The organism is Massilia sp. YIM B02769 (assembly GCF_030411995.1).
Taxonomy (GTDB): Bacteria; Pseudomonadota; Gammaproteobacteria; order Burkholderiales; family Burkholderiaceae_D; genus Telluria.
Window position 1 is genome coordinate 467790 of record NZ_JASNRC010000001.1, and the last position, 55063, is coordinate 522852.

The window sequence follows — 55063 nt, forward strand, 5'->3', positions numbered from 1 at the left end:
GATGGCCGCTTCATACGATTTCTTCGCGTCGTCCTGCTGGTTCTGGGCCAGCAGGGCATCGCCGCGCAGGGCCAGCAGCGGCGCCGACTTGGCCACCAGCTCCGGCTTCAGTTCGTCCAGGGTTTCCTTGAACTTGCCCTGGAACTGCAGGGCACGCGCCAGTTCCGGCAGCACGCGCTCGGGCGCAGCGCCCAGGCTGGCGGCCTTGCGCAATTCCTTTTCGGCCGACACCGCATCGCCGGTCTCGACATACAGGGTGCCCAGCTGCAGGCGCGCTTCGACGTCTTCCGGGCTCTTCGCCACGGCATTCTTCAGCTGGATCAGGGCGGCCTTGGTGTCGCCCTTCTGCTGGTATTGCTTGGCTTCGGCCAGCAGGGTCGCGGTGGACTCGTCGCGGCTGCAACCGCCCAGGGCGCCCAGCAGGAGGGCGCTCGTCAGGGCGGCGGTGGTCAGGGTGATCTTGGAGACTTTACGGGACATGGGTTCCTCAAGGGTTGTGCGGGTGCCGTCCGAAAGGCGGGCGACGAGTTTCCTCACTAACAATAATACCTCAAGGAATGGACTGTATCCCGCACAACTCCCGGACTATTTCATTGCTGTTGCATGCACGCGATTTCCCTCGAGAACGCTTTTCTCGGGAGAAAATTGGCATGTGGAAAAAGTATGTCCGCAGGGCTATTAAAAGCTAGTCGGATTCGCCTTTGCGCAGGCGGCTGAGCAGGGCCTCGACATTCTCGCCCACTGGCAAACCATGGCGGCGCAGCAGCTGCACGTGCAGGACCATGTTTTCGAGTACCAGCTTGGCCGATACCGCCAGCAGGGTCATCAGGCGATCCTCGGTGCTGAAGTTTTCCATCGCGGCAGCCATCTCGCACAGGTGGCTGGCCACCAGTGCGCGCAGGTCTTCCTCGGCAAACGGCAGGTCGGCAAAGTCGATCGGGTCTTCCTGCTCGACTTCGCGCATCAGTTCGGCAAGTTGCTCGGGTTTGATCGGCATGCCAGCCTCCATCGATTAGCGGTAGAGCCATTCTAGAACATCCACTAGAATGAACTGATGATGCCAAACGGAAACAAATTGGAAGTGGGAGTCATCGGCGCCGGAACCGCGGGGCTGGCCACGGCCATTGCCCTGGCGCGTGCCGGGCATGCGGTGACGGTGTTCGAGAAGCACCGCGCGCTGGCGCCGCTGGGCGCGGGCATCCTGATCCAGCCGCAAGGCATTGCCGCCCTCGATGCGCTGGGCGTCGGCGCCGCCTTCCATGCGGCCAGCGTGCCGGTGACGCGGCTGATCGGCACCTGCCACCGCAACTGGCGCATCGTCGACATCGACTACGGCCAAGGCGAGGCGCGTGGCGTCAGCCGCACGGCGCTGGCGCAGTTGCTGCTCGATGCGGCGCTGGGCCTTGGCGTGCAGCTGCGCTATGCCAGTCCGGTCGAGCGGGTGGTGGTGCATGGCGCGCAGGCGGCAGTCGTCACGCCCGATGCGGACCGGCGCTTCGACCTGGTGGTGATCGCCGATGGCGCCGCATCGACGCTGCCGGCCCAGGTCGGGCTGGCGGTGGCCTCGACGGTCTAAAAATGGGGCGCGCTGTGGGCCATGTTCGATGTGGCCGATTGGGCCGGGCAGGCCCTGCTCGAGCAGCGCTACGGCGGTACGCGCCAAATGTACGGGCTGATGCCGACTGCGCGCATTGACAACAAGCTGCGCCTGTCGATGTTCTGGAGCCTGCCTTGCAGCGACTATGCCGCCTGGCAGGCGCGTTCCATCGAGGGATGGAAGGACGAGTTGCTGGCCTTGTGGCCGGAGTCGACGCCCGTGGTCGAGCAAATCGTCGGTCACGATCAGTTTGCGTTGGCCACCTACCGCCATGCCCGCGCCAAACGCCTGGCCAGCGGGCCGGTGTGCGTGGTCGGCGATGCCGCGCATGCCATGAGTCCGCAGCTGGGCCTGGGTAGTACGCTGGCGGTGCAGGATGCGCTGGCGCTGGCCAACGCGGTCGGCGCGCAGGGTGCGATTGAAGGCGGCGCGCTGTATTCGGACGAGCGCCTGTGCGCGGTGCGCAATTACCAGCTGTTCAGCAAGGCCCTGACGCCCTGCTTCCAGGCGAACGGCGGCGGCCTGTGGCGCGACCTGCTGTTCGGGCTGGGCCTGAAGCTGCCGGGCATCCCGCAGCTGATGGTGCGCAGCATCGCCGCGCCACCGCAGGCGAAAAAAATCCCCGCGCCGGCCGTGAACGCCTTGCGCGGGGATTGAGCGGCGGGCCGCCGGGCTTACATGTTGCGGCGGTACTGCCCGCCCACTTCGAACAGCGCGGTGGTGATCTGGCCCAGCGAGCAGACGCGCACGGCGTCCATCAGCTTCTCGAACACGTTCTGGTTGTCGATCGCGGCCTGCTGCAGGGCGGCCAAGGCAGCCGGCGCCGCGCCGGCGTTACGGGCGTGGAAGGCGTCCAGGCGCGTGAGCTGCGACTGCTTCTCGTCGTCGGTGGAACGGGCCAGTTCGATCGTCGCCGGGGCTTCCGCGCCCTTCGGATTGCGGAAGGTGTTCACACCGATGATCGGCAGCGAGCCGTCGTGCTTCTTGTGCTCGTACAGCATCGACTCTTCCTGGATCTTGCCGCGCTGGTAGCCGGTTTCCATCGCACCCAGCACGCCGCCGCGCTCGGCGATGCGCTCGAATTCCTGCAGCACGGCTTCTTCGACGAGATCCGTCAGTTCGTCCATGATGAAGGAACCCTGGTTCGGGTTCTCGTTCTTCGCCAGGCCCCATTCGCGGTTGATGATCAGCTGGATGGCGAGGGCACGCCGCACGGATTCGTCGGTCGGCGTGGTGATCGCCTCGTCGTAGGCGTTGGTGTGCAGCGAGTTGCAGTTGTCGTAGATCGCGATCAGCGCCTGCAAGGTCGTGCGGATGTCGTTGAAGTCGATCTCCTGCGCGTGCAGCGAACGGCCCGAGGTCTGGATGTGGTACTTCAGCTTTTGCGAGCGGTCGTTGGCGCCGTACTTGTCGCGCATCGATACGGCCCAGATGCGGCGCGCCACGCGGCCGAGCACCGTGTATTCCGGGTCCATGCCGTTCGAGAAGAAGAAGGACAGGTTCGGCGCGAAGTCGTCGATGTGCATGCCGCGCGCCAGGTAGGCTTCGACAAAGGTGAAGCCGTTCGACAGCGTGAACGCCAGCTGCGAGATCGGGTTCGCGCCGGCTTCGGCGATGTGGTAGCCCGAGATCGACACCGAGTAGAAGTTGCGCACCTGGTGGTGGACAAAATATTCCTGGATGTCGCCCATCACCTTCAGCGAGAACTCGGTGCTGAAGATGCAGGTGTTCTGGCCCTGGTCTTCCTTCAGGATGTCGGCCTGCACCGTGCCGCGCACGTTGGCCAGCACCCATTCCTTGATCTTCGCGGCTTCGTCGGCGGTCGGCTGGCGGCCGTTATTTTGAACGAACTTGTCGATCTGCTGGTCGATGGCGGTGTTCATGAACATCGCCAGGATGGTCGGGGCCGGGCCGTTGATGGTCATCGACACCGAGGTCGACGGGCTGCACAAATCGAAGCCGTCGTACAGCACCTTCATGTCGTCCAGGGTCGCGATCGAGACGCCCGAGTTGCCGACCTTGCCGTAGATGTCGGGGCGCAGTGCCGGGTCGGCGCCGTACAGGGTGACCGAGTCGAAGGCGGTCGACAGGCGCTTCGCATCCATGCCGGTCGAGACCAGCTTGAAGCGCTTGTTGGTGCGGAAGGCGTCGCCTTCGCCGGCGAACATGCGGGTCGGGTCTTCGCCTTCGCGCTTGAAGGCGAACACACCGGCCGTGAAGGGGAAGGAGCCCGGCACGTTTTCCAGCATCAGGAAGCGCAGCACTTCGCCGTGGTCTTCGAAACGCGGCAGCGCGACCTTGCGGATGGTGGTGCCGGACAGGGTTTTCTGCACCAGTTTGGTGCGGATTTCCTTGTCGCGGATTTTAACGACGTAGTCGTCGCCGGCGTAGGCGGCCTGCATGTCGGGCCACATGTCGAGCAGCTTTTTCGCGTTGCCGTCCATGGCGTTCTCACGCTCGGTGATCAGGTCGTCCAGGACAAGGTTCGGCTGTGATTCGGCACGATTCGCCGCGGCCAGCATGCGCTTCGTTTCGCGCAGCTGCTGGCGCTCGCGGGCGAGTTTGACCTGCTTGGCCGTGTTCTTGTGGTAGCCGCGCACGGTGTCCGCGATCTCGGCCAGGTAGCGCGCGCGGGCGGGCGGCACGATCACGTTCTTGCCGCTCGAATGCTTCTGCTCTGGCGCCGCCAGTTTCGAGGCTTCGATCTTCAGGCCGAGTTCCGCCAGCTTCGGCAGCAGGCCGTGGTACAGGGCGGTGACGCCGTCGTCGTTGAAGCGCGAGGCCTGGGTGCCGAACACCGGCATCTGGTCCGGGCTTTGCATCCACAGTTCGCGGTTGCGCTGGTACTGCTTGGCGACGTCGCGCAGCGCATCCTGGGCGCCCTTGCGGTCGAACTTGTTGATGGCGATGAAGTCGGCGAAATCGAGCATGTCGATCTTTTCCAGCTGCGAGGCGGCGCCGAATTCCGGGGTCATCACGTACATCGAGGCGTCGACGTGCGGCACGATGGCGGCGTCGCCCTGGCCGATGCCCGAGGTTTCGACGATCACCAGGTCGAAGCCGGCGACTTTACATGCCGCGATCACGTCCGGCAGGGCGTGGGAGATTTCCGAACCCGCTTCGCGCGTGGCCAGCGAGCGCATGAACACGCGCGCCTGGCCATTCCATGGGTTGATGGCATTCATGCGGATGCGGTCGCCAAGCAGGGCGCCGCCCGACTTGCGGCGCGACGGGTCGATCGAGATCACCGCGATGTTCAGGCGGTCGTTCTGGTCGAGGCGGATGCGGCGGATCAGTTCATCGGTCAGCGAGGATTTGCCGGCGCCGCCGGTGCCGGTGATGCCCAGCGCAGGTACACGCAGGTTGTCGGCGGCTTCGACGATCCCCTTGCGCAGTTCCGGGTCGGCCTTGCCGTTTTCCAGGGCCGTGATCAGCTGGGCCAGCGGGCGGTGGCGTGCGGCGATGTCGCCCTGCTGGAGGGCGTCGATGCTGGTCGGCGCGTAGGGCGAGAGGTCGATGTCGCAGGCTTCGATCATCGAGCGGATCATGCCGACCAGGCCCATGCGCTGGCCGTCTTCCGGACTGAAGATGCGGGTCACGCCATAGGCATGCAGTTCGGCGATCTCGGACGGGACGATCACGCCGCCGCCGCCGCCGAACACCTTGATGTGGGCGCCGCCGCGCTGTTTGAGCAGATCGATCATGTACTTGAAGTACTCGACGTGGCCGCCCTGGTAGCTGGAGATGGCGATGCCTTGCACGTCTTCGGCCAGGGCCGCGGTGACGACGTCGTCGACCGAGCGGTTGTGGCCGAGGTGGATGACCTCGACGCCGTTCGACTGCAGGATGCGGCGCATGATGTTGATCGAGGCGTCGTGGCCGTCGAATAGGGAGGCGGCGGTGACGAAGCGCACCTTGTTGGCCAGTTTTGGCTGTTCAGGCAGGTCGAGCTTGGCGGCGGGGGTGATGTCGTTCATGGTGTTCCTTCTGGAATCGGAAGCGGACAGGGTCGATTTGTACGGTATATGACGTTAACGTTAACGTCAAGTTCGGGGTGTGGGGTTCGCGTGCGTGGTTGATGCGTTCGGCGATGGGGAGATGCCGCGAATGATCGACGGTGCCATACCGCGTGGACTCGGGAGTCCACCCTACGGAGAATCGCTTTTGTAGGGTGGACACCTGTGTCCACGCGGTTAGGACATCAATATTTACGCGGCGCGTTTTTTGATGTTGCCGCTGAGCAGCTCCGCCTTGCGCAGACGGAAATTCTCGACCGCTTTTTCCTTCACGTGGCCAAAGCCGCGGATCTGTTCCGGCAGGCTGGCCAGCTCGACCGCGTCGGCATGGGAAGCAGCAGTCAGGGAAGGCAGCAGCGCCTCGATCATCTGGCGATATTCATTGACCAGCGCGCGCTCCATCTTGCGCTCGGCCGTGTAACCGAACACGTCGAACGCCCCGCCGCGCAGGCCTTTCAGTTTGGCCAGCAGCCTGAACGCGCCCAGCATCCAGCCACCGAATTCCTGCTTCACCAGCTCGCCCTTGGCGTTCTTCTTCGCGAACATCGGCGGCGCCAGGTTGAACTTCAGCTTCACGTCGCCCTCGAACTGCGACTTCACGCTTTCCAGGAAGCGGCCATCGGTGTACAGGCGCGCCACCTCATACTCGTCCTTGTAGGCCATCAGTTTGAAGTAGTACCTGGCCACGGCCATCGACAGCCGGTTGCCCATGCTGACCGCCGTTTCGGCGGCGCGCACGCGCTCGACCAGGTCCAGGTAGATGCCGGCATAGGCCGCATCCTGGTAGTCGGTAAGGAAGTCGACACGCTTCTTGATGACGTTGTCCAGGCTCTGCGGCATCTGCACCAGCACCGCCTGGGTCGGCGTGGCGGTGCGCTCGACACGCTTGAAGTCGACCGCCGCGCGCCGGCCCCACAGGAAGCTCTTCTTGTTCGAAGCCACCGCCACGCCATTCAGCTCGATGGCGCGCATGAGCGAGGCTTCGGTGAGCGGAATGCGGCCCTTCTGCCAGGCGTAACCCATCAGGAACAGGTTGGTGGCGATCGAGTCGCCCATCAGCGCGGTGGCGAGTTTGGTGGCATCGACGAAGTCGGCGCCGGAGGCTCCACCCACGGCTTCCACGATCAGGCCGCGCACGTCCTCGGCCGGGAACTGCCAGTCGGCGTTCTGGGCGAACGTACCGGTCGGCTGCTCGTGCAGATTGACGATGGCCAGCGTGCGGCCCGGACGCATCTTCGAGATCGCATCGGCGGCGCCGGTGGTGAGCATGTCGCAACCCAGCACCAGGTCGGCTTCGCCGGTGGCGATGCGCTGGGCGCGCAGGCGCTCCGGGGTGGCGGCGATCTTCACGTGCGAGGTGACCGAACCGTTCTTCTGGCTCATGCCGGTCATGTCCAGCACCGAGGCGCCTTTCGCTTCCAGGTGGGCGGCCATGCCCATCAGGGCGCCGACGGTGATCACGCCGGTGCCGCCGATGCCGTTGATCAGGATGTTGTACGGGTGCTCGACCGATGGGAGCACAGGCTCGGGCAGCAGACCCCAGCCATCGTCATCGCCTTTGCCCGCGCCGGCCTTGCTCTTCTTCAGCGTGCCGCCTTCGACGGTGACGAAGCTCGGGCAGAAGCCCTTGGCGCAGGAATAGTCCTTGTTGCAGGACGACTGGTCGATCTGGCGCTTGCGGCCGAAGTCGGTTTCCTTCGGCAGGATCGAGACGCAGTTCGACTGGATGCCGCAGTCGCCGCAGCCTTCGCAGACGGCTTCGTTGATGACCATGCGCTTGGGCAGGTCGGGGAACTCGCCTTTCTTTCTGCGGCGGCGCTTCTCGGCGGCGCAGGTCTGGTCGTAGATGATGACCGACACGCCCGGCAAGTCGCGCAGTTCGCGCTGGATGTCGTCCATTTCCTTGCGGTCGTGCAGGGTGACGATGCCGGGCAGGCTTGATCTGTCGGCATAGCGCGACAGGTCTTCGGTGACCAGGGCGATGCGCTTCACGCCTTCGGCCGCCATCTGCTGGGCGATCATCGGCACCGAGGTCTGGCCGTCGACCGGCTGGCCGCCGGTCATGGCCACCGCGTCGTTGTACAGGATTTTATAGGTGATGTTCACCTTGGCCGAGACGGCGGCACGCACGGCGAGATAGCCCGAGTGGAAATAGGTGCCGTCGCCCAGGTTCTGGAACACGTGCGGCACTTTCGAGAACGCTGCCTGGCCGATCCAGGGCGCGCCTTCGCCGCCCATGTGGGTGGTCAGCTTGTTCATCTCGGGGTAGATCGAGGTGGCCATCACGTGGCAGCCGATGCCGGCCAGCGCGAAGGAACCGTCGGGCACCTTGGTCGAGGTGTTGTGCGGGCAGCCAGAGCAATAAAACGCTGGGCGGAACGGCGTGCTGATCGCCTTTTGCAGCACCGCGTCTTTCGCATCGAGGAAGGCCAGGCGCGCGCGGATCAGGTCGCGCGTGGTGTCGTCGGCGACCAGGCGCGCGATGCGGCCGGCGATCACGCGCGCCACCTGCGCCACCGAGAAGTCGGCTTTCGGCGGCAGCAGCCAGTCGCCGCGCGGCGCGACCCACTCGCCCTTGTCGTCGAACTTGCCGATGATGTGGGGACGCACGTCGTCGCGCCAGTTGTACAGCTGTTCCTTCAGCTGGTACTCGACGACCTGGCGCTTCTCTTCGACCACCAGGATTTCTTCCAGGCCCTGCGCGAATTCGCGCACGCCTTCCGGCTCCAGCGGCCAGATCATCGCCACCTTGAACAGGCGCAGGCCGACTTTCGCGGCCATGACTTCGTCGATGCCGAGTTCTTCCAGCGCTTCCAGCACGTCCAGATAGGATTTGCCGGACGCGATGATGCCGAGTTTGGCGTTCGGGCTGTCGATGGTGGTGTGGTTCAGCTTGTTTTCGCGGGCGTAGGCCAGGGCTGCGTAGATCTTATAGTCCTGCATCAGCGCTTCCTGGTTGCGCGCCTGCTGGCCCAGCGGGACTGACGACAACTTGGTATTCAGGCCGCCTTCGGGCATCACGAAGTCCTGCGGCAATTTGACCTGCACGCGGTGGGGGTTGGCGTCGACCGAGGCGCTCGATTCGACCGTGTCGGCCAGGGCCTTGAAGGCGACCGCGCAGCCCGAGAAGCGCGACATCGCCCAGCCGTGCACGCCCAGGTCCAGGTATTCCTGCACGTTGCAGGGGTAGAGCACCGGGATCATGCAGGCCGAGAAGATGTGATCCGACTGGTGCGGCAGGGTCGAGGAATAGGCGCCGTGGTCGTCGCCGGCCACCAGCAGCACGCCGCCGTGTTTCGATGTGCCGGCATGGTTCATGTGCTTGAAGACGTCGCCGCAGCGGTCCACGCCCGGGCCCTTGCCGTACCACATGGCGAACACGCCGTCGTACTTGCTCGGGCCGATCAGGTCGACGGTTTGCGTGCCCCAGACGGCGGTCGCGGCCAGGTCTTCGTTCACGCCCGGCACGAACTGCACGTGGCTGGCTTCCAGGTGCGGCTTCGCCTTCCACAGGGTTTCGTCGAGGCCGCCGAGCGGCGAGCCGCGGTAGCCGGAGACGAAGCCGGCCGTGTCCAGGCCGGCGGCGGCGTCGCGCTCGCGCTGCATCATCGGCAGGCGTACCAGGGCCTGGATACCGGACAGGAAGATGTTGCCGGTCCTGGCGGTGTATTTGTCGTCCAGGGTGACGGTAGTGAGGCGCGAGGAATGGTCGTGCGCAGGCGCGCGCGGCGCGGCGGTGTCGGGCATGTGTGTCTCCAGCTTGTGATGGTGTTGTACCTGCTGTTCAACAGCGCCGGGTAGGCGTGCGTTGCGGCAGGTGCTTGTCGCGGTAGGCGACTTATCGGTTGGCGTGGAGTGTAGGGCCTGCGCTGGCGAAGGAGGAAATACGGAATCGGGATGGGGGTATAAGAAAAACTGATGGCCCTACTGCCGCAAGCGGGCGCCGGGCCATTGCCCATTCGTGCACAGCGTGTCGGTCACCTCGCGCACCAGGCGGCCGATGGCCGCCGCCGCATTCGTCAGCGGGATATTGCGCGAGGCGCAAAGCGTGACGCCGCGCCGGATCGGCGGGCTGTGCACCGGCACGGCCACCAGGGCGCCGCTTTCGATCTCGGTGCGCAGCGGCGCCAGCGGCAGCAGGGTCGCGCCCATGTCTGCCAGCAGGGCCGACTTCAGGATGGCGATCGAGTTGATCTCGATGATGCCGGCCAGCGCCAGCCCGGCTTGCGCGGCGCTGTGCTCGATCAGCGGACGCACGCCGTGCTGGCGGGCCGGCAGGATCAGGGGCGTCGCCAGCGCGGCTGCGAGCGTGATCGTGGAAGCCTGCGGCACCCAGCTAGAACCCGCGCGGCAGATATACACCAGGTCTTCCTCGACCAGCGGCGTCGTCTCGACACCGCCGAGCTGGCCGTCGTCGAACAGCACGGCCAGGTTCAGGCGTCCGGATTTCAGCTGCTCGATCAGGTTGCCGGTGATTTCCTCGGTCAGCTGCAGGGTGATCTCGGGGTAGGTGGCGCGCGCGGCGGTAAGCAGGGGCAGGGCCAGGGCGCCGGAAATGCTGTGCGGCAGGCCGAGGCTGACGCTGCCTGAGGGGCGGGTGGCCGACTGGGTGACGGCGGCGCGCGCATCGGCCACCTGTTTCAGGATGGCCTGGGCATGTTCATAGAAGATCTTGCCGGCGTCGGTGCTGAGCACGCCGTGGGCCGAGCGGTGCAGGAGCTGGGCGCCGAGTTCTTCTTCCAGCTGGCGAAGCTGCTGGGTCAGCGCCGGCTGCGCCACGTGCAACACCAGCGCGGCGCGCGAAAGCGATCCATGGTCGACGATGGCAACGAAATAACGGAGTTGTCTCAATTCCATTAATACTGTTTTCCGCCTGAGTTTGTGCCTGACTGCAACACTTGTTGCCTCTGTTTATCGACAAGAAGTTTATGCATGGAAAGTAGATTGATATACTTCACTATCCGCCGGGTGGCGGAGATTAACACAGGCCGGACCATTGCAATGCTCAAGAAAATCGATTCCTCCCAGCTGCGCCTCGGCATGTCCATCCACGACCTGGACTGCGGGTGGATGGAGCATCCCTTCGTACGTGCCCGCTTCGTGCTCACCAGCGAGGACGAGATCCGCAAGATCGTGAATGCCGGCATCCGCGGCGTGGTGATCGATTGCTCGAAAGGCCTGGATGTGGCGGACGCCCCGACCCTGGCCGAAGTCCAGGCCCAGACCGAGAAGGAAGTGGTCGAGATCGCGGCCCGCCCGGTGAAGCCGGTGCGCGCCAGCCTGGCCGACGAGATGCAGCGCGCCATGAACATCCGGCGCCAGGCAGTGGGCCTGGTGCGCACCGTGATGCAGGACGCGCGCCTGGGCAAGGCGGTGGAACTCGACAACGTGAGCCCGGTGGTGCAGAACATCACCGAATCGATCCTGCGCAATTCCGGCGCGCTGCTCGGCCTCCTGCGCATCAAGACCAAGGACGACTACACCTTCCTGCATTCGGTGAGCGTGTGCACGCTGCTGGTGGCCTTCTGCCGTTCGCGCGGCATGGACGAGGAGACGATCTACCAGGCCGGCATCGGCGGCCTGCTGCACGACACCGGCAAGGCGCTGGTGCCGGACGCCATCCTGAACAAGCCGGGCCGCCTCACCGACGAGGAATTCGCGATCATCAAGAAGCACCCGCGCGACGGCTACGACATCCTGCGCCAGAACCCCGAGATCGGCGCGATCCCGCTCGACATCACGCTGCACCACCACGAGCGGCGCGACGGCAGCGGCTATCCTGATTTGCAAAAGGAAGGCGAGATCAGCGAGCTGGCGCAGATGGCGGCGATCGTCGACGTCTACGATGCGATCACCTCGGACCGCAGCTACCACAAGGGCATGCCGGCGGCCGATGCGCTGCGCAAGATCTACGAGTGGAGCAAGTTCCACTTCAATCCGGCGCTGACCCAGGAATTCATGCGCTGCGTCGGCATCTACCCGGTCGGCACCATGGTGATGCTGGAATCGGGGCGCCTGGGCGTGGTGGTCGAGCCGCACGAGAGCAATTTGCTGACGCCGAAGGTGAACGTGTTCTTCAACACCAAGAGCCAGACCTATGTCCGGCCCGAGCTGCTGGACTTGTCGCGCCCGTTCGGCTTCGGCGGCGGCGACAAAATCCTGCGCCACGAGTCGCCCGACAAGTGGCAGGTGGACCCGAACCGCTTCCTGCTGGTCGCTTAAAAGAATTCGGCGGTATCGTTCGAGGCCACGGTCTGCAGCAGGCCCTGCTCGACCAGTTCGTTGTAGTGGCAGGCCTGGTTGCGGCCGTGGGTCTTGGCGAAGTACAGGGCCTGGTCGGCGTGGCCGAGCGTCACCACCGGCGAATCGAAGGGGCTGATGCTCACAAAACCCACGCTCACCGTGACCCGGCCGACCTGGGGGAAGTCGTAGGTTTCCACGTTGGTGCGGAAGCGGTCGATGATGCGCCGCGCATTTTCCAGCGTGGTGGCGCGCAGCAGCACCACGAACTCTTCGCCGCCGAAGCGGAACACCCGGTCCTGGGCGCGGAACGAGGCTTGCAGCTGGTTCGCGATCAGGATCAGCACCTCGTCGCCGTACAGGTGGCCGAAGGTGTCGTTCACCGCCTTGAAATGGTCGACGTCGACCACCGCCAGCCACTGCTTTTCTTCCTCGTGATGCTGGCGCCGCTCGGGCTGGCCGGCCTGCGGCGGCGCCGAGTCGCAGGGGTATTGCAGCATGCGCGCCAGCTGGTCCTCGAAGGTCTTGCGGTTCAGCAGGCCGGTGAGCGAATCGCGTTCGCTGTAGTCGAGCAGGTTCTGGAAGTTCCGGTAGACGCCGAGGATGCCGGCCACCGTGTGGATGGTCTGGGCCGGGAAGGGCGCGTCGCGCACGATCTCGAGGCAGGTATCGGCCTTGTCGCCGAACCAGATCGGCAGCCACAGGGTACGAGTGCCATCCTGCGCAACCGCTTCGGCGCTGGTGTCGTGCGCGGCCAGGCAGGCGGCCAGTTCGGGAAAGGCGCTCAATGGCGCGCCGGGCGTGGCGCTGTCGAGGGCTTCGTGGACCTTGGCGCCGCCGCCGGCGTCGATGCTGGCGCGGGCCCGGACCTGGAGCTGGCCGGCGACGTTATACAGCGACAAGACCCGCGTCTGGGCGGCGGCGGCCAGTTCCTGCACTGCCGCGATGACCGAGATATCGAGCATCGCGTGGTCGCGGTGGCCGGTCATGTCCACCATGTGCTTCAGAAGGGAATCCATGTCATTCTCAGAAATGTAATCTGCCCACTCGCCGCTGCACGGCGCCCAGCTGCTGCTCTGGGGAAGGTGAAATTTCCAAAGAGCAAGCGAAACAGCATAATCTCTTTTTGCATTTACAGCAATAATTTCGCCTCTTTTTTTGGCGAAACCGTGGCAACGCATTCTCGCATTTGCGACGGATCAAAAATTGCCGCAAGTAAATAATTCCCATGGGAAAACTTGCGTGCAGTCAAGTTGCCGCGCGGCACTAAAACATATGATGAACTCACTGAAACGGAAACGACAAAGCAGCGTCAGCCGAGTCAGGAAACACCTCCGTTTCAGGTTTGTTCTTATAAACCACCATATGGAGTTTGTCATGAAAACGATCTTTACCGCTATCCAAGCCTTCGTTGCCGACGAAGACGGTGTGACTGCCATCGAGTATGGCCTGATCGCTGCCCTGGTCGGTGTCGCGATGGCTGGTGCGGCGACCCTACTGGGTGATCAGATCTCCGCAACCTTCGACAATGTGAGGGAAACCCTGGAAGGCGCCCTGAGCTCGGGCGCCGGCGCTGGCACCGGCACGGGTACCTGATCACATCGTTTCGCCCTCCGGACTTCGGTCCGGAGGGCTTTTTTTTTTTGAGGAGCGCAATCATGCCTGTCCAGACCTGGCTTGACCTGATGCTGCTTGTCCTGGTCGTCAGCGCCGCGATCACCGACCTGGCCTTCCGCAAGATCCCGAATCTGCTGCTGCTCGCCGCCTGGTGCGGCGTGTTCGGCCTGCATCTCGCCGGGGCCACCCCCGCCGGCTCGGCCGCCACCGCGCTCGGCGGCGCCGCCACCGGCTTCGCCCTGTTCATCCCCTTGTATGCGCTGCGCGGCATGGCCGCCGGCGACGTCAAGCTGATGGCCACCGTCGGCCTGTTCTTCGGCGCCGGCCAGACCGTCCATGCCTGCATCCTGGCCTGGTGCCTCGGCGGTGTCATGGCGCTGGCGATGATCCTCGTTACCGGCCGCTGGCAGCTGGCCTGGGCCGGCCTGCGCAAGCTGTTCGTGGCGCTGCTGCCGCTACCGCTGCTGGCCTGGCTGGGCGTCGGCCCGGCGCCGCAGGCACCCGCCGGACAGAGCGCCGGTTCGATACCGTACGGCCTGGCGATCGCGCTGGGCGCGCTCTGGCTGCTGGCGCGGCGCCACTACGGCTGAATGCCACGGCTGATAGCGCAGCTTGCTGCACCTCAAGGGCGGCATGGACCGCCTCGCTAGAATCAGTGACGTCAGGAAATATTTTCGCTTGGTTTGGATTGCAGTACGAGGAGAATGCGATGATCGAAACGCTGTCGTGGAGTCCCGGAACCGCCGCCGAGCGCACGCCGCCGGCCGCGCCGCCGGGCGAGCTGGAGGTGGCGGCCATCCTGCCGCGCCAGGCCAAGTCGGTCAGCGACACCGGGCTCGATGCGCGCCTCGTGGTGGCGCTGGCGCTCAAGACCCTGCACGCAACCGGCCGTGCGCCGCTGCCGCTGCTCGCCGGCCGCCTGCGCCTGTCGGTCAGCGTGCTGCGCGAAGTACTGGCCAGCCTGATGGCCGAGCAGCAGGTCGAGGTGGCCTGGTGCGGCGAATCGGACATCGACGTCCAGTACCAGCTGACCGTGATCGGCCAGCGCGCCGCGCTCGACGCCCTGGCCGAGTGCCGCTACGTCGGCCCGGCGCCGGTGACGCTGGCGGCCTGGCGCGCGATGGTCGAGCGCCAGTCGCTGCGCCAGCCCGGCGCCAGCCGCCCGCGCGCCGCCGATCTCGCCGCGCTGCTGGCCGACGACGGCCTCGACGGCGGCCAGCGCGAGCTGCTCGGCGCAGCCCTGCATGCGCAGCGCGCCCTGCTGCTGCACGGCCCCAGCGGCAGCGGCAAGACCACGCTGGCGCGCAAGCTGGCGCGCCTGCTGGCGGGGGCGGTGGCGGTGCCGTATGCGGTGCTGGTCGGCGGGCGCATCATGCGCCTGTACGATCCGGCCTGCCATCCGGCGCCGCTGCCGCTGGCGCGCCAGCAGGAAGAGCGGCGCAGCTGCGATGCGCGCTGGGTGATTTGCGGGCGCCCGCTGGTGCACGTCGGCGCCGACCTCGACGCGGCCACCTTCGAACTGCGCCATGATGCCGAACACGGCGTGTGCCATGCGCCGCCCCAGCTGCAGGCGAACAACGGCATCCTGGTGATCGACGACCTCGGGCGCCAGCGCCTGCCGGTGTCCGAACTGCTGAACCGCTGGCTNGCCGCCCCAGCTGCAGGCGAACAACGGCATCCTGGTGATCGACGACCTCGGGCGCCAGCGCCTGCCGGTGTCCGAACTGCTGAACCGCTGGCTCGGCCCGCTCGACGGCGCGCCCCTGCGCCTGGCGCTGGACGGCCAGGCCGAGACCCTGCCTTTCGACGCGCTGCTGGTGTTCGTGACCAACCTGGCGCCGAGCAGCGTGTTCGATCCGGCCATGCTGCGCCGGATCGGCTACCGCGTCGGACTCGGGCCGCTGTCCGACGCCGCCTACCGCGCGCTGCTGCGGCGCCAGTGCCGCCTGCAGGGCCTCGATTGCCCGGAAAGCAGCATCGAGCACCTGGTGGTGCGCCTGCACCGCCCGAGCGCCACGCCGCTGCTGGCCTGCTACCCGCAAGAGCTGCTGCGCCGCGTGTTCGACTTTGCCAGCCTGGCCGGCGTCGAGCCGCGCCTGAACATCGCCGCCCTCGAGCAGGCCTGGCACAGCTTGTGCACCGGCGGCGCCCCGGCCCCGAACCCTGTCGCAGGAATCGCATCATGAAAAACAAGCGCGCCCTTGCCGTGATGGCGGTTGCCATCCTGTTCGGCCTGACGGCCGTGATCCTGGCCTCGCACTGGCTGCTGATGCAGCCGGGCGCCAGTTCCGGCCACATCGTGGTGGCCGCCACCGACATCAATCTCGGCCAGCGCCTCACGCCCGAGATGCTGAAACTGGCCGAATGGCCGTCCGACAGCGTGCCGAAAGGCGCGTACACCGATCCGCAGAAGCTGGCCGGCCGCGTGCTCAAGAGCAGTGCGCTGGCGGGCGAGCCGGTCAGCGAAGCGAAGCTGGCGCCGGCCGGCACCCTGGGCGGCCTGTCGGCCCTGATCGCCGAGGGCAAGCGCGCGATCACGGTGCGCGTCAACGACGTGATCGGCGTGGCCGGCTTCACCCTGCCGGGCAACTACGTCGACATCATCGTCAGCACCCGCAAGGATGCGCTGCCGGGCGAGAACCGCGAGCAGGACATCTCGAAGATCGTGCTCGAACGGATCCTGGTGCTGGCAGTGGCCCAGGAAGTCAACCGCGACGAAACCAAGCCGCGCGTGGTGAACGCCGTCACGCTGGAAGTGACGCCGGAACAGGCCGAGACGCTCGACCTGGCGCGCAGCGTCGGCACCCTGTCGCTGGCGCTGCGCAACCAGGTCGATCCGCAATCGGCCCAGACCGGCGGCGCCACCAAGCTGACCTTGCTGCCGGGCATGGCGCCGCCGAAACCGGCACCGCCGAAGCCGGCCGCCACGCCGCGCCCGAAGCCGGTCGTGCACCGTGTCGCCACGCCGCCCGTGCGCCGCAACTGCGTGTCCGTCATCAACGGCCTGCAGTCGTCGCAAGAGTGCTTCTGAACCCTAACGCGTGCCAGGTGAAACCATGAACACGAGTCCCACGAAAACCCGCCACGCCCGCCTGCTGCTCGGCGGCCTGGCGCTGGCGCTGGCCGGCGCGGCGCAGGCGGCGCGTCCCGCCCTCCAGGTTGCACAGGCCGAGGCTGCGCCGGCCGGCACCCGCGCCGACCCCGGTCCGCGCTGCAGCGGCGAGGCCGCGCGTCCGGCCCAGGTTGCGCTCCAGATGGGCAAGTCGACCCTGATGCGGCTGCCGGAACCGGTGCAGAACCGCAGCGTCGGCAATCCGTCGGTGGTGCAGGCGATGCTGGTCGCGTCCGACACCATGTACATCGCCGGCATCGACGTCGGCACCACCAACATGATCGTGCAGGGCCGGAGCGGCCTGTGCAGCGTGCTCGACATCACGGTGGCGATGGACCCGAGCGCCTTGCAGGCCACGCTGGCCGCCGTCATGCCCGAGGAGAAGGACATCAAGGTGCTGGCCGCGGCCGACTCCCTGATCCTGAGCGGCACGGTGGCCGACGCGGCCGCCGTGGCGCGCGCCGCCGACCTGGCCCTGGCCTATGTGCGCAAACCGTTGCGCCCGATGACTGCGGTGCCGAAGGAACGGGCACCGGAACACCAGGGCACCGCCGTCAGCGGCGGCATGAATGCCGCCAACCTGCGTGTGGTGAACCTGTTGAGCGTGAGCGCGCCGCAGCAGGTGCAGCTCGAAGTCAAGGTGGCCGAGGTCTCGAAGAACCTGCTCGAACGCCTCGAGGCCGGCGCCAGCTGGCGCACCACGTCCGGCAGCTGGGCGGCCGCCCTGGCGTCGAATTTCCTGAGCGGGAATACCGGTGGCGGCCTGCGTGCCGGTAAAAGCAACGGCAATGGCTTCGGCCTCGATGCCGAAACCAAGGACAGCCTGGTGCGCGTGCTGGCCGAGCCGAACGTGATGGCGATCAGCGGCCAGGAAGGCAGCTTCCTCGCCGGCGGCAAGTTCTACATCCCGGTGGCCCAGGACAACAACAAGGTCACGCTCGAAGAAAAGGAATTCGGCGTCGGCCTGCGCTTCACGCCGACGGTGCTCAGCGGCGGGCGCATCAACCTGCGCGTGGCGCCCGAGGTATCGGAACTGTCGCGCGAAGGCGTCGGCATCAGTGCCGCCGGCCTGACCGGCGGCGCCATCCTGCCGGTCGTGACGACCCGGCGCGCCAGCACCACCGTCCAGCTGTACGACGGCCAGAGCTTCGCCATCGGTGGCCTGATCAAGAACAACATGACCACCAACCTGAAAGGCTTGCCGGTGCTCGGCGAAGTCCCGGTGCTGGGCGCGCTGTTTCGCAGCACCGACTTCCAGCAGGAGCGCACCGAACTGGTGTTCGTGATCACCGCGCGCCTGGTCAAGCCGCTGACCGAGACCGGTTATGCGCTGCCGACCGACCGCGTGGGCGCGCCCTCGCGCGCCGCGCTGATGCTGGGCGGGCGGCTCGAAGGGGCGCCTGAGCCAAGCGCGCCGGTCGCCCGGCCGGCCCAGAGCGTCGACGGTTTCGAACTCAAATAGGAGGCAGCCATGGCTACCTGCAAGACCATCGCGTGCGTGGCGGCGTTGCTGCTGTTCCAGGGCTGCTCGTCCGCACCCCGCTTCGACCGCAACTTCGGCGCGTCGGTACGCGCCAACCTGGCGGCGCAGACCATCGCGCCGCAAAACGGCGCCAACGCCAATCCGGCGACCGGCATCGACGGCCAGGCGGCGCGCGGCGCCCAGGCCCGTTACCAGCGCTCTTTCGCCCAGTCCGAGCCGGATCCGGCCCCGGTCATCAAGATCATGGGCAGCGTGCAGTGAGCATGGAGATGCGTGCCTGTGCGCCGGGAGCGTGCACGCCCGCGGGCGCGACGCTGCGGCGCCGCGCCCGGCGCCGGCTGGCGCGCTCGCCTCCTCCTCTTCATCCGCAACCCGAGTTTCAACGAGGATCGTCATGAAAGCCCTATTGATCAGCCGCGACAGCCTGCTGTACGCCGATATCGCCTCGCAGGGCGCGGTGCGCGTGCCGCCGCTGAACGTCGCCAACAGCCGCGTATCGATGCGCGAAGCGCTCGACCGCCCCCTGGCCGAAGCGCCGGGCCTGGTGATCGTCGACGCCGGCGCCGGGGCGCCCGACGATGCCGACCTGCTCGAACGCCTGGCGCGCCAGTATCCGGAGGCGCAATTCATGCTGCTCACCGGCGAACACCATACCCAGCTCCTGATCCGCGCCATGCGCGCCGGCGTGCGTGAAGTGCTTCAGCTGCCGCTGGCGCACCGCGCCTTCCACGAGTCGATGGACCGGATCGCCGCCGCCGCCGGCGTCGGCCAGCTGCGCGAGGGCAAGGTGCTGGCTTTTATCGCCTGCAAGGGCGGCAGCGGCGCCACGTTCATCTCGACCAACTTCGGCTATGCGTTGGCGACGCTGGCCGAGAAGAAGGTGCTGCTGATCGACCTGCATGGCCAGTTCGGCGACGCCGCGCTGTACGTGTCGGACCAGAAGCCGACCATGACCCTGTCCGATGTCTGCGAACAGATCGCGCGCATCGACGGTCCCTTCCTGGATTCCTGCCTGGTGCACGTGACGCGCGGCTTCGGCGTGCTGGCGGCGGCCGACGACCCCTCGCAGGCCAAGGAAGCCAAGCCCGAACACATCGACGCCATCCTGCGCGTGGCGCGCCAGCACTACGACTACATCGTGCTCGACGTCGGGCGCCAGATCGACGCCGTGTCGCTGCGCGCGCTCGACAGCACCGACACCATCTATCCGGTGCTGCAGCTGGCGCTGCCCGACATCCGCGACGCCCGCCGCCTGCTCGACATCTTCCGCTCGCTCGGCTACCCGATCGACGGCATCCGCCTGATCGTCAACCGCTACGAAAAGGGCGGACGCCTGCGCCTGCCCGACCTGCATGCGGCGCTCGGCTGCGAAGTCGTGCACACCGTGCCCAACGATTACATCGCCGTCACCGACTCGGTGAACCAGGGCGTGCCGGTGCTGGAACTGTCGCGCGCCAGCGCGGCGGCGCGCAGCCTGGCCGACCTGGTCGAACTGGTCACCGCGCGCCGCGCGCCGGAAAGCCGCGGCCTGCTCGGCCGCCTGTTCGGGCGCGGCGAAAACGATTACTGAAAGGAGTCCCCATGTCGCTGCGCGAACGCCTGTCCGTGTCCGATGACGAACGCCGTCCCGGAACCCATCCCGCCGACGCGCCGAACGGCGCCTACCAGGAACTGAAGAAATCGATGCACCAGATGATCCTCGACCGGATCGACCTGGAGCGCCTGAAACGCCTGACCACCGAGCAGTTCAAGCACGAGCTGGCCCTGCTGATCCAGCGCATCATCGAAGAAGAACGCATCGTCCTCAACCAGCACGAGCGCCATAACCTGGTGCTCGACATCCAGCACGAGATGCTCGGCTTCGGCCCGCTCGAACCGCTGCTGAACGATCCGACCGTGTCCGACATCCTGGTGAATACCGCCAGCCGCGTGTACGTCGAACGGCGCGGCAAGCTGGAGCTGACCGATATCTCCTTCCACGACAACGCGCACCTGATGAAGATCATCGAGAAGATCGTCTCGCGCGTGGGCCGCCGCGTCGACGAGTCGAGCCCGATGGTCGACGCGCGCCTGCCGGACGGCTCGCGCGTGAACGCGATCATCCCGCCGCTGGCGGTGGATGGCCCGCTGCTGTCGATCCGCCGCTTCGGCGCCACGCCGCTGACGGTACAGAACCTGCTCGACTACAAAAGCGTGACGCCGCCGATGATCGAGGTGCTGCAGGGCCTGGGCGTCGCCAAGATCAACATCCTGATCTCGGGCGGCACCGGCAGCGGCAAGACCACCTTGCTCAACCTGCTGTCCGGCTTCATCCCGGCCACCGAGCGCATCGTCACCATCGAGGACGCCGCCGAGCTGCAGCTGCGCCAGCCGCACGTGGTGCGCCTGGAAACGCGGCCGCCGAACATCGAAGGCAAGGGCGAAGTCACGCAGCGCGCGCTGGTCAAGAACTCGCTGCGCATGCGCCCCGACCGCATCATCCTGGGCGAAGTGCGCGGCCCCGAGGCGCTCGACATGCTGCAGGCGATGAACACCGGCCACGAAGGCTCGCTCGCCACGATCCACTCGAACACGCCGCGCGACGCCCTCGCGCGGCTCGAGAACATGGTCGGCATGGCCGGCGTCAACCTGACCCCGCGCGCGATCCGCCAGCAGATCTGCTCGGCCGTGACCGTGGTGGTGCAGGCCTCGCGCCTGATCGACGGCTGCCGCAAGCTGGTCAGCATCCAGGAAATCACCGGCATGGAAGGCGACATCATCTCGATGCAGGAGATCTTCCGTTTCGAGCAGACCGGGGTCGACCGCGACGGCAAGGTGCAGGGCTACTTCAGCGCCACCGGCGTGCGGCCGCGTTTCGCCGACCGCCTCAAGATGTACGGCGCCGCCATCCCCGACGACACCTTCGACCCCGACCGCATCTTCCAATGAACCGGGCAGGCCGCGCCTGCAATGGAGCCGCACCATGGATGTCATCTTCTACAGTTTCACCGTCTTCCTGTTCGCTGCCGTGATCCTGCTGATCGAAGGCGTCTGGCTGTGGTGGTCGAGCACCCACGGCAAGGCCGCGCAGCGTGTGGCGCGCCGCCTGCAGGTGATGTCGGGCGGGGGCGGGCGTTCGGGCGAGCGGATTTCGATCCTGAAGCAGCGCCGCTTCAGCAGCAACGACACCATCGACCGCCTGCTGCACGCAATACCGGTGCTGAAGCGGCTCGACGCGCTGCTGGTGCAGGCCGGCAGCAAGCTGGTGGTCGACCGCTTCCTCGGCTGCTCGCTGGCGGCGCTGCTGGCGGCCCTGCTGTTGATGGCGCGCTGGCCGGTGCCGCTGCCGCTGCGCCTGGTGCTGGCGCTGCTGGCCTGCGGCGTACCCTGGATGCTGCTGCGGCGCGCCCGCACGCGGCGCCTGCGCCGCATCGAGCACCAGCTGCCCGATGCCGCCGACTTCATCGCGCGTGCGCTGCGCGCCGGCCACTCGTTCACGAACGTGCTGCAAATCGTCGGCAACGAGCTGCCGGAGCCGCTCAGCGGCGAATTCCGCATCGCGCGCGAGGAAATCAACTATGGCGTGCCGATGGGCGAAGCGCTGCACAACATGGCCGCGCGCATTCCGCTGACCGACCTGCGCTACCTGATTATCGCGGTGCTGATCCAGCGCGAATCCGGCGGCAACCTGGCCGAGATCCTCGGCAACATCAGCACCATCATCCGCGGCCGCCTGAAGCTGGCGGCCCAGGTGCGCGTGCTGTCGGCGGAAGGGCGCATGTCGGCCTGGATCCTCGGCCTGCTGCCGTTCGGCGTGGCCCTGGTGCTGACCATCGTGAATCCGAAATACGTGTCCATGCTGTGGACCGATCCGAGCGGCATACGCCTGCTCTGGTACGCGGCCGGGATGATCCTGTTCGGCGTGGTCTGGCTGCGCCGCATCATCCGCATCCGCATCTGAGGAGCCGCCATGCAAGCCGCCCAACTGACTTTCCTCCTGATCGTCTTTGCGATCGTCTGCGCGCTGGCCGGGCTGGCCATGGCGCTGTTCGCCCCGGTTGCCCTGCGCACCCGGCTGCGCCGCTTCATCGGCAAGTCGGAACCCACCCAGCTCGAATCGAACGGCTGGGTCGAGAAAGTGGCCAAGGTGACCCAGCCGCTGACCAAGCTGTCGATTCCCGAGGAAGGCTGGGAAAAGTCGGCGCTGCGCACCCGCTTCATGAATGCGGGCTGGCGCAACCCGGTGGCGCCGACCCTGTTCTTCGCGTCGAAGACCGTGCTGGCGCTGCTCGGACCGGCCATCGTCGGCATCCTGGTCGCGTTTTCGGTGATCACGCTGGCCGGCGGCAAGCTGCTGTTCCTGCTGCTGCTCACGGCCACGGTCGGCTACTACCTGCCGAACATGATCCTGGAGCGCATCGCCGGGCGCCGCAAGCGCGAGATCTTCGAGACCCTGCCCGACGCCCTCGACCTGCTGACCGTCTGCGTCGAAGCGGGCCTGAGCCTGGAACGGGCGTTCGTGAAGGTGGCCGGCGAAATCCACATCAAGAGCGTGACGCTGGCCCATGAACTCCAGATCGTGCTGATGGAAATGCGCGCCGGCTTCAGCAAGGAAAAGGCGCTGCGCAATTTCGCGCTGCGCAGCGGCGTCGACGACGTCGACACGCTGGTGGCGATGCTGATCCAGTCCGAGCGCTTCGGCACCAGCGTCGGCGATTCGCTGCGCGTGTATTCCGACAACCTGCGCAACAAGCGCCGCCTGCTGGCCGAGGAATGCGCCGCGAAGATCGGCCTGAAGCTGCTGTTCCCGCTCATCTTCTGCATTTTCCCGACGCTGCTGATGGTGCTGATGGGCCCGGCCGTCATCCAGCTCACCCGCACCCTTTCGCATGTCGCCGGCACGCGCTGATCCTTCCAGGAGCCTGACCATGAAACCTCGCAGCATCATCAAGAACCTGTCGGTCGTCTGCGCCGGCGCGCTGCTGCTCGCCTGCGCCGACCTCGCCCGCCAGCCGGAAACCCAGGCCGGCCCGGATGCCGAATATGCCTACGGCCAGGGCCGCGCCCATCACCTTGCCGGACGCTATCCGGAAGCGGTGCAGGCCTACCGCGCCGTCCTGGCTGCCGACCCGCGGCACGTACGCGCCCGCAACGCCCTGGCCGCCGCCTACGCCCGCCAGGGCGACTTCGCGCAGGCGATCCCGATCTGGCGCGCCTTGACCGCGGAGCTGAAGCCCGATTCCGGCCCCGGCGGCGCCTACCTGTTTGCCAATCTCGGCTATGCCTACCTGCTCGGCGGCGACCACGCCCAAGCCGTCACGGCACTGGAAAAAGCCTGCCTGCTCGATCCGTTGAACGGACGCGCCTGGCACAACCTCGGCGAAACCCTGCGCCGCATGGGGCAGCACGAGCGCGCCGAGCTGATGTTCCGCCAGGCCAGCGCCTTGCAACAGCACGATTTCCGCAGCGATTACACGGCCGCCGGCGGCAGCGCCGTGGCGGCGATCCAGGCCGCGGTCGAGGCGCCACGTCCCGACCCGGAGTGGGCCGCGACCCAGGTGCTGGCCGCCGCCGACGGCACCCTCACGCTGCGCCGTATTCCCTCGCTGCGCGCCCTGGCCCAGGAACTGCCGGCCGGGCTACCGCCCCAGCCGCTGCCGTCGCGGCCGCGCAAACGCCCGGAAGCGGTCCTGCTGGAAATTCGCAACGGCAACGGGGTGACCGGCATGGCGCGCGCACTGTCGCGCCAGGTCGGCGGCGACCTGCTGGTCACGCGCCTGAGCAACGAACCCGGCTTCAAGGTACAACGCACGCGCATCGAACACGGCGCCGCCTACCGCGACGTCGCCGCGCTCCTGGCCGGACGCATGACGGGACAGTTCGGTGGCGTGGCGCTGGTACAGGTCGACAGCACCCGGCCCGTCGACGTGCGCCTGGTCATCGGGCAAGACATGGCGCGCGGCAAGCTGGTGCTGCGTCCGGCGGCCCCGGCCGATGCGCGTCCCCTTGCCATTGCCGCGCTGGCCAAGGCGCCCTGACGCCGTCCGTCTCCGGCACCTTTGCTACGTATCAAACGCAGTTTGCACGCCAACCCGAAAATGGGGCGATATCGTCTCATTTACAGGAGCGTTGCCATGAAAATTGCACAGCGTTTCACTACCATCCTCGTCACTGCCGCCGTACTTGGCCTGGCCGCCTGCGCACCCACCGCGCACCGCCAGGGCACCGGCGAATACATCGACGACGCCGTCATCACCAGCAAGGTCAAGGCCGCGTTTGCCGCCGATCCCACCGTGAAGGCCACCGAAGTCAAGGTCGATACCTTCAAGGGCACGGTCCAGCTCAGCGGTTTCGTCGAATCGCGCGAAAGCGCACAGAAGGCGGTGCAGCTGGCGCGCGAGGTCAAGGGCGTGCGCGAGGTGCGCAATAACACCGTCCTCAAGTAGTACACGATACGGGCGGATTCAACGCCATTCCCAGGGCAAAGTCATCGCCGCTCCGGGAGCGCATGAATCCGCTCAGCGCCAGCTGACCTTGCCCATGCCGTCGGCGCTGGCCCGGCGCTGGGCCGGCTTGCCGTACACCGTGGCCGAGCCCATGCCGCTCAGGTTCAGATTGGCGGACGCGCTGGCATACACCGTGGCGCCGCCAAGCCCGCTGAGATCGAGGTCGACGGATTCGGCGCGCAGCTTGCCGGCGTCGAGGTTGCCAACGCCATCCAGCGTCGCACGCAGGGTCCTGGTCTGGCCCGACACGGCCAGCTGGCCGGCGCCGCCCAGTGCCAGGTCCATGCGCTCGGCCTTGCCGGCATCGATGGTCATGCTGCCGACACCGCCCAGGCGCGCATCGACCTTGCGGTAATTGCCCTGCATGGTCATGGCGCCGGCGCCTTCCAGGTTCAGCACGATGCTGTCGCCGCCGAAGCCGCTGACCGTGCTGGCGCCCACGCCTTCCGAGTTCAGCTCAGCCAGGTTGGGCACGGTCAGCTCGGCGCGCAGCTTCGGACGGCGGCCGATGATGTTGTTGCGGCGTTCGGTGTCGATTTCCAGCGTGTCGCCATGCTGGCGCGTGGTCACGCGCGCCACGTCGGCGCGTTCGCCGGCAATCACGAGCGAAGGCCTGGCGCCCTGGCGCACCACCAGGTCGACCACGCCGTCGAGCTTGATGCGGCTGACGCGGGCATCGACTGCGCGTGCTTCGCGGATTTCTTCGGCGAGGGCGCCGCCGGCGGCCAGCATCAGGGCCGTGGCCACCAGGGTCGTGCCGAGCAGCTTGTTCATGATCGTCTCCGTGCGTGTTGGGATGATGGCACTGTAATGCCGTCCTCCACGCGCGGCGCGGCCCGTGCGACAGGCTGCACGAACGGCGTCACGAAGCGCTGAAAACGCCTGCCGGGCCAGCCGGCACTGGCGCTCAGCGGCGCAGCGCGCGGCGCACCAGCAGGGCGGCGCCGGTTGCGGCCAGCACCACGACCGCCAGCGCAACCCAGCCTTCGTACTCGTGGATCAGGTGCGGCACGCCGGTGTCATGGGCCTGGGCAGGACCGGCGCCCAGTACGGCAACGCAGATCGCCAGCATGATGGCGGCAACGGGGGCAAAACGGCGCAGGGAAAACGGCATGACGGCTCCTTGGGTTGGTGGTAAAAATTTAACGGCCCGCATCGAGCAAGCCTTCGTGGCGGATGAAATCGACGATCGCGTCCACGCCTTCGCCATGGCGCAAACTGGCGAACACGAAAGGACGCTTGCCGCGCATGCGTGCCGCATCCGCGCGCATGACCTCGAGGTTCGCGCCCACGTGCGGCGCCAGGTCGGTCTTGTTGATGACCAGCAGGTCCGAGCGCGTGATGCCCGGCCCGCCCTTGCGCGGGATCTTTTCGCCGCCGGCCACATCGATCACATAGATCGTCAGGTCCGATAGTTCGGGGCTGAAGGTGGCCGCCAGGTTGTCGCCGCCGGACTCGATCAGGATCAGGTCCAGTTGCGGGAAGTCGGCGCTCATGCGCGCGATCGCTTCCAGGTTGATCGAGGCATCCTCGCGGATCGCCGTGTGCGGGCAGCCGCCGGTCTCCACGCCCATCAGGCGTTCGGCCGGCAGGGCGTCGGCGCGCAGCAGGATCTCCATGTCCTCGCGCGTGTAGATATCGTTGGTGATGACGGCCATCTCGTAGCGCTCGCGCATCGCCTTGCACAGCATCTCGCACAGGGCCGTCTTGCCGGAGCCGACCGGTCCGCCGATCCCGACGCGCAGCAGGTTTTTTTCCATGGTGATTTCCTTATCTAGGATCGATACAGGCGGCTGTACTGCACTTCATGCCGCATCGACAGCAGGGCAAAGCCCGGCGCCCAGTTCGACAGCGCGGCATCCGGCATGTCCTGGGCCGCGCGCGCCACCGCATCGACCGTGGCGCCGAGCGACAGCAGCATCTTCTGGCCCGCCACCTGGCCCAGCGGCACCGTCTTCACGCACACCAACACCGCGTTCTCGGCCCAGGCAAACACGGAGCCGAGCAGGGCGGCGATGGGCGGCACCTCGAACGCCGCGGCCGCGCAGGCATAGGCGGAAGGCAGCGACAGTCCGGCCGCGTCCAGCATCGCCAATAAGGCCGGATCGGTATCCGGCCGCTCTTCCAGCAGCGCCGCCAGCAGCTGGCGCAGCGAATAGCCCATCTGGACGGTCTCGGCGCGCAGCTCGGCCGTGTCGCGTGCGGCCAGCCAGCGCTCGCTCCAGTACGTGGCGGCGACCGCATCGCGGGCGGCAAAGGCGCACAGCAAGCGCCACTGCAGCGGCGCATCGAAACGCCCGACCACTTCAAGCAGCTGCGCGGCGATCCAGCGCTGCGCACTTGCCGCGTCCGTCACCGTGCCCTCGTCGATGGCACTCTCCAGCCCTTGCGAATAACTGTAGGCGCCGATCGGCAACGAAGGACTTGCCAGCTGCAGCAGGCGAAGCAGGGCGGCGCTGGCGATCATGGCAAGTCCGAGGGACGGTGGATCTTCTGGCGCAGCGGTACCGGCGCCAGCGGATGCGACTCGCCGTGATGGTGTCCGCCGCCATAGGCCCCGGCTTCCGGCTCGAAGGCAGCCAGTTCCTCGCTTACCTGGGCGCCGAGACCGACCAGCATCTCGCGCAGCACGGCATCGGCGCGGATGCGCAGCCAGCCCCGGCCCACTTCGGTCTGGGTATGGCGGTTCCCGAGATGGAAGGCGCAGCGCAGCAGGCCGTTTTCCTGCGCGTGTTCGACGCGGTACACGGATTCAAGCTCGGCCACGACGCGCACCACGCGCCCGCCTTCACCCTGCAGCAGGTCGCCGCCGCGCAGCACCGTGCCGCGTGGGCGCAGTACGGCCACTTCCTCGCCGCTCTTCAAGGCCGCGCGCAGGCGGCTTTTTTCGCGCAGGTGGAAGGGCAGCACCAGCTCGCCATCCACCGGCGCCGGTCCATCGATCTTGGTGTGCAGGGTCAGCATGATGGGTCTCTCAGAACAGGAAGTAGCGCTGCGCCAGCGGCAGCTCGCGTGCCGGTTCGCAGGTGAGCAGCACGCCGTCGGCGCGCACCTCGTAGGTTTCGGGGTCGACCTGCATGTGCGGCGTGGCGTCGTTGTGGACCATGTCCGCTTTACTGAGTCCACGCATGCCGCGTGCCGCGATCAGCGGCTTGGCCAGTCCCAAACGTTCCCTGATGCCGGCATCGAAGGCCGCCTGCGAGACGAAGGTGAACGAAGACCGGCTCAAGGCCCGCCCAAAGGCGCCGAACATCAAGCGCGTGTGCACCGGCTGCGGCGTCGGGATCGATGCGTTCGGATCGCCCATCTGGGCCGCCGCGATCATCCCGCCCTTCAAAATCATCGACGGCTTGACGCCGAAGAAGGCCGGCTTCCACAGCACCAGGTCGGCGATCTTGCCAGGCTCGATCGAGCCCACCGCATGCGCGATACCGTGGGTGATGGCCGGGTTGATCGTGTACTTGGCGACGTAGCGCTTGACGCGGGCATTGTCGTGGCGGTCGCTGTCGCCAGGCAGGGCGCCGCGCTGCAGCTTCATCTTGTGCGCGGTCTGCCAGGTACGCAGGATCACTTCGCCGACGCGGCCCATGGCCTGCGAATCCGACGACATCATCGAGATCGCACCCAGGTCGTGCAGGATGTCCTCGGCGGCGATGGTCTCGCGCCGGATGCGCGATTCGGCGAATGCGATGTCCTCGGCAATCGAGGCGTCCAGGTGGTGGCAGACCATCAGCATGTCGAGGTGCTCGTCGAGCGTGTTGACGGTGTAGGGGCGCGTGGGGTTGGTGGACGAAGGCAGCACGTTGGCCTGGCCGACGGCGGCGATGATGTCCGGCGCATGGCCGCCGCCCGCGCCTTCGGTGTGGAAGGTGTGGATAGTGCGGCCCTTGAAGGCGGCCAGCGTATGCTCCAGAAAACCCGCTTCGTTCAGGGTATCGCTGTGGATCGCCACCTGGATGTCCATGCGCTCGGCCACGCCGAGGCAGGTGTCGATCGCAGCCGGCGTCGTGCCCCAGTCCTCGTGCAGTTTCAGGCCGATGACGCCTGCCTGCACCTGCTCGACCAGGGGTTCCGGCTGGCTCGCATTGCCCTTGCCGAAAAAGCCCAGGTTCATCGGAAAGGCCTCGGCCGCCTGCAGCATCGAATGGATGTGCCAGGGCCCCGGCGTGCAGGTGGTGGCCGCCGTGCCCACCGCCGGCCCGGTGCCGCCGCCCAGCATCGTCGTTACCCCGCTCATGAGCGCTTCCTCGATCTGCTGCGGGCAGATGAAGTGAATGTGGCTGTCGATGCCGCCGGCAGTGATGATCATGCCTTCGCCGGCGATGATCTCGGTGGCCGCGCCGATCACGATCGTCACGCCGGGCTGGATGTCCGGGTTGCCGGCCTTGCCGATCGCCGCGATCATGCCGTCCTTGATGCCGATGTCGGCTTTCACGATGCCCCAGTGATCGACGATGACCGCGTTCGTGATCACCGTGTCCATGACGTCGGCATGCATGCGCTGCGACTGGCCCATGCCGTCGCGGATCACCTTGCCGCCGCCGAATTTCACTTCCTCGCCGTAGATGGCGTAGTCGCGTTCGATCTCGATCACCAGGCCCGTGTCGGCCAGGCGGATGCGGTCGCCCGTGGTCGGGCCGTACATTTCGGCATAGGCCTGGCGTCCGATGCGGCTCATGGCGCGTTCTCCAGCAAGGGGCCGGACACCAGCGCATTGAAGCCATGGACGATGCGCTCGCCGCTCAATGCGATCAAGGTGACGGTGCGCACCTGGCCTGGCTCGAAGCGCACCGCAGTGCCGGCCGGGATATCCAGGCGCATGCCGTAGGCGCGGGCGCGCTCGAAACGCAGCGCCGGATTGGTCTCATAGAAGTGGTAGTGCGAGCCGACCTGGATCGGCCGGTCGCCGCCGTTCGCCACCTCGACCACGACGGTCACGCGGCCGACATTCAGTTCGAGTTCGCCGGGTTCGACCAGCAGTTCACCTGGAATCATGGGCGTCTCCTAGACGATGGGCTGGTGCACGGTGACGAGCTTGCTGCCGTCGGGGAAGGTGGCCTCGACCTGCACGTCGGGGATCATCTCGGGCACGCCCTCCATCACCTCGTCGCGCGAGAGGATGCGCGTGCCTTCGCTCATCAGCTCGGCCACGGTCTTGCCGTCGCGCGCACCTTCCATGATCGCGGCCGAGATGTAGGCCACGGCTTCCGGATAATTCAGTTTCAGGCCGCGTCCCTTGCGGCGCTCGGCCAGCAGGGCAGCGGTGAAGATCAGGAGCTTGTCCTTTTCGCGTGGTGTGAGTTCCATGCTGTCCTCTCAGGTATGCCACAGGCGGGGAATGACGGCGTCGCGCCCCAGCAGCACCGGACGCAGGCGGCGCCAGGCCGCGACCATCACCGCGCGCGCCGCCTCGCTCGAGCGGCCCAGATGGCGCACCACCACGAGCTGCGGCAGCTGGGTGGCGCCGCAGCGGCCATGCACGTCGATCTCCTCGCGCAGCTGGCGCATCTGGCTGGCGTCGAGCGTGGCGCCGCAGGCGATGAAGGTGGCGCAGACGGTATGCCCGCCCAGGCCGAACGGGCTGTGCATGCCGGGGCCGGCGCCGTCGATCTCCCCCTGCTCGTGCCAGACCAGCTTTCCTTCACGCCGGATGCGCGTGGTTTGTTTGATCGTGCCGCTATCAAAAGTCTCACCGGAGGCGGTGCGCCCGAAGCACAGGACTTCGCTGCCGATGTAGCGCGCATTTGCCGCCAGCGTCACCTCGTGCGTCATCTCGACCTCGGCCTCACGGTAGAACAGCGTCTCTTGCGGCAGCCATTCGACGCTTGCCTTGTCCTGCACGTCGATGCGCACGTCCTGGCGTGAAGAACGGCCGTTCGCGCGGTACCACTTGCCAGAGCCGGGTGTGGTGAGCAGGGCGTGTGCGCCGTCACCGGCCGTGATGCCGATATCGAGGGCATCGCCGCCGACCACGCCGCCGGGCGGGTGCACGATCACGGCATGGCAGACGGACGCGTCTTCGGGATACAGCGGCTTTTGCATGCGCAGCGGCCCGGTGTGACTGCGGTCGGCCAGGATGGTGGCGCCCGCGCGCGCCACGAAGCCAAGGCGCAGGCTCGCTTCCCAGCGGGTGCGGGAATCGGCGGAGAGGGAGGGCAGGGCCAGGCGGTCGTTCATTGCCGATAGGTCAGCAAGAAGCGTGCCGCGCGTGACAGCGCCGGTGAAGGAGGAATACTGGGGAAACGCTGCACAGGATTGGTGCAGGCGATCGCGCCGCTTGTGCGCGGCGCGTGAAGATGGTGCCGGGGCGGCGCTGCTGGCCGCCTGTTCAGCGTGCTGCGATGGGCGTCAGTTCGACGCGTCCAGCACCGATTCCGGCAGTTCGAGGGCGCCCAGCTGCCAGCTCCAGAGGCCGGTGCGCTTGAGGATGAACTTACCGGCATCCTGTTGGGACGTCGAGACCGCCACCTTGCTCCAGCCGCGGTAGTCGACCGAGTAATCGAGGCTTTCCTTCGCGGCGTCCTGGCGCGCTTCGGATGCCGGACGGGCGCCAGGCTTGACCTTGCCGGCCTCCATCATGGCCATCACGCCGGCCGGCGACACGGCGGCATCCACCAACTGGTTGACCAGGGCGGCGCCCATCATCTGCCCCACGGCGGCAAACGGATTGTTCGCCATCTCGGCCGATGCCATGCGCTCCTTCATCATCGTCATCATCTGGCTCTTGAAGCTCTCGCGCAGGGCAGGGAAGTCGATGTGTTCGGACAAACCGTCGGCGTCTTTTTCGGCGATGGCCGTCTTCATCTGGTGCAGGGTCCAGTAGGGGCTGGCATAGCTGCTGAGGGCGAGGAGGGCGGCGGCGGCAACGGCAACAGGGGTCTTTTTCATGGCTGGGCGTGAGGTGGATATCGGAAGAAGTATATCTTTGAGGAAATGCCTAAAAGCTCACACAAAATTGCATAACGCACATTCAGAGTGCAGGGCCACAAAGCAAAAAGCCCAACCATGAAGGCTGGGCTTTTTGCGCTTGCTGCGGTGTCTGGTGCCGGCTGCCGGTTTCGAACTGGCCACCTGATGATTACAAATCAACTGCTCTACCAAATGAGCTAAGCCGGCGTAATCTGTACGGCTGGGATTATACCGCTATTTAATCCGCGTCAGCGTTGGGCGTCCGCCTTTTTTCGGCGGCTCGTCGCCGCCGTTGTCCGGGGCCGACGACGCTTCCGCTGGCGCGGTGTCCGGGCTGCTGTCGGGCACTGCCGACAGGGCCGGTGCGGTTGCCGGGGCGGATGCATCGGCGTCCGGCGCCGGCATCTCGGCTGCCGTGGTGCTCACATCGAAGGCCATGCCTTGGCCATTCTCGTTGGCATAGATCGCCAGGACATTTTGCACCGGCACGTAGAGCTCGCGCGACACGCCGGCGAAACGGGCGCGGAAGTGGATCGCGTCGTTGTCCATCTTCAGGCCCGAGGTGGCGCCGTAGCTGATGTTGAGAATGATCTCGCCCTTGCGCACGTATTCCATCGGAACCGTGGTGGCCGCGTCGACCTTCACCGCAAGATAAGGCGTGAAACCGCTGTCGGTGCACCATTCGTAGATGGCGCGCAGCAAATAAGGCTTGGTGGAGATGTCAGACATGTGCAAATGAAATCAGTTTGTCCGCAAAGTGCGTGGACACGGCGCCGGGCGAGCCAACGATGGCTTATCCCACGCGCATAGGCGAGGCGCCAGTCTACTGCGATTCGCCAAACGGCGTCGCAGGCTGGCGCTTCAAAGAACCGAGCAAGACCAGCTCACCCGGCCAGACCGTATTAACGGCGCATCACCTTTTCCGACGGCGTCAGCGCTTCGATGTAGGCAGGGCGCGAGAAGATGCGCTCGGCGTACTTCATCAGCGGGGCCGCGGTCTTCGACAGTTCGATGCCGTAGTGGTCCAAACGCCACAGCAGCGGCGCGATGGCCACGTCGAGCATAGAGAACTCGTCGCCCAGCATGTACTTGTTCTTCAGGAACAGCGGGGCCAGCGTGGTCAGGCGGTCGCGGATTTCGGCGCGGGCCTTGTCGTGGGCCTTTTCGTTCGTCTTGTTGCGGTCGCTTTCCAGGACGTGCACGTGGACGAACAGCTCTTTCTCGAAGTTGAACAGCATCAGGCGGGCACGGGCGCGCATCAGCGGGTCGGCCGGCATCAGTTGCGGATGCGGGAAGCGCTCATCGATGTACTCGTTGATGATGTTCGATTCGTACAGGATCAGTTCGCGCTCGACCAGGATCGGGACCTGGCCGTACGGATTCATCGTCGAGATGTCTTCTGGCTTGTTGAACAGGTCGACGTCGCGCACCTCGAAGTCCATGCCCTTTTCGAACAGGACCAGGCGGCAGCGTTGGGAGAACGGGCACGTGGTGCCGGAGTAGAGAACCATCATGGTTTTTCGTTCCTTAAGACACAAAGGGGTGAAGCGCCGAGCGACTCACCCCGAAAAATGATTGCCCGTATTATAGCCAAGCGGGCAATGAAAACGAATTTACTTCACATCTTTCCAGTACGACTCGTTCAAACGCCAGGCCAGGAACGCGAAAATCGACAGGAAAATCAGCACGATAACACCCAGCTTCTTGCGGGTTCCTTGCGCTGGCTCAGCCATCCAGTTCAGGTATGCAACCAGGTCGGCCGTCGCGGTGTCGAACTCGGTAGCAGACATCGTTCCGGGCGCCACCTGCTTCCAGCCGGCGAACTTGTGGATGGTCTTGCCGGCCTCGTGCGGGTCCGGCGCGTCTTCCATGTTCGGCGTGCGGATGCCCTGCAGCTGCCACATCGCATGCGGCATGGCCACGTTCGGCACCACCATGTTGTTCCAGCCGGTCGGACGGGTATCGTCCTTGTAGAAAGTGCGCAGGTAGGTGTACAGGTAATCGGCGCCGCTGCCGGCCGGCGAGGCCTTGGCGCGCGCGATCACCGACAAATCCGGCGGCACGGCGCCGAACCAGGACTTGGCATCGGCCGGGCGCATGGCCGTCGTCATCATCTCGCCCACTTTGTCGGCTGAGAACAACAGATTGTTGCGGATCTGGTCGTCCGACAAGCCCAGGTCGCGCAGGCGGTTGTAACGCATGGCGTTTGCCGAGTGGCAGTTCAGGCAATAGTTGACGAACAATTTGGCGCCGTTTTGCAGCGAGGCCATATCGTGGCGTTCCGGTGCACGGTCGAGCGGGAAGCCGCCCTCGGCCGCGAAAACCAGCCCTGGCACCAGGGCCAGGACCGCGATCAGTTTCTTCGTGAAGTTCATGGTTGTCCTTTATCCGGTGGCAATCAGTGCGGCGTGAAGGTCAGGCGCGTCGGCACCGGCTTGAACCGGCCGGCGGCGCTCCACCATGGCATCAGGAGGAAGAAGCTGAAGTACAGCAGGGTGCACACTTGCGAAATGATCGTATACGCCGGGGTCGGCAGCTGGGTACCCAGGTAGCCGAGCGCAACGAACGAGATGCCGAACACGGCATACACCCACTTGTGCCAGTCCGGACGGTAGCGGATCGATTTCACCGGCGAGTGATCCAGCCACGGCAGCAGGGCGATGATCACCACCGACGAACCGAACAGCACCACGCCCCAGAATTTCGCTTCCAGCACCTGCGGCAGCATGCCGATGATGATCAACAGGGCAATCGCGGCCACGATGACTTTCGTGCGGAAGGCCAGGCGCGACTTCAGCCAGATGAAGATCACGTACAGGGCGATCGCACCCATCAGCACGTACATGAAGTCGGCCGTGGTAGCACGCAGCACCGAGTAGAAGGGCGTGAAGTACCAGGTCGGCGCGATGTGCGGCGGGGTCTTCATCGAATCGGCCGGGATGAAGTTGTTGTACTCCAGGAAGTAGCCGCCCATCTCAGGCGCGAAGAACACGACCGCCGAGAAAATCAGCAGGAACACCGAGACGCCGAAGAAGTCTTTCGTCGAGTAGTAAGGATGCGACGGAATCGCGTCCACCGGATGGCCGTCCGGACCGATGTTGTCCTTGACCTCGATGCCGTCCGGATTCGACGAACCGACTTCGTGCAGCGCGATCAGGTGGGCCGCTACCAGGCCCAGCAGCACCAGCGGCAGGGCAATCACGTGGAAGGCGAAGAAGCGGTTCAGGGTTGCATCCGACACCACATAATCACCACGGATCCACAGCGACAAGTCCGGGCCGATGACAGGAATCGCACCGAACAGGTTCACGATCACCTGGGCGCCCCAGTACGACATTTGGCCCCATGGCAGCAGGTAACCGAAGAAGGCTTCGGCCATCAGGCACAGGAAAATCGCGAAACCGAAGAGCCAGATCAACTCGCGCGGCTTGCGGTAGGAACCGTAGATCAGCCCGCGGGTCATATGCAGGTAGACGACGATGAAGAACATCGAGGCGCCGGTCGAGTGCATGTAGCGCACCAGCCAGCCCCACGGCACTTCACGCATGATGTATTCGACACTGCCGAAGGCCAGGTTGGCGTCCGGCTTGTAGTGCATGGTCAGGAAGATGCCGGTAATGATCTGCATGACCAAAATGAGCATGGCCAGCGAACCGAACAAATACCAGATATTGAAGTTTTTCGGGGCGTAGTACTTGCCCCATTGGTCGTTCCAGAGTTTCGACAGCGGGAAGCGGTCGTCGACCCAGGCCAGCGCCTTGTGGCCAACCGGCGCGGTGGCCGGCAGTTTGGTTTCCTTGAACGGGCCGCCCATGTTATGCCTCCCCTTTTTCGTCTTTGCCGATCACGATGCGGTTATCCGACAAGTACATGTAAGGAGGAACATCCATGTTGGTCGGGGCGGGCTTGTTCTGGAACACGCGGCCGGCCAGGTCGAAGGTCGAACCGTGGCAGGGGCAAAGGAAGCCGCCGTGCCAGTTGTCCGGCAGGTTAGGCTGGGGGCCTTCGGAGAAACGCGAGGAGGGCGAGCAGCCCAGGTGCGAGCAAATGCCCACGGTAACCAGCACTTCCTTGTGCTCAGGCCGGGCGCGGAACTCGTTCTTCGCGTAGTCCGGCATGTCGAGCTGGTAGATCTTTTCGGAATTCGGATCGGCGAGCAGCGGGTCGTTCTTCGGCAGGCTGGCCATCATTTCCGGCGTGCGGCGCAAGATCCACACCGGTTTGCCGCGCCATTCCACGACTTTCATTTCGCCCGGCTTGACGTCGGAGATATCCACTTCGACCGGAGCGCCGGCCGCCTTGGCGCGCTCGGATGGCTGGAACGTGCTGACCAGGGCGCCCGCCGTGGCGACACCGACGACCCCACCGGCCGCGCATGTGGCAACCAGCAAGCCGCGCCGGCCTGTATCGACCTGCTTTTCATTACTCATACCAACCCCACTCCGTGAAATTACGAAACTTTAGAATCAATAAAGAGCTTGCAGCAACACAAAATTATATGTGAATGGCAATCTTTATTGGAGAAAAAATATTGCAAACGGGGTAGTGGTGAGACGATTTGTCCATGCTGCACTGCACCGAATATGCATTTTGCGTGAGGAGACGGCGGAACCCGGGCGTGCGAACGGCATCGAAGCCCTTGCGGTATCATCGCTTACAGCTTTTTCAATAACAATGGGAGTGTCAAAATGGCGATGATGGAAGAGTTCAAGAAATTTGCCATGCGTGGCAATGTGGTCGACCTTGCGGTGGGCGTGATCATCGGTGGCGCCTTTGGACGCATTGTCGATTCGCTGGTGCAGGACGTGATCATGCCACCCATCGGCCGCTTGTTTGGCGGCCTCGATTTCGCGAATTACTACATTCCCTTGAATAACCAGGGCACGACATTGGCACTGGCGGAAGCCAAGAAAGCCGGGGCGGTTATCGCTTACGGTAATTTCCTTACGATTCTCCTGAATTTCATCATCCTCGCCTTCATCATTTTCCAGATGGTGCGCCTGATGAACCGTTTACGCCAGCGCGTCGCACCCGACGAAGTGGCCAAGGCGCCAGCCACGCCGGAAGACATCCTGTTGCTCCGTGAGATCCGGGATTCCCTGCGCAAAACCGAACCGCCGACACAGTGAAAGACCTCGCCACCACGACTACCCCGGGCACGGCGCGACGCCTGTGGCTGCTCTTCGCCCAGGCCGTCACGATCGTGCTGGCGATCTATTTCGTCCTGAGCGTCTTCCGGCCCGACTGGCTGGGCCGCACGGCGCCGCTGCAGGTACCGGTCGGCCCCGGCGCCAAGACGGTGCCGGTGCTGCAGGCGCCAGCCGTGCCCGCTTCCGGCAGCTACCGCGAAGCGGCCGGGCGCGCCATGCCGGCGGTGGTGAACATCCTCACTAGCAAGGCTTCGCGCGAAGCGCATCCGATCCTGAAAGATCCCTTCTTCCGCCGCTTCTTCGGCGACCGCCTGCCGCCGCAGGAACAACTGGCCAGCCTCGGCTCGGGTGTGATCGTCAGCGGCGAAGGCTATATCGTCACCAACAACCACGTGGTCGAGGGCGCGGACGCCATCGAAGTCGGCCTGGCCGATGGACGCAAGGCGGCAGCGAAAATCGTCGGCACCGACCCCGAGACCGACCTGGCTGTGATCCGCATCAAGGAGCGCGACCTGCCGGTGATGGTGCTGGGCCAGCCCGACGAGGCGCGTGTCGGCGATGTGGTGCTGGCCATCGGCAATCCCTTCGGTGTCGGCCAGACCGTGACCATGGGCATCATCTCGGCCGTGGGGCGCAACAACCTGCACATCAACCATTTCGAGAATTTCATCCAGACCGACGCGGCGATCAACTTCGGCAACTCGGGCGGGGCCCTGGTCGATACCCACGGCAATTTGCTGGGCATCAATTCGGCGATCTATTCCCAGACCGGCGGCTCGATCGGTATCGGCTTTGCCATTCCGGTGTCCACCGCGCGCACGGTGCTGGAATCGATCATCAAGCACGGGCAGGTGGTGCGCGGCTGGATCGGCATCGAATCCCAGGACATCACGCCCGAGCTGGCCACCAGCTTCGGCCTCGGGCGCCAGAGCGGGGCGATCATCGCCGGCGTGGTGCGCAACGGCCCGGCCGACCGTGCCGGCGTGCGCCCGGGCGACATCCTGCTGGCCGTCGAAGGCAAGCCGGTGGCAAATACCGGGGAGATGCTGAACCTGGTGGCCCAGCTGGAACCGGGCGCCAGGGCCACACTCAAGTTGATGCGCGAGAACCGCGAATCCACGGTCGACGTGACTGTCGGAAAACGCCCGCGCCAGCGCCAATAATTCTTCTTTTTCGGACTTTCCATGCACCTGCGGGACCTGACCCAATACCTCACCGAACTCAAAGACAACAACAGCCGCCCCTGGTTCATCATGAACAAACCGCGCTACGACATCCTGCGCGAAGAGTTCCATGATGTGGTCAGCCAATTGATCCGGGAATTGGCGAAATTCGACCGTCAGGTTGCCGCCTGCGATCCGAAAAAGGCGATGTTCCGCATCAACCGCGACATCCGCTTTTCCAACGACAAGACGCCGTACAAAACGCGCTTTTCGGCCGGCATCGCGCCGAACGACAAGCGCCGTCCGAGCGCGGGTGCGGGCCCGACCTATTACTTCCAGATCGAAGGCGACGGCACGCTGGGCTTCGGCGCCGGCGAATACCTGCCGCCGAGCCCGCGTTTGAAAGCGATCCGCGAGCACATCGTCAACGATGCGACAGGATTTGCGAAAGTATTAAAGAATAAACACCTGCGCGCGACCTACCGCAGCCTGCTCGAGGAAGACCGGCTGCAGCGGCCGCCGAAAGGCTTCGACGCCAGCCACGAGCACATCGAGTACATCAAGCTGAAGAGCTTTTTTGCCTGGACCGAGGTGCCGCTGGCCCTGAACAAGCCGGAGCAACTGGTGCCGCAACTGGCGCGCGGATTCGAGGATGCGTTCGCGCTCGTCACCTGGCTGCGCGGCGTGCCTTATACAAACGAAGAGTAGAAAGGAGGCGACATGGCCTTGCAACACGCAGCATCGGGCGAACGGATCGCCTTGGAACGCGGCGAAGACGACATCGCCAATTTCACGTCGATCGCGCTGGCGAAGACCGAACACATGGAACTGATCCGGCTGGTCGTGCCGGTCGACAAACCCATGCCCGAGCACCGGGTCGAGGGCGAGATGACGCTGCTGTGCCTGCAAGGCGAGATCGCCTTCGACGCCCACGGCCGCACCATCGTGCTGCGTCCGAACGAGATGGTCTACCTGGCGGGCGGCGAACCGCATGCGATCCGCGCGAACACGGATGCGGTGGCCTTGATGACCATCCTGCTGGGGCCGGTGCGCACCGGCGGCCCGACGAACGATCCGCGCGGGCAGGGTAGCTGAGCCAGCACATTGGAAGTGCTGGCCGGAGGGAGGTAGGGTGGGCACGCTGTGCCCACGCGGAAGCATGAATGGTGTTACCAGCTTTTAAATCGCTTCGCTGGCAAATGTTTGCGCTTCCAAATGATCATTCGAAACATTTCGACATGATCGAGGCGCGGAACGTCGATCAGCCAACAATGCCCGGCGTTCCGCGTGGGCACTTCGTGTTTGAGGCCCCCGGCCTCAAACACCCCACCCTACCGTTGAAGCCGCAGGCCAAGGGTTAGAGCTGCGGATCATATTCGAGCCGCGGCTAACCCAGGCTTTACGCCAACTCATTCCTCGGATCACGCGCCAACAGCTGCGCCGCCATTTCCTTGGCGTCGTAGCCATCGAACAGCACCGCCGCCACCGCATTCGTGATCGGCATGTCCACGCCCAGCTTGGCCGCCAGTTCGCGCACCGCCTTCGAGCAAGGCACGCCCTCGGCCACGTGACCGAGCTCGGCCACGATGGTCGCCAGCGGCTTGCCTTCGGCCAGCGCCAGGCCCACACGGCGGTTGCGCGACAAATCCCCGGTGCAGGTCAGGATCAAATCGCCCATTCCGGTCAGCCCCATGAAGGTGCCGGCCTGCGCTCCCAGCGCCTCGCCCAGACGGGTAATTTCCGCCAGCCCGCGCGTGATCAAGGCCGCGCGCGCATTCAGGCCCAGCCCCAGCCCGTCGGCCGTCCCGGTGGCAATTGCCAGCACGTTCTTCACCGCGCCGCCTACTTCCACGCCGATCAGATCGTCGCAGGCATACACGCGCAGGTTGCCGCCGTGCACTGCGCCGACCACGCGCTCGCGCAGTTCGGCGGACGCGGACGCCACCGTCAGCGCGCAAGGCAGGCCCTTTGCCACTTCCTGCGCGAACGACGGCCCCGACAGCGCCGCGCCCGGCACGCCGTCCCCCAGGATTTCGCGCACCACCTGGTGCGGCAGCAAGCCGGTGCCGTACTCGAAGCCCTTGCACAGCCACACCACGTTCGGAATCCGGCGGCCCTTCAGGCTTTCCAGCAGCGGACGCAGCCCCGCCACCGGGCAGGCCGCGATCAGCAGCGGCGCCTCGTCATCAAGCGCCTCGCAGACGTGCGCCAGGGCAGCATCGAAATCGGCGGTCACGCGCAGCGCATCGGGCAGCGGCTGGCCCGGCAGGTAATGGGTGTTCTCGCGGGCGGCCTCGGTGGCGGCCATTTGTTCGGCATTGCGGCCCCACAGCAGCACATCGTGGCGCGCGGCGACGGCGATCGCCACCGCGGTGCCCCAGGCGCCCGCGCCCAGCACGGTAATCTTGTTCATGTTCTCCAGTTCTTGCATGGTATCCGTTCAGTTGCCCCAGACGTCGGTGTTGCGCACGAAGCCGACGATGCCGTCGCGGTGACGCACCTGGGTCCAGCCAGTACCGAGCGTATCGATCAGTTCCAGCAGCACGCCTTTGTCGGCGGTCATCACCAGCGCCGCGTTGTCGTCGGGCGAGGCGCGCACTTTCGCTTGCGCCGTTTTCACGACGACATTGCGCCGCGCCACCAGGCCCTTCGCTTCGGTCCAGGACAATTCGCCCTCGGCATCGCGCACCTTCACCCAGTCGCCGTAGCGCGCCACGATTTCGAGCGGCATGCCGCGCGGCGCCACATAGCGCTTGCTGCCCTTGGCCGATGGCGTGTCATAGAGGACCACGGAAGGCACGCCGACCGAGCGGAAGTCGAGGGCGGACGCGGCGCCGCATGCCAGCATCAGCAGCACGCTTGCAAAGGATCGGGAAAGGGTCATCGCGGGGCCCCGGGTTGGTAAAACCAGACGCCAATATGGCAGGAAGGACAGTCGCAGCCTGCGGCTGCCCGTCGAGATCGGCAGCGCAGCCGCGGTATGACCAGGCTGCGCCGATGCCGCCCATGAGGGCGGCGGGTACTGCTTAGTTTGCCGGTGCTGCGGCAGCGGCTTCGGCCATTGCCTGGCGACGCTGCTGGTAGAACACTTCGAAGTTGATCTCGGCCAGGTGCACAGGCGGGAAGCCGGCACGGGTGATCACGTCGGCGATGTTGCTGCGCAGGTAAGGGTAAACGATGTTCGGGCAGCCGATGCCCAGCAGCGGATCCATCTGGTCGGCAGGGATGTTGCGTGCCTCGAAGATGCCGGCTTGCTTGCCTTCAACCAGGAAAGCGACCTTGTCCTTGACCTTGGCGGTCACGGTGATGGTGACGGTCGACTCGTAGATGCCATCGGCGATGGCTTCGGCGCCGACATCCAGCGAGACCTCGATGGTCGGGGCTTCCTGCTCGAGGAAGATCGCCGGGGAATTCGGTTGCTCCAGCGACATGTCTTTCAGGTAGACGCGTTGGATTTGGAATACTGGTTGCAGGTTTTCGTCAGACATGGAACGCTTTCGTTATGGAGTAAAAGGGACGGCAACGCGCCGCCCCGATGGGCTTGGAGTCAAACGCACCGGCAATTGTATCAAAATCAATTTGGATGCAATAGCTCCGGCGGCGGGCCATTTTGCGGCAATCCCGCGCCGGCGCTGGCCCGTAGGGTGGGGACTCGTCCCCACCAAAAGAAGCGGCAATCCAGCTTGGCGTTACCAGGTGCCATCAACCCCGGTTAGACCCGATTATTCGCCCTTGAGCAGCGGGTCCAGGCGTCCTGCCTGATCCAGCGCATACAAATCGTCGAAACCGCCCACGTGGGTTTCGCCCACGTAAATCTGCGGCACGGTACGGCGGCCGGTCTTTTGCATCATGATCTGGCGCTGTTCCGGGTCCAGGTCGACGCGGATGCGTTCGATCTCGGTCACGCCCTTGGCTTCGAGCAGGCGCTCGGCGCGGACGCAGTAGGGGCAGCTGGCGGTGTGGTACAGGACAACGTGTGCGCTCATCATTCTTCCTTCCAGATTCTTTGGTTTACTTGGTGACCGGCAGGCCGGCCGTGGTCCAGGCGTTCATGCCGCCTTCCAGGCTGACCACGTCGTCGAAGCCGGCCGCTTTCAGCTGGCGCGCCGCCTTGTCGGCACGCGCGCCGCTCTGGCATACGACCACGATGGTGCGGGTTTTCGATTTTTCAAGTTCACCGATGCGATTGCCCAAGTCTGCCAGCGGAATGTTTTTCGCGTCGCGCAGGTGGCTGGCGGCGAACTCGTCGGCGCTACGGACGTCCAGCACCGTGGTCTTGCCGCGGTTGATGAACTGGGTCACTTGCAGAGCGGTAGCGCGGCGGCCCTTCGGCATGAGCGCCGGGAACAGCAGCGCGCCACCCGAAATGGCAGCAATTGCAACAATGAAGATATTATCGAGGATGAATTTCACAAGGCTTCCATTGGTTGAAGTCAATCCGAGCATTATAAAATAGAAGCCGGACCGGGCATCGGTTGGGGCTTCGAGAAACTTTTTGCAGACTTTTTAAAGAAGAGCTTATGTACAAGATCGTATTCATGCGCCATGGCGAATCCACCTGGAACCTCGAGAACCGTTTCACCGGCTGGACCGACGTCGACCTCACCGAGAAGGGCGTCAACGAAGCGCGCACCGCCGGTCGCGTACTGCGCGAAGCCGGTTTCGCCTTCGACCTGGCCTACACCTCGGTCCTGAAGCGCGCCATCCGCACCCTCTGGCTGGCCCTGGACGAAATGGACCAGATGTACCTGCCGATCATCAACGACTGGCGCCTGAACGAGCGCCACTATGGCGCCCTGCAAGGCCTCGACAAGGCCGAGACCGCCGCCAAATTCGGCGACGAGCAGGTGCTGGTCTGGCGCCGCAGCTACGACACCCCGCCGCCGAGCCTGGAAGAGTCGGACGAGCGCGTGTCGTTCAAGGACCCGCGCTACGCCGGTCTCGACAAGGCCCAGATCCCGCTCACCGAATGCCTGAAGGACACCGTGGCGCGCGTGATGCCGGCCTGGGACGAGGAAATCGCGCCGGCCATCCGCGCCGGCAAGCAGATCCTGATCTCGGCCCACGGCAATAGCCTGCGCGCCATCATCAAGATGCTCGACAACATCAGCGACACCGACATCGTCGGCCTGAACATTCCGAATGGCCAGCCGCTGGTGTACGAGCTCGACGAGAACCTGAAGCCGATCCGCCACTACTACCTGGGCGACCAGGACGCCATCAATGCCGCCATGGCGGCCGTGGCCAACCAAGGGAAGGCGAAGTAAGTCTTGTATTTCCAAGTAAAGAAGTCGGCCGGCAGCGCGCTGCTGCACGGCCTGCTGGCCCTCGCACTGGTCCTGCCATACGCAGGCCAGGCGCTGGCCGCCGGCAAGCCTACCGAGCGCAGCCGTCAAAAGGCGGCCGCCGAAGCCAAGCGCGCCGGCATCCAGAAACAATTGTCGGTGCTGAAGAAAGAGATCAGCCGTACCGAGGACGAGAAGGAAGACGTGGCCGATGACCTGGCCGAGTCGGAAGCGGCCATCTCGAACGCCAACCGGGCCTTGCGCGACCTTGCCAACGAGCAGCAGGAAACCAATGCCCGTCTGCAGGACCTGGCCACCGAACATCAGCGTCTCGAACAAACAATTGTTGCGCAGAAAAAACAATTGTCGGCTCTGCTGCGTGAGCACTATGTCGCCGGCAACGAGGACCGCATCAAGCTACTGCTCTCGGGCGACAACCCGAACCGCATCAACCGCGATTTGCAGATGATGGCCTATGTGTCGCAGGCCCAGGCGCGCCTGATCGGTTCGCTGAACGCGAACCTGGCGCAGGTGCAGGAAAACCGCGACAAGGTCGAGAACGCCAAGACCGAGCTGGAAGAAATCGCCCAGGAACAGCGCGACCAGAAATCGGTCCTGGAAAAAGAAAAGACCAAGCGTGCCGCCCTGCTCAGCAACTTGTCGAGCAAGCTGGTGGCCCAGCGCAAGCAGGCCGATACCCTGCAGCGCGACGAGCAGCGCATGAGCGGCCTGGTCGACAAGCTGACCGTGCTCATCCGTCAGCAGGCAGAAGCCGAGCGCAAGCGCCAGGAAGCCCTGGCCGCCGCCCGTGCCAAGGCCGCTGCCGAAGCCAAGGCCCGCGCCGAAGCGCGCGCCGCCGCCAAGGCCGAGCGTGAACGCGAGCGCGAACGCCTGGCGCGCGAAGCGAAGAAAGCCGGCAAGCCGGCGCCGAAACCGCTGCCCGAGCCGGAAGAGCCGAAGGTGGCCGAGCAGCCGCAGCAGGAAGAGCGTACGCCGGATATTTCCCTGGCGCCAGCGGCGCCGGCCGGGGCATTCGCCAAGATGAAAGGGCGCCTGAGCAGCCCGCTGAGCGGCACCATTGCCGCGCGCTTCGGCGCCAAGCGCGGCGGCGACGGCCCGAGCTGGAAGGGCATGTTCATCAAGGCGCCGGAAGGCAGCGAGGTGCGCGCCGTGGCCGTCGGCCGCGTGGTGCACTCGGGCTGGATGCGCGGCTTCGGCAATTTGATCATCGTCGACCACGGCGGCGATTACCTGTCGATCTATGCCAACAACCAGACCCTGCTCAAACGTGTGGGCGACGCCGTGCGCGCCGGGGAGCCGATCGCGAGCGCGGGCAATACCGGCGGTAACGAAGAATCGGGTCTATACTTCGAGCTCAGGCATCTTGGCAAGGCATTCGATCCGGCGAGCTGGATCAACTTCTAGGGGTAGCAATGGGTAACAAAGCGAAAAGCGCGGGGCTGGTCGGCCTGGGACTGGTGGCCGGTGTGGCCCTCACGGTGCAGGTCTCGGCCTGGGCCCAGAAAGGCGAGGGCAGTCCGCTGCCGCTGGAAGAACTGCGCCAGCTGGCCGACGTGTACGGCCTGATCAAGAGCGACTACGTGGTGCCGGTCGAGGACAAGAAGCTCTTGTCCGAAGCCATCTCCGGCATGGTCGCCTCGCTCGACCCGCACTCGGTCTACCTCGACCAGAAGGCCTACCGCGAGATGCGCGAAAGCGTGCAGGGCAAGTTCGTCGGCGTCGGCATCGAAGTGGCCGCCGAAGACGGCTACGTGAAGATCGTCTCGCCGATCGAGGATTCGCCGGCTTACCGCGCCGGCATCAAGGCGGGCGATTTGATCACCCGCATCGACAATACCCCGGTCAAGGGCTTGTCGATCGATGACGCCGTGAAAAAGATGCGCGGCAAGCCCGGCACCAAGGTGACGCTCACCATCGCCCGCCGCGGCGACGACCGCCCCTGGGTGGTGCCCGTGATGCGCGAGGAAATCCGCGTCCAGAGCGTGAAGGCGAAGATGGTCGAGCCGGGCTACGCCTGGGTGCGCATCAGCCAGTTCCAGGAAGCCACGCTGGACGAATTGGCGAGCAAGACCGCGGCACTTTATAAGGACAATCCCGGCATCAAGGGCCTGGTGCTCGACTTGCGCAACGATCCGGGCGGCCTGCTGCCGGGCGCGATCGGCGTCTCGACCGCCTTCCTGCCGAAGGAAGAATTGATCGTCTCGACCAAGGGTCAATTGCCTGACTCGAACGCGTCCTTCTATGGCCGCCGCGAATTCTATGCGCCGCGCGGCGCCGATCCGCTGGCGAAGTTGCCGGCCGAATTGAAAACCGTGCCGATGGTGGTGCTGGTCAACGGCGGTTCGGCCTCGGCCTCGGAAATCGTCGCCGGCGCCCTGCAGGACTACAAGCGCGCCATCATCCTGGGCAGCCAGACCTTCGGCAAGGGTTCGGTACAGACCTTGCGTCCCTTGTCTGCCGACACCGCGATCAAGCTGACCACGGCGCGCTACTACACGCCGAAGGGCCGGCCGATCCAGGCCACCGGCATCGTGCCCGATCTGGCGGTGGAAGAAACCGCCGAAGGCGACGGCCTGAACGCCCTGCGCGTGCGCGAAGCGGATTTGCAGCGCCACCTGACCGGCGAGAACGAAAAGCCGGATGCGAAGAAGGCGCGCGACGAAGCCGAGCAGCGTCAAAAGGCGCTGGCCGTGCTGAAGAACCGCCAGCCACTGGAACTGGGCGGCAAGGACGATTTCCAGCTGGCCCAGGCCTTGAATCACTTCAAGGGCTTGCCGGTGAAGACGGTCAAGGCGGAGGAGCAGGAGGCGAAGGAAGCAGCCTCGACCGAGCCGAAGGAATTGCCGGGCGCCGACACCAAGCCGCCGGAGATCAAAGGCGGCAAAAAGTAACGTCGTTCCGGCCACGTTATGGCCCGGAACGGTGACCGTACGGTGGGCACGGAGTGCCCACGCGGAACTCCGCATGGTTGGCGTGTGTGCTGGCCTGGCCAGATGATGATTGTCGACGTCTCGGAGGGAACAAATGCTACGTGTCCTCATCAGGACGCTCATCAACCTGTGCGTGTTATCACAAGCACGGTAGCCGCCGATGAAGCATCGTTCCGCGTGGGCACTTCGGTTAAGAGGCCTCCGGCCTCTTAACCCCCACCGTACGGTTCAGGATACCGGCCGCATCCAGCACTTGCAATCATCCCCATGAACGACACCCAACTCCTGCGCTACTCGCGCCACATCCTGCTCGACGACATCGGCATCGAAGGCCAGGAACGCCTGCTGGCCGCGCACGCCCTCATCATCGGCGCCGGCGGCCTCGGCTCCCCGGCCGCCCTGTACCTGGCCGCCAGCGGCGTCGGCCGCATCACCCTGGTCGACGACGACGAAGTCGACCTCACCAACCTGCAACGTCAAGTGATGCACACGACCGAGCGCATCGGCATGGCGAAGGTCGACTCGGGCCGCGCCGCCCTGCACGCCATCAACCCCGAGGTCGAGGTGACCGCGCTAAAGGAACGCGCCAACGCGGCACGCCTGCTGGAACTGGCCCGCGAAGCCACCGTCGTGCTCGACTGCAGCGACAACTTCGCCACCCGCCACGCCGTCAACCGCGCCTGCGTCGCCACCGGCACCCCGCTGGTCGCCGGCGCCGCCATCCGTTTCGACGGCCAGTTGTCGGTCTTCGACATGCGCGAGGAAAAGTGCCCCTGCTATGCCTGCGTCTTCCCCGAAGACAGTGGCTTCGAGGACGTTGCCTGCAGCACGATGGGCGTCTTTGCGCCGCTGGTCGGCATCGTCGGCGCGATCCAGGCGGCCGAAGCGTTGAAACTCATCATGGGCGTGGGCCAGCCGCTGGCCGGCAGGCTGCTCATGCTCGATGGCCGCGCGATGGAGTGGACCAGCATCGGCGCCGCCCGCAATCCGGCCTGCCCAGTCTGCGCCCGGCGCGCCGTACACGTTTGAGGTGCGCGCCCTGAAGCTCTGCAATACAATGCGTCACCCTGCCGGCGCACCGCGACACATTCACGATGGCCGCTGCCAGCAATCCGCCTTATACTAAGCCGATTGTTCCGATCCACTTATCCAAGATTGACTATGCAGATCGTTTCGCACCGTGCAGTTGGCCGCCGTTTCGCGCGCGGCTTCACCCTCGTTGAAATCATGGTGGTCGTGGTCATCATCGGCATTCTCGGCGCCCTTGTGCTGCCGAAGGTGCTGGGCCGTACCGGCGAGTCGCGCGTGGTGGCCGCCAAGACCGACATCGCCACCCTGATGCAGGCACTCAAGCTCTACAAGCTCGACAACCAGCGCTACCCGACCACCGAGCAGGGCCTGCAAGCCCTGACCACCAAGCCGACCTCGGGCCCATCCGCCAACGGCTGGAAGGAAGGCGGCTACGTCGAGCGTCTGCCGAAAGATCCGTGGGGTAACCCCTACCAGTACCTGCAGCCAGGCCTGCATGGCGAAATCGACGTGTTCTCGTTCGGCGGCGATGGCCAGGCCGGCGGCGAAGGCGAAGATGCCGACGTCGGTTCCTGGCAGCAGTAACGCTTGACCATGGCTGCCGTCGCGGCGCCGCGCAGCAACACCGGCCGCAAGCGTCTTGCCGGCGCCGGCTTTACGCTGGTCGAAATCCTGGTCGTGATGGTCATCATCGGCATTACGCTGGGCATGGCGTCGCTCAACGCCATTCCCAGCCCGCGCCAGGATCTCGACAACGAGGCCAAGCGCCTGACCCTGCTGCTGCAGATCGCGCGCGACGAAGCCATCGTGCGCAACCGCGAAGTGGCCTTCGAGGCCACGCCCGAGCGCTACCGCTTCATGGTGCGCAACGAAACCGGCTGGACCGCGATGAACCAGGACGACCTGCTGCGCGAACGGCCCTTCCGCAACGCACCGCTGCGCCTGCTGCTCGATCCGCCGATCGCCAACACCGGCAGCGCCAGCAATGATTTGTTGCGCATCACCTTCGGGCGCGAACCCGTGCACAAGCCTTTCCGTCTAACCATCGCCAACGGCAATTACAGCGTGGCGATCCAGGCCGACGGCGTCGGCCACTTCACCGTCGTCGATCCTGGCAGCGAAGGCGCCCAATGAACACCCGTCCTGACCGCGGCTTTACCCTGCTCGAAGTGCTGGTGGCGCTGGTCATCGTCGGCACCGCGCTCGGCGCCGGCCTGCGCGCCATCGGCAGCCTGGCCCAGAACAGCGCCGGCCTGCGCGCCTCGATGATGGCCACCTGGTCGGCCGAGAACCGCCTGGTGCAGATCCGCCTGGGGCGCGAATTTCCCGATGTGGGCAAGCGCAGCTATGCCTGCGGGCAGGGCGACCTGCCGCTGATCTGCCACGAGGAGGTGCTGGTCAGCCCGAACCCGCAATTGCGCCGGGTTGAAGTCTCGGTGGTCGACGCCGCCAATCCGGAGCGGCGCATCCTGAAGCTGGTCCAGCTGGTCCTGAGGCCGCGATGAACAGGCGCACGCGCGGCTTTACCCTGATCGAACTGCTGGTGGCGATCGGCATCCTGGCCATGGTGGCCGTGCTCGGCTGGCGCGGCCTGGACGGCATCGTGCGCGCCCGTACCTCGCTCACCGAGCAAATGGAAACCACGCGCGGCATGCAGCTGGCCTTTGCTCAGCTGCAAAGCGACTGCGAACACGCGGCCGACGCCAGCATCCTCGGGCGCCGTCCCTTCCTCCAGCAAAACGAGGGCCGCATCACCCTGGTGCGCACCGTCTTCAACGAAAACGAACCGGCGCGCCTGCAGGTGATCGCCTACCGCCTGGTGAACAAGCAATTGCTGCGGCGCGAATCGATCGCCACCCGCGACCTGGCCCAGCTCGACGCGCTGTGGCAGGCGGCGATTACCGACATGGACAGCACCCCGCCGGTCGTGCTGCAAGGCGGCATCGAAGGCATGGCGGTGCTGGTCTGGCAGAACGGCGCCTGGCGGCCCCAGGTGGAAACCAATCCGCCGGCGCCGGTGACGAGCGCATCGGCCCTGGCCATCACCGGCTTGCAGGTGGTGCTGCGCACGCGCGGCTATCCGCAGCCGCTCACCAAATCCTTCCTGCTGGGGAGCATCTGATGCGCCCTTATCGCCAGGCCTACCAGCGCGGCGTCGCCGTCATCACCGCCTTGCTGCTGACCACGCTCGCCATCACCATCGTGGCCAGCCTGTTCTGGCAGCAGCAGGTCGAGGTGCGCTCGATGGAAAACCAGCGCCTGAACTTGCAGACGCGCTGGATCCTGCGCGGCGCGCTCGACTGGTCGAGCCTGGTGCTGCGCCAGGACGCCATCGACCACCGCGACCATACCGCGCTGACCCACGTCTGGGCCACGCCCCTGGCCGAAACCCGGCTCGACCAGTACATCGAGCGCGAGCGGGTCGAAGGCGAAGTATTCGATGCCAGCCTGTCCGGCAACATCATGGACGCCACCTCGCGTTACAATCTCACCAACTTGACGAGGAACGGCCGGATCGACCTGCAGCAAATGGGCATCCTGACGCGCCTGCTGACCAATTTGCAGATGAACCCGGCGCTGGCCAAGACCACGGCCAACCTGGTGGCGGCCGGAGCGCCAGTGGCGCTTGCCACCGGCACGGTCGACCCCATCACCGGGCAGGAAGTGGGCGACACCGTCGGCAAGCAGAGCGACCAGCCGACCCAGACCAACAATGCCGAAGACGGCGGCGAGGGCACGGGCGGTACCGACGATGGCGGCGGAACGACCTCCGGCGTGCCGGCGCAGACCCAGCCGGTTTCGCGCGAAGGCATCGGCACGCCGATCCGCTTCCTGGAAGTCGAGGATTTATTGGCAGTAAAAGGTTTTACGCCGGAGATGGTGGACAAGCTGCGCCCCTTCGTCACGGTCTTGCCGGAGGCGACGCCGGTGAACGTGAACACCGCGCCGGCCGAAGTGCTGGCCGCGGTGATCCCGAATTTCTCGCTGTCGGAGGCGAATGCACTGGTGCAGCGGCGCAAGAGCAGTCCCTGGCGCGACTTGCAGTATTTCATGACCGAGCTCGGCGGAAAGACGCCGGTGCCGGGTTCGATCAGTGTGCATAGCGACTATTTCATCGTGTCCAGCCGCATCCGGCTCGACCGTGGCGCCCTGAACGCCGAAGCGCTGATCAAGCGCGCCGCGTCCTTCGGGCCGGGCAGCATCACGGTGGTCTGGGTGCGTCAAAATTAGAAGAAAGCGAGACGGTTTGACTACACTTTATATCCGGCATCCCGCGCGCGCCGAAGGCGAAGGCGCCGCCTGCCGCTTTGCCGTGGTGGGCGATGCCGGCGCCATCGAGCAGCAGGGCGAAGGCACGCTGCGCAATCTCACCGACCTGGTTGCCGCCAGCCGCCGCGTGGTGCTGCTGCTGGCCGGCGCCGACGTCAACCTGATTTCCGTGCAGGCCCCTCCGCTGTCCGGCAACAAGCTGCGCGCGGCGCTGCCCGGCCTGGTCGAGGAACACATCCTCGGCGACCCGCTCGACTGCGTGCTGATGGCCGGCCCGCAGGCCGGCGACGGCACCCGTCCGGTGGCCGTGGTCCAGCGCGACTGGCTCGAGCCCCTGGTGCGCATCCTGCTGGGGCAGGGCGCGCGCGCCGTGGTGGCGCTGCCCGCCCAGCTGTGCCTGCCGTTGCAGCCGGGTGGCGTCAGCGCCGCGATCGGCGGCAACGAGCTGTTGCTGCGCACCAGCCAGTTCGGCGGCCTGGGCCTGGCGCTGGACGCGAATCCCGCCACCGCCCTGCAGACCGCGCGCGCCCTGGCCGGCGACGCCCCGCTTATCCTGTACGTGCCGCGCGAACAGCTGGGCGAATACGGCGTGCTGCTGGCCGAGGCCGGCCCCGGTGTCCAGCTCGAAGGCGACGACTGGGCGCACTGGGTGAACGGCGCCAAGAGCACCGGATTCGACCTGGTTCCCGCCCTCGGCGCCGCCGGCGCCCGCCAGCGCGACTGGCGCCGCTGGCGCGTGCCGATCGCCCTGGCTTTCCTGGGCGTGGCGGTGAACCTGGCCGGCCTGAACATCGAATGGCTGCGCCTGCGCGGCGAATCGAACGCGGTGCGCCAGCAGATGACGCAAACCTACCGCTCGGTGTATCCGAACGAGCCGATTTCCGATCCGGTGGCGCAGATGCGCCTGCACATCAGCCGCGCCCAGGCCGGCAGCGGCCAGATCGGCGCCGACGAATTCCTGTACCTGGCCGGCGCCCTGGGCGACGCAACACGGGAAATGCCGCGCCCGCCCGGAATTACATCAATGGAGTACAAGGAACGAGCGCTGCACTTGCGCGTCAAACCGGAAACGGTCGACCCCGGCGCGCTGCAGCAGCTGCGCGCGTCCTTGTCCGCACGTAACCTGAGTATCGAAGAAACCGCGGCCGCCAACTGGACGGTGCGCAGCACAGGAGCCAAGCCATGAGTCTGGGCAGCACAATCGGCGGGGTGCGCGAGCGCGCCCAGGCCTACTGGATCGCACGCACCGACCAGGAGCGGCGTTTCCTCACGGCCGGCTTTGGCGTCGTGGTCCTGGCCTTGCTCTACATGGTGCTGGTCGAACCGGCCGTCGAGGGCCGGGCCCAGCTCCAGCGTTCGCTGCCGGCCTTGCGCCAGCAGTCCGCCGAACTCGCCGGCATGGCCGAGCAGGCGCGCGGCCTGGCCGGGCAGGCCCCGGTGCCGGTCACGCCCATGACCCAGGAAACGCTGAACGCCAGCCTCGCGGCGCGCGGCATCAAGCCCGCTTCGCTCTCGCTCACCGGCGAGTACGCGCGCATGCAGGTCAACGCCACCTCGTTCGCCAACCTGCTGGTCTGGCTCGACGCCCAGCGCCGCGAAAACCGCATCGCCGTTCAGGAAGCAAGCTTCACCGCGCAAGATCCCGCCGGCCAGGTCGATGCCAGCCTGACCCTGCGCCAGGACACCGGGGCCGGTGCCCGATGAGGCGTGTCCTGTTGTGGGGTGGCGTCGTTGCGCTTGCAGTGGCCCTGACGGTGCTGGTTTTCCTGCCCGCCAGCTGGCTCGGTAACATCGTCGAGCGCCAGACCGGCGGTCGTTTGACTCTGGGGGATGCCCAAGGTACGCTCTGGAACGGCTCAGCTTTCGTGGGCGGCGCGCCGGGTGCCGGCGGGGCGGTGACGCCGCTGTTGCCAGGGCGCTTCAGCTGGCGCCTGTCGCCGCTGGTGCTGTTCGGCCAGGTAAGCATGACGCTGGAAAATCCGCAGGCGCTGGCCCAGCCGGTATTGGTCGAGGGCAGCTGGAGTGCGTGGCAGGTGAGCGCCGGACAATTGTTGCTGCCGGCGGAAGGCCTGGCCGGGCTGGGTGCGCCGCTGAACACGCTGGCGCCCTCGGGGACGATCCGTTTGTCGTGGAACAGGCTCGACCTGGTGCGCGAAGCGAACAATGTCAGGGTGACCGGACGCACCGTCCTGAGCATGGCCGACATGGGCTCGCGCATGGCGCCGATCCGGCCGCTGGGCAGCTACGAGATGGCGATGGACTGGCGTGGCCCGCAGGCCGACCTGGTGCTCACCACGGTACGTGGAGCGCTGCTGCTGTCGGGAACGGGACAATTACAGAATGGGCGCCTGCGCTTTTCAGGGCAGGCGTCGGCCGCGGACGGCTACGAAGACACGCTGGGCAACATGCTGAACCTGCTCGGGCAGCGCCGCATGGTGAACGGTAAAAACATAATCGCACTCGAGTTCAGATAATGAAAACATCCTTCCGTCGCACCCCTGCCAGCATGTCCACTTCGCCGTCGCTGCGCCGCATCGCCGCCGGCGCCATGCTGTGCTGCGCCTTCGCCACGGCCTTGCCGCCGGCGCCTGCCTTTGCGCAGGAAAACTCCGCCGCCCTCAGCTTCGTGAACGCCGACATCGAATCGGTGATCAAGGCCGTCGGCCACTACACCGGCATGACCTTCATCGTCGACCCGCGCGTCAAGGGCACGCTGACGCTGCAGTCGGAAAAATCCCTGACCAAGAGCCAGGCCTTCGGCCTGCTCACCTCGGCCCTGCGCCTGCAGGGCTACGCGGTGGTCACCACCGGCGAAGGCTATGCCAAGGTGGTACCGGAAGCCGAGGCCAAGCTGCAGTCTTCGCCGACCCAGGTCGGTACCCGCGGCTCGCGCGCCCAGGGCGACCAGATCGCGACCCAGATCTACCACCTGCAATACGAATCGGCCGCCAACCTGGTCGCCGTGCTGCGCCCGCTGATCTCGCCGAACAATTCCATCATGGCCAATCCGGGCAACAACAGCCTGGTGATCACCGACTACGCCGACAACCTGCGCCGCCTGTCGCGCATCATCGCCGCGCTCGACGCGCCGGTGGCGGCCGACCTCGACGTCGTGCCTATCCGTAACGGCATCGCCAGCGACATCGCGACCCTGGTCGGGCGCCTGATGGAACCGGCTGCCGGCGGCGATTCCGGCCGCGTGGCCGTGCTGGCCGATCCGCGCACCAATTCCATCGTGGTGCGCGCGCCGTCGCAGGCCCGTGCGAATCTCGCCAAGTCGCTGATCGCCAAGCTCGACCAGCCGACCACCGAGCGCGGCAACATCCACGTGGTCTACCTGAAGAACGCCGACGCCAGCCGCGTCGCACAGACCCTGCGCGCGGTGGTCTCGCAAGACGCCTCGGCGGTGCCGGTGCAGCAGCAGGGCACGTCCGGCGGCAACATCCAGGCCGGCGCCCAGGGCGGCGCCGGCGGCACCGGCAGCAACCTCGGCGGCCAGCAAGGCCAGCAGAGCAGCATCGGCATGGGCGGCACCGGCAACACCTACGCCCAGCAGGGCCAGGCCACGGCGGCCGGCGCCGGCGGTGGCCAGGGTTCCGGCTTCATCCAGGCCGACGCCTCGACCAACAGCCTGATCATCACCGCGCCGGACGCCATCTACCGCAACCTGCGCGGCGTCATCGACCAGCTCGACGTGCGCCGCGCCCAGGTCTACATCGAAGCCCTGGTGGTGGAAATGACCTCCAGTAAAGCGTCGGAATTCGGCGTGCAATGGCTCGGTCTGTCGGGCGACAATGCCAGCAAGTACCGCGTCGGCGGCGTGCAGTCGTTCAACTCCACCGGCACCAACAACCTGATCAACCTGGCCGCTGCCGCGCGTAACGGCCTGACCGGCGAAAACGCCACCATCCCTTCGCTGCCGGGCCTGACGCTGGGCGTTTTCCGCCAGGTGAATGGCGAGCTGGGCCTGGGTGCGGTGGCCAGCGCCCTTGAAAACGGCGGCAACGCCAACATCTTGTCCACACCGAACATGATCACCCTCGATAACGAGCTGGCGACCATCAAGGTGGGTCAGAACATCCCGATCATCACGGGTTCGTTCACCACGGGCACGAGCGGCGCCAACAACCCGTTCCAGACCGTCGACCGCAAGGACATCGGCCTCTTGCTGAAAGTGCGCCCGCAGATTTCCGAGGGCGGCGTCGTCAAGCTGTCGATCTACCACGAGAATTCGGGCATCGACAGCTCCATTACGCGGACCGAAGGCATCGTGACCACGGTGCGTGCCATCGAAAGCAACGTCCTGGCCGACGACGGCCAGATCATCGTGCTGGGTGGCCTGATCCAGGACAACTCGAATACCGGCGAGGAAAAAGTGCGCGGGCTGGGCGACATCCCGGTGATCGGCAATCTGTTCAAGTACCGCTCGCGTACCCGCGACAAGACCAACCTGATGGTGTTCCTGCGCCCGGTCGTGGTGCGCAGCAAGGAACAGAACAACACGATTTCGATGGACCGCTACGAATACATGCGCGCCCTGGGTATTTCCTCGCAGCCGCAGGACGATACGATCCTGATGCGCAACCTGGGCGCGCCGGTCCTGCCTCCCTTAACCAATGGCCAGCCACCTGCGGGCGGCGACATGGCCACGCTGCCGCCGCCGGCGCCGCCGCCTGTGCGTCCGGGCGCCGCCATGGGGCCGGGCACCCAGCCGACACAGCAAAACCAGCCTGCCGGCCAGGCGCCCGCATCCGAG

The 55063-nt window shown here is 65.8% G+C and carries 58 protein-coding genes and 1 tRNA gene (2 of these 59 only partly in view); 32 read left to right on the plus strand and 27 right to left on the minus strand.

Features of this window, described 5'->3' with window-relative positions; all coding sequences use genetic code 11:
- Together prsT and QPK31_RS02180 are read right to left on the minus strand one after the other, a co-directional pair.
- Positions 1–480, minus strand: the beginning of a protein-coding gene (prsT, locus tag QPK31_RS02175) for an XrtA/PEP-CTERM system TPR-repeat protein PrsT (protein ID WP_290421298.1). It extends 2295 nt beyond the left edge of the window; 480 of the gene's 2775 nt are visible here — the first part of the coding sequence; its start codon is at positions 478–480; its stop codon lies beyond the left edge, outside the window.
- 205 nt (positions 481–685) lie between these two features.
- Entirely contained in the window at positions 686–997 is a 312-nt protein-coding gene (locus QPK31_RS02180; protein ID WP_290421299.1) for a hypothetical protein, read from the minus strand.
- Between the two features lie 60 nt (positions 998–1057).
- Here QPK31_RS02180 and QPK31_RS02185 point away from each other — a divergent pair, with 60 nt between their 5' ends.
- Both QPK31_RS02185 and QPK31_RS02190 read left to right on the plus strand, forming a co-directional pair.
- The gene (locus QPK31_RS02185) at positions 1058–1576 is read left to right on the plus strand and encodes an NAD(P)/FAD-dependent oxidoreductase (RefSeq protein ID WP_290421300.1); all 519 of its coding nucleotides are present in this window, start codon (positions 1058–1060) and stop codon (positions 1574–1576) included.
- Positions 1577–1597: 21 nt separating this feature from the next.
- Positions 1598–2254, plus strand: a complete 657-nt coding sequence (locus tag QPK31_RS02190) for an FAD-dependent monooxygenase (RefSeq protein WP_290421301.1) — start codon at positions 1598–1600, stop codon at positions 2252–2254.
- A 17-nt stretch (positions 2255–2271) separates the two neighbouring features.
- Here the strand turns inward: QPK31_RS02190 and icmF are convergent, their stop codons facing one another.
- The 3 genes from icmF to QPK31_RS02205 form a co-directional block, all read right to left on the minus strand.
- Complete coding sequence (gene icmF, locus QPK31_RS02195; protein WP_290421302.1) at positions 2272–5574, minus strand: fused isobutyryl-CoA mutase/GTPase IcmF; 3303 nt, start codon at positions 5572–5574, stop codon at positions 2272–2274.
- A gap of 231 nt (positions 5575–5805) precedes the next feature.
- Entirely contained in the window at positions 5806–9360 is a 3555-nt protein-coding gene (locus tag QPK31_RS02200; protein WP_290421303.1) for an indolepyruvate ferredoxin oxidoreductase family protein, read from the minus strand.
- Between the two features lie 177 nt (positions 9361–9537).
- The gene (locus QPK31_RS02205) at positions 9538–10470 is read right to left on the minus strand and encodes a LysR substrate-binding domain-containing protein (protein ID WP_290421304.1); all 933 of its coding nucleotides are present in this window, start codon (positions 10468–10470) and stop codon (positions 9538–9540) included.
- Between the two features lie 144 nt (positions 10471–10614).
- Between QPK31_RS02205 and QPK31_RS02210 the strand changes: the two genes are divergently transcribed.
- Positions 10615–11835: an HD-GYP domain-containing protein gene (locus QPK31_RS02210; protein WP_290421305.1), complete on the plus strand. Its 1221-nt coding sequence runs from the start codon at positions 10615–10617 to the stop codon at positions 11833–11835.
- On the opposite strand, the gene QPK31_RS02215 is transcribed toward QPK31_RS02210, so the two are convergent.
- Positions 11832–12872: a GGDEF domain-containing protein gene (locus QPK31_RS02215; RefSeq protein ID WP_290421306.1), complete on the minus strand. Its 1041-nt coding sequence runs from the start codon at positions 12870–12872 to the stop codon at positions 11832–11834. The genes QPK31_RS02210 and QPK31_RS02215 overlap by 4 nt on opposite strands.
- Positions 12873–13230: 358 nt before the next feature.
- Here QPK31_RS02215 and QPK31_RS02220 point away from each other — a divergent pair, with 358 nt between their 5' ends.
- The 12 genes from QPK31_RS02220 (at position 13231) to QPK31_RS02275 (ending at position 24490) form a co-directional block, all read left to right on the plus strand.
- Positions 13231–13449, plus strand: coding sequence for a Flp family type IVb pilin (locus QPK31_RS02220; RefSeq protein ID WP_290421307.1), 219 nt, complete (start codon positions 13231–13233; stop codon positions 13447–13449).
- Between the two features lie 62 nt (positions 13450–13511).
- Positions 13512–14060, plus strand: a complete 549-nt coding sequence (locus QPK31_RS02225) for a prepilin peptidase (RefSeq protein ID WP_290421308.1) — start codon at positions 13512–13514, stop codon at positions 14058–14060.
- A gap of 1092 nt (positions 14061–15152) precedes the next feature.
- Positions 15153–15656 (plus strand): hypothetical protein, encoded by a 504-nt coding sequence (locus tag QPK31_RS02230; protein ID WP_290421309.1) that lies wholly within the window; start codon positions 15153–15155, stop codon positions 15654–15656.
- Positions 15653–16501, plus strand: coding sequence for a Flp pilus assembly protein CpaB (gene cpaB / locus QPK31_RS02235; RefSeq protein ID WP_290421310.1), 849 nt, complete (start codon positions 15653–15655; stop codon positions 16499–16501). The genes QPK31_RS02230 and cpaB overlap by 4 nt, the downstream gene beginning before the upstream one ends.
- A 25-nt stretch (positions 16502–16526) precedes the next feature.
- On the plus strand, positions 16527–18044 hold the full coding sequence (locus tag QPK31_RS02240) for a type II and III secretion system protein family protein (RefSeq protein WP_290421311.1): 1518 nt from the start codon (positions 16527–16529) through the stop codon (positions 18042–18044).
- 9 nt (positions 18045–18053) lie between these two features.
- The gene (locus tag QPK31_RS02245; RefSeq protein ID WP_290421312.1) at positions 18054–18326 is read left to right on the plus strand and encodes a hypothetical protein; all 273 of its coding nucleotides are present in this window, start codon (positions 18054–18056) and stop codon (positions 18324–18326) included.
- A gap of 133 nt (positions 18327–18459) precedes the next feature.
- Positions 18460–19635, plus strand: coding sequence for an AAA family ATPase (locus QPK31_RS02250; RefSeq protein ID WP_290421313.1), 1176 nt, complete (start codon positions 18460–18462; stop codon positions 19633–19635).
- Positions 19636–19646: 11 nt separating this feature from the next.
- A complete protein-coding gene (locus tag QPK31_RS02255; protein ID WP_290421314.1) occupies positions 19647–20993 on the plus strand; it encodes a CpaF family protein in 1347 nt (448 codons plus the stop codon).
- A gap of 34 nt (positions 20994–21027) precedes the next feature.
- The gene (locus tag QPK31_RS02260; RefSeq protein WP_290421315.1) at positions 21028–22005 is read left to right on the plus strand and encodes a type II secretion system F family protein; all 978 of its coding nucleotides are present in this window, start codon (positions 21028–21030) and stop codon (positions 22003–22005) included.
- Positions 22006–22014: 9 nt separating this feature from the next.
- Positions 22015–22953: a type II secretion system F family protein gene (locus tag QPK31_RS02265; RefSeq protein WP_290421316.1), complete on the plus strand. Its 939-nt coding sequence runs from the start codon at positions 22015–22017 to the stop codon at positions 22951–22953.
- Between the two features lie 19 nt (positions 22954–22972).
- Positions 22973–24082 carry a LytR C-terminal domain-containing protein gene (locus QPK31_RS02270; protein ID WP_290421317.1) on the plus strand — a complete coding sequence of 370 codons (1110 nt, stop codon included), beginning with the start codon at positions 22973–22975 and terminating at the stop codon, positions 24080–24082.
- A gap of 96 nt (positions 24083–24178) precedes the next feature.
- Positions 24179–24490: a BON domain-containing protein gene (locus tag QPK31_RS02275; protein ID WP_290421318.1), complete on the plus strand. Its 312-nt coding sequence runs from the start codon at positions 24179–24181 to the stop codon at positions 24488–24490.
- A gap of 72 nt (positions 24491–24562) precedes the next feature.
- On the opposite strand, the gene QPK31_RS02280 is transcribed toward QPK31_RS02275, so the two are convergent.
- From QPK31_RS02280 to petA, 16 genes are all read right to left on the minus strand, one after another.
- Positions 24563–25324 (minus strand): GIN domain-containing protein, encoded by a 762-nt coding sequence (locus QPK31_RS02280; RefSeq protein ID WP_290421319.1) that lies wholly within the window; start codon positions 25322–25324, stop codon positions 24563–24565.
- Between the two features lie 133 nt (positions 25325–25457).
- Positions 25458–25664 carry a hypothetical protein gene (locus tag QPK31_RS02285; RefSeq protein ID WP_290421320.1) on the minus strand — a complete coding sequence of 69 codons (207 nt, stop codon included), beginning with the start codon at positions 25662–25664 and terminating at the stop codon, positions 25458–25460.
- Positions 25665–25692: 28 nt separating this feature from the next.
- Positions 25693–26310 (minus strand): urease accessory protein UreG, encoded by a 618-nt coding sequence (gene ureG / locus QPK31_RS02290; protein WP_290421321.1) that lies wholly within the window; start codon positions 26308–26310, stop codon positions 25693–25695.
- Between the two features lie 14 nt (positions 26311–26324).
- The gene (locus QPK31_RS02295) at positions 26325–27014 is read right to left on the minus strand and encodes an urease accessory protein UreF (protein WP_290421392.1); all 690 of its coding nucleotides are present in this window, start codon (positions 27012–27014) and stop codon (positions 26325–26327) included.
- Complete coding sequence (gene ureE, locus QPK31_RS02300; protein WP_290421322.1) at positions 27014–27514, minus strand: urease accessory protein UreE; 501 nt, start codon at positions 27512–27514, stop codon at positions 27014–27016. The genes QPK31_RS02295 and ureE overlap by 1 nt, the downstream gene beginning before the upstream one ends.
- A gap of 10 nt (positions 27515–27524) precedes the next feature.
- Positions 27525–29228 (minus strand): urease subunit alpha, encoded by a 1704-nt coding sequence (gene ureC / locus QPK31_RS02305; protein ID WP_290421323.1) that lies wholly within the window; start codon positions 29226–29228, stop codon positions 27525–27527.
- Complete coding sequence (locus QPK31_RS02310; RefSeq protein WP_290421324.1) at positions 29225–29545, minus strand: urease subunit beta; 321 nt, start codon at positions 29543–29545, stop codon at positions 29225–29227. The genes ureC and QPK31_RS02310 overlap by 4 nt, the downstream gene beginning before the upstream one ends.
- A gap of 9 nt (positions 29546–29554) precedes the next feature.
- Positions 29555–29857: an urease subunit gamma gene (ureA, locus tag QPK31_RS02315; RefSeq protein WP_290421325.1), complete on the minus strand. Its 303-nt coding sequence runs from the start codon at positions 29855–29857 to the stop codon at positions 29555–29557.
- A gap of 9 nt (positions 29858–29866) precedes the next feature.
- A complete protein-coding gene (locus tag QPK31_RS02320; RefSeq protein WP_290421326.1) occupies positions 29867–30727 on the minus strand; it encodes an urease accessory protein UreD in 861 nt (286 codons plus the stop codon).
- A 171-nt stretch (positions 30728–30898) separates the two neighbouring features.
- A complete protein-coding gene (locus QPK31_RS02325) occupies positions 30899–31438 on the minus strand; it encodes a DUF2939 domain-containing protein (protein WP_290421327.1) in 540 nt (179 codons plus the stop codon).
- A 152-nt stretch (positions 31439–31590) separates the two neighbouring features.
- Positions 31591–31666: transfer RNA gene (locus QPK31_RS02330), tRNA-Thr, on the minus strand.
- A 27-nt stretch (positions 31667–31693) separates the two neighbouring features.
- On the minus strand, positions 31694–32188 hold the full coding sequence (locus QPK31_RS02335; RefSeq protein ID WP_290421328.1) for a ClpXP protease specificity-enhancing factor: 495 nt from the start codon (positions 32186–32188) through the stop codon (positions 31694–31696).
- 173 nt (positions 32189–32361) lie between these two features.
- Positions 32362–32973, minus strand: a complete 612-nt coding sequence (locus QPK31_RS02340; protein WP_056342583.1) for a glutathione S-transferase N-terminal domain-containing protein — start codon at positions 32971–32973, stop codon at positions 32362–32364.
- A gap of 99 nt (positions 32974–33072) precedes the next feature.
- Complete coding sequence (locus QPK31_RS02345; protein WP_290421329.1) at positions 33073–33834, minus strand: cytochrome c1; 762 nt, start codon at positions 33832–33834, stop codon at positions 33073–33075.
- 23 nt (positions 33835–33857) lie between these two features.
- Complete coding sequence (locus QPK31_RS02350) at positions 33858–35273, minus strand: cytochrome b N-terminal domain-containing protein (protein ID WP_290421330.1); 1416 nt, start codon at positions 35271–35273, stop codon at positions 33858–33860.
- Between the two features lies 1 nt (position 35274).
- Positions 35275–35889, minus strand: a complete 615-nt coding sequence (gene petA, locus QPK31_RS02355; RefSeq protein WP_290421331.1) for a ubiquinol-cytochrome c reductase iron-sulfur subunit — start codon at positions 35887–35889, stop codon at positions 35275–35277.
- A 258-nt stretch (positions 35890–36147) separates the two neighbouring features.
- Between petA and mscL the strand changes: the two genes are divergently transcribed.
- From mscL to QPK31_RS02375, 4 genes are read left to right on the plus strand one after another with little or no spacing between them, the layout of a single operon-like run.
- Positions 36148–36588 carry a large conductance mechanosensitive channel protein MscL gene (gene mscL, locus QPK31_RS02360; RefSeq protein WP_290421332.1) on the plus strand — a complete coding sequence of 147 codons (441 nt, stop codon included), beginning with the start codon at positions 36148–36150 and terminating at the stop codon, positions 36586–36588.
- Complete coding sequence (locus tag QPK31_RS02365) at positions 36585–37772, plus strand: Do family serine endopeptidase (protein WP_290421333.1); 1188 nt, start codon at positions 36585–36587, stop codon at positions 37770–37772. The genes mscL and QPK31_RS02365 overlap by 4 nt, the downstream gene beginning before the upstream one ends.
- A gap of 21 nt (positions 37773–37793) precedes the next feature.
- Complete coding sequence (locus tag QPK31_RS02370; RefSeq protein ID WP_290421334.1) at positions 37794–38480, plus strand: DUF2461 domain-containing protein; 687 nt, start codon at positions 37794–37796, stop codon at positions 38478–38480.
- Between the two features lie 12 nt (positions 38481–38492).
- Positions 38493–38867 (plus strand): cupin domain-containing protein, encoded by a 375-nt coding sequence (locus tag QPK31_RS02375; protein WP_229436047.1) that lies wholly within the window; start codon positions 38493–38495, stop codon positions 38865–38867.
- 304 nt (positions 38868–39171) lie between these two features.
- Here the strand turns inward: QPK31_RS02375 and QPK31_RS02380 are convergent, their stop codons facing one another.
- The 5 genes from QPK31_RS02380 to QPK31_RS02400 all read right to left on the minus strand — a co-directional run bounded on the left by QPK31_RS02380 (position 39172) and on the right by QPK31_RS02400 (position 42185).
- The gene (locus tag QPK31_RS02380) at positions 39172–40185 is read right to left on the minus strand and encodes an NAD(P)H-dependent glycerol-3-phosphate dehydrogenase (protein ID WP_290421335.1); all 1014 of its coding nucleotides are present in this window, start codon (positions 40183–40185) and stop codon (positions 39172–39174) included.
- 27 nt (positions 40186–40212) lie between these two features.
- A complete protein-coding gene (locus QPK31_RS02385; RefSeq protein ID WP_290421336.1) occupies positions 40213–40656 on the minus strand; it encodes an SH3 domain-containing protein in 444 nt (147 codons plus the stop codon).
- A gap of 142 nt (positions 40657–40798) precedes the next feature.
- The gene (gene secB, locus QPK31_RS02390; protein ID WP_290421337.1) at positions 40799–41260 is read right to left on the minus strand and encodes a protein-export chaperone SecB; all 462 of its coding nucleotides are present in this window, start codon (positions 41258–41260) and stop codon (positions 40799–40801) included.
- A 234-nt stretch (positions 41261–41494) separates the two neighbouring features.
- Positions 41495–41758 carry a glutaredoxin 3 gene (gene grxC / locus QPK31_RS02395; protein ID WP_056342617.1) on the minus strand — a complete coding sequence of 88 codons (264 nt, stop codon included), beginning with the start codon at positions 41756–41758 and terminating at the stop codon, positions 41495–41497.
- Between the two features lie 25 nt (positions 41759–41783).
- On the minus strand, positions 41784–42185 hold the full coding sequence (locus QPK31_RS02400; RefSeq protein WP_290421338.1) for a rhodanese-like domain-containing protein: 402 nt from the start codon (positions 42183–42185) through the stop codon (positions 41784–41786).
- A gap of 107 nt (positions 42186–42292) precedes the next feature.
- On the opposite strand from QPK31_RS02400, the gene gpmA reads away from it, so the two are divergent.
- The 13 genes from gpmA to gspD all read left to right on the plus strand — a co-directional run.
- Positions 42293–43039 carry a 2,3-diphosphoglycerate-dependent phosphoglycerate mutase gene (gene gpmA / locus QPK31_RS02405; RefSeq protein WP_229436043.1) on the plus strand — a complete coding sequence of 249 codons (747 nt, stop codon included), beginning with the start codon at positions 42293–42295 and terminating at the stop codon, positions 43037–43039.
- Positions 43040–43081: 42 nt separating this feature from the next.
- Complete coding sequence (locus QPK31_RS02410; protein WP_374045777.1) at positions 43082–44482, plus strand: murein hydrolase activator EnvC; 1401 nt, start codon at positions 43082–43084, stop codon at positions 44480–44482.
- Between the two features lie 8 nt (positions 44483–44490).
- A complete protein-coding gene (locus QPK31_RS02415; protein WP_290421339.1) occupies positions 44491–45969 on the plus strand; it encodes a S41 family peptidase in 1479 nt (492 codons plus the stop codon).
- A gap of 306 nt (positions 45970–46275) precedes the next feature.
- Entirely contained in the window at positions 46276–47037 is a 762-nt protein-coding gene (locus QPK31_RS02420) for a HesA/MoeB/ThiF family protein (protein WP_290421340.1), read from the plus strand.
- Between the two features lie 132 nt (positions 47038–47169).
- Positions 47170–47622: a type II secretion system major pseudopilin GspG gene (gene gspG, locus QPK31_RS02425; RefSeq protein WP_229436040.1), complete on the plus strand. Its 453-nt coding sequence runs from the start codon at positions 47170–47172 to the stop codon at positions 47620–47622.
- Between the two features lie 9 nt (positions 47623–47631).
- On the plus strand, positions 47632–48171 hold the full coding sequence (locus tag QPK31_RS02430) for a GspH/FimT family pseudopilin (protein WP_290421394.1): 540 nt from the start codon (positions 47632–47634) through the stop codon (positions 48169–48171).
- On the plus strand, positions 48168–48542 hold the full coding sequence (gene gspI / locus QPK31_RS02435) for a type II secretion system minor pseudopilin GspI (RefSeq protein ID WP_290421341.1): 375 nt from the start codon (positions 48168–48170) through the stop codon (positions 48540–48542). Before QPK31_RS02430 ends, gspI begins: the two co-directional genes overlap by 4 nt.
- Positions 48539–49159 carry a type II secretion system protein J gene (locus tag QPK31_RS02440; RefSeq protein WP_290421342.1) on the plus strand — a complete coding sequence of 207 codons (621 nt, stop codon included), beginning with the start codon at positions 48539–48541 and terminating at the stop codon, positions 49157–49159. The genes gspI and QPK31_RS02440 overlap by 4 nt, the downstream gene beginning before the upstream one ends.
- On the plus strand, positions 49159–50268 hold the full coding sequence (gene gspK, locus QPK31_RS02445; protein WP_290421343.1) for a type II secretion system minor pseudopilin GspK: 1110 nt from the start codon (positions 49159–49161) through the stop codon (positions 50266–50268). The genes QPK31_RS02440 and gspK overlap by 1 nt, the downstream gene beginning before the upstream one ends.
- A 16-nt stretch (positions 50269–50284) precedes the next feature.
- On the plus strand, positions 50285–51493 hold the full coding sequence (gene gspL, locus QPK31_RS02450; RefSeq protein ID WP_290421344.1) for a type II secretion system protein GspL: 1209 nt from the start codon (positions 50285–50287) through the stop codon (positions 51491–51493).
- Positions 51490–52011, plus strand: a complete 522-nt coding sequence (locus QPK31_RS02455; protein WP_290421345.1) for a type II secretion system protein M — start codon at positions 51490–51492, stop codon at positions 52009–52011. Before gspL ends, QPK31_RS02455 begins: the two co-directional genes overlap by 4 nt.
- Positions 52008–52781, plus strand: coding sequence for a type II secretion system protein N (gspN, locus tag QPK31_RS02460; RefSeq protein WP_290421346.1), 774 nt, complete (start codon positions 52008–52010; stop codon positions 52779–52781). Before QPK31_RS02455 ends, gspN begins: the two co-directional genes overlap by 4 nt.
- A gap of 32 nt (positions 52782–52813) precedes the next feature.
- Positions 52814–55063, plus strand: partial view of a type II secretion system secretin GspD gene (gene gspD, locus QPK31_RS02465; RefSeq protein ID WP_290421347.1) — the 5' portion only. 45 nt of this gene lie beyond the right edge of the window; the window shows 2250 of its 2295 coding nt (coding positions 1–2250); the start codon lies at positions 52814–52816; its stop codon lies off the right edge, out of view.

Excerpts from the sequence above, each read along its gene's own strand:
- ureE (WP_290421322.1), bottom strand. The coding sequence starts at position 27,514 with ATGCTGACCCTGCACACCAAGATCGATGGACCGGCGCCGGTGGATGGC.
- QPK31_RS02240 (WP_290421311.1), top strand. The coding sequence starts at position 16,527 with ATGAACACGAGTCCCACGAAAACCCGCCACGCCCGCCTGCTGCTCGGC.
- QPK31_RS02370 (WP_290421334.1), top strand. The coding sequence starts at position 37,794 with ATGCACCTGCGGGACCTGACCCAATACCTCACCGAACTCAAAGACAAC.
- QPK31_RS02375 (WP_229436047.1), top strand. The coding sequence starts at position 38,493 with ATGGCCTTGCAACACGCAGCATCGGGCGAACGGATCGCCTTGGAACGC.
- QPK31_RS02245 (WP_290421312.1), top strand. The coding sequence starts at position 18,054 with ATGGCTACCTGCAAGACCATCGCGTGCGTGGCGGCGTTGCTGCTGTTC.
- ureA (WP_290421325.1), bottom strand. The coding sequence starts at position 29,857 with ATGGAACTCACACCACGCGAAAAGGACAAGCTCCTGATCTTCACCGCT.
- cpaB (WP_290421310.1), top strand. The coding sequence starts at position 15,653 with ATGAAAAACAAGCGCGCCCTTGCCGTGATGGCGGTTGCCATCCTGTTC.
- QPK31_RS02285 (WP_290421320.1), bottom strand. The coding sequence starts at position 25,664 with ATGCCGTTTTCCCTGCGCCGTTTTGCCCCCGTTGCCGCCATCATGCTG.
- icmF (WP_290421302.1), bottom strand. The coding sequence starts at position 5,574 with ATGAACGACATCACCCCCGCCGCCAAGCTCGACCTGCCTGAACAGCCA.
- QPK31_RS02185 (WP_290421300.1), top strand. The coding sequence starts at position 1,058 with ATGCCAAACGGAAACAAATTGGAAGTGGGAGTCATCGGCGCCGGAACC.
- QPK31_RS02210 (WP_290421305.1), top strand. The coding sequence starts at position 10,615 with ATGCTCAAGAAAATCGATTCCTCCCAGCTGCGCCTCGGCATGTCCATC.
- QPK31_RS02265 (WP_290421316.1), top strand. The coding sequence starts at position 22,015 with ATGCAAGCCGCCCAACTGACTTTCCTCCTGATCGTCTTTGCGATCGTC.
- QPK31_RS02255 (WP_290421314.1), top strand. The coding sequence starts at position 19,647 with ATGTCGCTGCGCGAACGCCTGTCCGTGTCCGATGACGAACGCCGTCCC.
- QPK31_RS02280 (WP_290421319.1), bottom strand. The coding sequence starts at position 25,324 with ATGAACAAGCTGCTCGGCACGACCCTGGTGGCCACGGCCCTGATGCTG.
- QPK31_RS02430 (WP_290421394.1), top strand. The coding sequence starts at position 47,632 with ATGGCTGCCGTCGCGGCGCCGCGCAGCAACACCGGCCGCAAGCGTCTT.
- QPK31_RS02320 (WP_290421326.1), bottom strand. The coding sequence starts at position 30,727 with ATGAACGACCGCCTGGCCCTGCCCTCCCTCTCCGCCGATTCCCGCACC.
- QPK31_RS02190 (WP_290421301.1), top strand. The coding sequence starts at position 1,598 with ATGTTCGATGTGGCCGATTGGGCCGGGCAGGCCCTGCTCGAGCAGCGC.
- QPK31_RS02250 (WP_290421313.1), top strand. The coding sequence starts at position 18,460 with ATGAAAGCCCTATTGATCAGCCGCGACAGCCTGCTGTACGCCGATATC.
- QPK31_RS02325 (WP_290421327.1), bottom strand. The coding sequence starts at position 31,438 with ATGAAAAAGACCCCTGTTGCCGTTGCCGCCGCCGCCCTCCTCGCCCTC.
- gspN (WP_290421346.1), top strand. The coding sequence starts at position 52,008 with ATGAGGCGTGTCCTGTTGTGGGGTGGCGTCGTTGCGCTTGCAGTGGCC.
- QPK31_RS02275 (WP_290421318.1), top strand. The coding sequence starts at position 24,179 with ATGAAAATTGCACAGCGTTTCACTACCATCCTCGTCACTGCCGCCGTA.
- QPK31_RS02335 (WP_290421328.1), bottom strand. The coding sequence starts at position 32,188 with ATGTCTGACATCTCCACCAAGCCTTATTTGCTGCGCGCCATCTACGAA.
- QPK31_RS02260 (WP_290421315.1), top strand. The coding sequence starts at position 21,028 with ATGGATGTCATCTTCTACAGTTTCACCGTCTTCCTGTTCGCTGCCGTG.
- QPK31_RS02225 (WP_290421308.1), top strand. The coding sequence starts at position 13,512 with ATGCCTGTCCAGACCTGGCTTGACCTGATGCTGCTTGTCCTGGTCGTC.
- QPK31_RS02200 (WP_290421303.1), bottom strand. The coding sequence starts at position 9,360 with ATGCCCGACACCGCCGCGCCGCGCGCGCCTGCGCACGACCATTCCTCG.
- QPK31_RS02380 (WP_290421335.1), bottom strand. The coding sequence starts at position 40,185 with ATGAACAAGATTACCGTGCTGGGCGCGGGCGCCTGGGGCACCGCGGTG.
- gspK (WP_290421343.1), top strand. The coding sequence starts at position 49,159 with ATGCGCCCTTATCGCCAGGCCTACCAGCGCGGCGTCGCCGTCATCACC.
- QPK31_RS02205 (WP_290421304.1), bottom strand. The coding sequence starts at position 10,470 with ATGGAATTGAGACAACTCCGTTATTTCGTTGCCATCGTCGACCATGGA.
- QPK31_RS02415 (WP_290421339.1), top strand. The coding sequence starts at position 44,491 with ATGGGTAACAAAGCGAAAAGCGCGGGGCTGGTCGGCCTGGGACTGGTG.
- QPK31_RS02310 (WP_290421324.1), bottom strand. The coding sequence starts at position 29,545 with ATGATTCCAGGTGAACTGCTGGTCGAACCCGGCGAACTCGAACTGAAT.
- QPK31_RS02420 (WP_290421340.1), top strand. The coding sequence starts at position 46,276 with ATGAACGACACCCAACTCCTGCGCTACTCGCGCCACATCCTGCTCGAC.
- QPK31_RS02440 (WP_290421342.1), top strand. The coding sequence starts at position 48,539 with ATGAACAGGCGCACGCGCGGCTTTACCCTGATCGAACTGCTGGTGGCG.
- QPK31_RS02455 (WP_290421345.1), top strand. The coding sequence starts at position 51,490 with ATGAGTCTGGGCAGCACAATCGGCGGGGTGCGCGAGCGCGCCCAGGCC.
- QPK31_RS02340 (WP_056342583.1), bottom strand. The coding sequence starts at position 32,973 with ATGATGGTTCTCTACTCCGGCACCACGTGCCCGTTCTCCCAACGCTGC.
- QPK31_RS02270 (WP_290421317.1), top strand. The coding sequence starts at position 22,973 with ATGAAACCTCGCAGCATCATCAAGAACCTGTCGGTCGTCTGCGCCGGC.
- QPK31_RS02180 (WP_290421299.1), bottom strand. The coding sequence starts at position 997 with ATGCCGATCAAACCCGAGCAACTTGCCGAACTGATGCGCGAAGTCGAG.
- QPK31_RS02345 (WP_290421329.1), bottom strand. The coding sequence starts at position 33,834 with ATGAACTTCACGAAGAAACTGATCGCGGTCCTGGCCCTGGTGCCAGGG.
- gspI (WP_290421341.1), top strand. The coding sequence starts at position 48,168 with ATGAACACCCGTCCTGACCGCGGCTTTACCCTGCTCGAAGTGCTGGTG.
- petA (WP_290421331.1), bottom strand. The coding sequence starts at position 35,889 with ATGAGTAATGAAAAGCAGGTCGATACAGGCCGGCGCGGCTTGCTGGTT.
- mscL (WP_290421332.1), top strand. The coding sequence starts at position 36,148 with ATGGCGATGATGGAAGAGTTCAAGAAATTTGCCATGCGTGGCAATGTG.
- QPK31_RS02385 (WP_290421336.1), bottom strand. The coding sequence starts at position 40,656 with ATGACCCTTTCCCGATCCTTTGCAAGCGTGCTGCTGATGCTGGCATGC.
- gpmA (WP_229436043.1), top strand. The coding sequence starts at position 42,293 with ATGTACAAGATCGTATTCATGCGCCATGGCGAATCCACCTGGAACCTC.
- gspG (WP_229436040.1), top strand. The coding sequence starts at position 47,170 with ATGCAGATCGTTTCGCACCGTGCAGTTGGCCGCCGTTTCGCGCGCGGC.
- QPK31_RS02220 (WP_290421307.1), top strand. The coding sequence starts at position 13,231 with ATGAAAACGATCTTTACCGCTATCCAAGCCTTCGTTGCCGACGAAGAC.
- QPK31_RS02350 (WP_290421330.1), bottom strand. The coding sequence starts at position 35,273 with ATGGGCGGCCCGTTCAAGGAAACCAAACTGCCGGCCACCGCGCCGGTT.
- ureC (WP_290421323.1), bottom strand. The coding sequence starts at position 29,228 with ATGAGCCGCATCGGACGCCAGGCCTATGCCGAAATGTACGGCCCGACC.
- ureG (WP_290421321.1), bottom strand. The coding sequence starts at position 26,310 with ATGGAAAAAAACCTGCTGCGCGTCGGGATCGGCGGACCGGTCGGCTCC.
- secB (WP_290421337.1), bottom strand. The coding sequence starts at position 41,260 with ATGTCTGACGAAAACCTGCAACCAGTATTCCAAATCCAACGCGTCTAC.
- QPK31_RS02215 (WP_290421306.1), bottom strand. The coding sequence starts at position 12,872 with ATGGATTCCCTTCTGAAGCACATGGTGGACATGACCGGCCACCGCGAC.
- grxC (WP_056342617.1), bottom strand. The coding sequence starts at position 41,758 with ATGAGCGCACACGTTGTCCTGTACCACACCGCCAGCTGCCCCTACTGC.